At 46.1% G+C, this 52,199-nt stretch carries 61 protein-coding genes (1 of these 61 only partly in view); 9 read left to right on the top strand and 52 right to left on the bottom strand.

Annotated elements, in window-relative coordinates; translation table 11 throughout:
• The 37 genes from EZE20_RS21775 to EZE20_RS21605 form a co-directional block, all read right to left on the bottom strand.
• On the bottom strand, window positions 1-643 hold a 643-nt coding region (locus EZE20_RS21775; protein WP_132121731.1), incomplete at its 3' end, for a DUF6712 family protein.
• Window positions 630-1,952 carry a phage portal family protein gene (locus tag EZE20_RS21770; protein ID WP_132121729.1) on the bottom strand — a complete coding sequence of 441 codons (1,323 nt, stop codon included), beginning with the start codon at window positions 1,950-1,952 and terminating at the stop codon, window positions 630-632. The genes EZE20_RS21775 and EZE20_RS21770, both read right to left, overlap by 14 nt.
• The gene (locus EZE20_RS21765; RefSeq protein ID WP_132115830.1) at window positions 1,952-2,215 is read right to left on the bottom strand and encodes a hypothetical protein; all 264 of its coding nucleotides are present in this window, start codon (window positions 2,213-2,215) and stop codon (window positions 1,952-1,954) included. Before EZE20_RS21765 ends, EZE20_RS21770 begins: the two co-directional genes overlap by 1 nt.
• Before the next feature lie 238 nt (window positions 2,216-2,453).
• Complete coding sequence (locus EZE20_RS21760; RefSeq protein ID WP_132121727.1) at window positions 2,454-4,049, bottom strand: hypothetical protein; 1,596 nt, start codon at window positions 4,047-4,049, stop codon at window positions 2,454-2,456.
• Window positions 4,042-4,566 (bottom strand): hypothetical protein, encoded by a 525-nt coding sequence (locus EZE20_RS21755; RefSeq protein ID WP_132121725.1) that lies wholly within the window; start codon window positions 4,564-4,566, stop codon window positions 4,042-4,044. Before EZE20_RS21755 ends, EZE20_RS21760 begins: the two co-directional genes overlap by 8 nt.
• A 376-nt stretch (window positions 4,567-4,942) precedes the next feature.
• Complete coding sequence (locus EZE20_RS21750) at window positions 4,943-5,320, bottom strand: DoxX family protein (RefSeq protein WP_132121723.1); 378 nt, start codon at window positions 5,318-5,320, stop codon at window positions 4,943-4,945.
• Window positions 5,317-5,793 carry an SRPBCC family protein gene (locus tag EZE20_RS21745; RefSeq protein WP_132121721.1) on the bottom strand — a complete coding sequence of 159 codons (477 nt, stop codon included), beginning with the start codon at window positions 5,791-5,793 and terminating at the stop codon, window positions 5,317-5,319. The genes EZE20_RS21750 and EZE20_RS21745 overlap by 4 nt, the downstream gene beginning before the upstream one ends.
• Window positions 5,794-5,797: 4 nt before the next feature.
• Window positions 5,798-6,121, bottom strand: coding sequence for an ArsR/SmtB family transcription factor (locus EZE20_RS21740; RefSeq protein ID WP_132121719.1), 324 nt, complete (start codon window positions 6,119-6,121; stop codon window positions 5,798-5,800).
• A 431-nt stretch (window positions 6,122-6,552) separates the two neighbouring features.
• The gene (locus EZE20_RS21735; RefSeq protein WP_132121717.1) at window positions 6,553-7,122 is read right to left on the bottom strand and encodes an AAA family ATPase; all 570 of its coding nucleotides are present in this window, start codon (window positions 7,120-7,122) and stop codon (window positions 6,553-6,555) included.
• Window positions 7,123-7,262: 140 nt separating this feature from the next.
• A complete protein-coding gene (locus EZE20_RS24160) occupies window positions 7,263-7,427 on the bottom strand; it encodes a hypothetical protein (protein WP_165933542.1) in 165 nt (54 codons plus the stop codon).
• Window positions 7,424-7,600, bottom strand: coding sequence for a hypothetical protein (locus EZE20_RS24155; RefSeq protein WP_165933429.1), 177 nt, complete (start codon window positions 7,598-7,600; stop codon window positions 7,424-7,426). Before EZE20_RS24155 ends, EZE20_RS24160 begins: the two co-directional genes overlap by 4 nt.
• Window positions 7,600-7,791, bottom strand: a complete 192-nt coding sequence (locus tag EZE20_RS21730; RefSeq protein ID WP_132121715.1) for a hypothetical protein — start codon at window positions 7,789-7,791, stop codon at window positions 7,600-7,602. Before EZE20_RS21730 ends, EZE20_RS24155 begins: the two co-directional genes overlap by 1 nt.
• Window positions 7,792-8,062: 271 nt before the next feature.
• A complete protein-coding gene (locus EZE20_RS21725) occupies window positions 8,063-8,341 on the bottom strand; it encodes a hypothetical protein (RefSeq protein WP_132121713.1) in 279 nt (92 codons plus the stop codon).
• Window positions 8,338-8,556, bottom strand: coding sequence for a hypothetical protein (locus tag EZE20_RS21720; protein WP_132121711.1), 219 nt, complete (start codon window positions 8,554-8,556; stop codon window positions 8,338-8,340). Before EZE20_RS21720 ends, EZE20_RS21725 begins: the two co-directional genes overlap by 4 nt.
• A gap of 137 nt (window positions 8,557-8,693) precedes the next feature.
• A complete protein-coding gene (locus EZE20_RS21715; RefSeq protein WP_132121709.1) occupies window positions 8,694-9,506 on the bottom strand; it encodes an N-6 DNA methylase in 813 nt (270 codons plus the stop codon).
• A 235-nt stretch (window positions 9,507-9,741) separates the two neighbouring features.
• Window positions 9,742-10,101, bottom strand: a complete 360-nt coding sequence (locus tag EZE20_RS21710) for a DUF6876 family protein (RefSeq protein ID WP_132116440.1) — start codon at window positions 10,099-10,101, stop codon at window positions 9,742-9,744.
• Between the two features lie 76 nt (window positions 10,102-10,177).
• The gene (locus EZE20_RS21705; RefSeq protein WP_228713944.1) at window positions 10,178-11,026 is read right to left on the bottom strand and encodes a hypothetical protein; all 849 of its coding nucleotides are present in this window, start codon (window positions 11,024-11,026) and stop codon (window positions 10,178-10,180) included.
• A gap of 192 nt (window positions 11,027-11,218) precedes the next feature.
• Window positions 11,219-11,635: a hypothetical protein gene (locus tag EZE20_RS21700; RefSeq protein WP_132121707.1), complete on the bottom strand. Its 417-nt coding sequence runs from the start codon at window positions 11,633-11,635 to the stop codon at window positions 11,219-11,221.
• Between the two features lie 180 nt (window positions 11,636-11,815).
• Entirely contained in the window at window positions 11,816-12,250 is a 435-nt protein-coding gene (locus EZE20_RS21695; protein WP_132121705.1) for a JAB domain-containing protein, read from the bottom strand.
• 216 nt (window positions 12,251-12,466) lie between these two features.
• Complete coding sequence (locus EZE20_RS21690) at window positions 12,467-14,281, bottom strand: C25 family cysteine peptidase (RefSeq protein ID WP_132121703.1); 1,815 nt, start codon at window positions 14,279-14,281, stop codon at window positions 12,467-12,469.
• A 189-nt stretch (window positions 14,282-14,470) separates the two neighbouring features.
• Complete coding sequence (locus EZE20_RS21685) at window positions 14,471-15,211, bottom strand: GREB1-related protein (protein ID WP_132121701.1); 741 nt, start codon at window positions 15,209-15,211, stop codon at window positions 14,471-14,473.
• Window positions 15,208-15,822: a ParB/RepB/Spo0J family partition protein gene (locus EZE20_RS21680; protein ID WP_132121699.1), complete on the bottom strand. Its 615-nt coding sequence runs from the start codon at window positions 15,820-15,822 to the stop codon at window positions 15,208-15,210. The genes EZE20_RS21685 and EZE20_RS21680 overlap by 4 nt, the downstream gene beginning before the upstream one ends.
• Before the next feature lie 75 nt (window positions 15,823-15,897).
• Window positions 15,898-16,236, bottom strand: a complete 339-nt coding sequence (locus EZE20_RS21675) for a hypothetical protein (protein WP_132121697.1) — start codon at window positions 16,234-16,236, stop codon at window positions 15,898-15,900.
• Window positions 16,237-16,252: 16 nt separating this feature from the next.
• A complete protein-coding gene (locus EZE20_RS21670) occupies window positions 16,253-17,014 on the bottom strand; it encodes a hypothetical protein (RefSeq protein WP_132121695.1) in 762 nt (253 codons plus the stop codon).
• 22 nt (window positions 17,015-17,036) lie between these two features.
• Window positions 17,037-17,435, bottom strand: a complete 399-nt coding sequence (locus EZE20_RS21665; RefSeq protein WP_132121693.1) for a hypothetical protein — start codon at window positions 17,433-17,435, stop codon at window positions 17,037-17,039.
• Window positions 17,436-17,515: 80 nt separating this feature from the next.
• Window positions 17,516-17,983: a hypothetical protein gene (locus EZE20_RS21660; protein WP_132121691.1), complete on the bottom strand. Its 468-nt coding sequence runs from the start codon at window positions 17,981-17,983 to the stop codon at window positions 17,516-17,518.
• A gap of 37 nt (window positions 17,984-18,020) precedes the next feature.
• Complete coding sequence (locus tag EZE20_RS21655; RefSeq protein ID WP_132121689.1) at window positions 18,021-18,689, bottom strand: hypothetical protein; 669 nt, start codon at window positions 18,687-18,689, stop codon at window positions 18,021-18,023.
• A gap of 78 nt (window positions 18,690-18,767) precedes the next feature.
• Complete coding sequence (locus EZE20_RS21650; RefSeq protein WP_132115868.1) at window positions 18,768-19,781, bottom strand: hypothetical protein; 1,014 nt, start codon at window positions 19,779-19,781, stop codon at window positions 18,768-18,770.
• A gap of 53 nt (window positions 19,782-19,834) precedes the next feature.
• Window positions 19,835-20,368, bottom strand: a complete 534-nt coding sequence (locus EZE20_RS21645; RefSeq protein ID WP_132121688.1) for a hypothetical protein — start codon at window positions 20,366-20,368, stop codon at window positions 19,835-19,837.
• 45 nt (window positions 20,369-20,413) lie between these two features.
• Complete coding sequence (locus EZE20_RS21640) at window positions 20,414-21,280, bottom strand: S49 family peptidase (RefSeq protein WP_132121686.1); 867 nt, start codon at window positions 21,278-21,280, stop codon at window positions 20,414-20,416.
• Window positions 21,281-21,554: 274 nt separating this feature from the next.
• Window positions 21,555-21,929: a DUF1353 domain-containing protein gene (locus EZE20_RS21635; RefSeq protein ID WP_132121684.1), complete on the bottom strand. Its 375-nt coding sequence runs from the start codon at window positions 21,927-21,929 to the stop codon at window positions 21,555-21,557.
• On the bottom strand, window positions 21,926-22,342 hold the full coding sequence (locus EZE20_RS21630) for a hypothetical protein (protein ID WP_132121682.1): 417 nt from the start codon (window positions 22,340-22,342) through the stop codon (window positions 21,926-21,928). Before EZE20_RS21630 ends, EZE20_RS21635 begins: the two co-directional genes overlap by 4 nt.
• Entirely contained in the window at window positions 22,342-23,910 is a 1,569-nt protein-coding gene (locus EZE20_RS21625; protein WP_132121680.1) for a hypothetical protein, read from the bottom strand. Before EZE20_RS21625 ends, EZE20_RS21630 begins: the two co-directional genes overlap by 1 nt.
• A 12-nt stretch (window positions 23,911-23,922) precedes the next feature.
• Window positions 23,923-24,486 (bottom strand): hypothetical protein, encoded by a 564-nt coding sequence (locus tag EZE20_RS21620; RefSeq protein WP_132121678.1) that lies wholly within the window; start codon window positions 24,484-24,486, stop codon window positions 23,923-23,925.
• A gap of 162 nt (window positions 24,487-24,648) precedes the next feature.
• A complete protein-coding gene (locus tag EZE20_RS21615; RefSeq protein ID WP_132115880.1) occupies window positions 24,649-25,095 on the bottom strand; it encodes a hypothetical protein in 447 nt (148 codons plus the stop codon).
• Between the two features lie 231 nt (window positions 25,096-25,326).
• On the bottom strand, window positions 25,327-26,586 hold the full coding sequence (locus tag EZE20_RS21610; RefSeq protein WP_132121676.1) for a Y-family DNA polymerase: 1,260 nt from the start codon (window positions 26,584-26,586) through the stop codon (window positions 25,327-25,329).
• Between the two features lie 2 nt (window positions 26,587-26,588).
• On the bottom strand, window positions 26,589-26,990 hold the full coding sequence (locus EZE20_RS21605) for a LexA family protein (RefSeq protein WP_132121674.1): 402 nt from the start codon (window positions 26,988-26,990) through the stop codon (window positions 26,589-26,591).
• 325 nt (window positions 26,991-27,315) lie between these two features.
• Here EZE20_RS21605 and EZE20_RS21600 point away from each other — a divergent pair, with 325 nt between their 5' ends.
• On the top strand, window positions 27,316-27,756 hold the full coding sequence (locus tag EZE20_RS21600) for a hypothetical protein (RefSeq protein WP_132121672.1): 441 nt from the start codon (window positions 27,316-27,318) through the stop codon (window positions 27,754-27,756).
• A 311-nt stretch (window positions 27,757-28,067) separates the two neighbouring features.
• Here the strand turns inward: EZE20_RS21600 and EZE20_RS21595 are convergent, their stop codons facing one another.
• The 8 genes from EZE20_RS21595 to EZE20_RS21560 all read right to left on the bottom strand — a co-directional run bounded on the left by EZE20_RS21595 (window position 28,068) and on the right by EZE20_RS21560 (window position 32,112).
• A complete protein-coding gene (locus tag EZE20_RS21595; RefSeq protein ID WP_132121670.1) occupies window positions 28,068-28,412 on the bottom strand; it encodes a hypothetical protein in 345 nt (114 codons plus the stop codon).
• 3 nt (window positions 28,413-28,415) lie between these two features.
• On the bottom strand, window positions 28,416-28,757 hold the full coding sequence (locus tag EZE20_RS21590) for a hypothetical protein (RefSeq protein WP_132121668.1): 342 nt from the start codon (window positions 28,755-28,757) through the stop codon (window positions 28,416-28,418).
• Window positions 28,758-28,800: 43 nt separating this feature from the next.
• Window positions 28,801-30,264 (bottom strand): hypothetical protein, encoded by a 1,464-nt coding sequence (locus EZE20_RS21585; RefSeq protein ID WP_132121666.1) that lies wholly within the window; start codon window positions 30,262-30,264, stop codon window positions 28,801-28,803.
• A 277-nt stretch (window positions 30,265-30,541) separates the two neighbouring features.
• On the bottom strand, window positions 30,542-30,787 hold the full coding sequence (locus tag EZE20_RS21580) for a hypothetical protein (RefSeq protein ID WP_132121664.1): 246 nt from the start codon (window positions 30,785-30,787) through the stop codon (window positions 30,542-30,544).
• A gap of 8 nt (window positions 30,788-30,795) precedes the next feature.
• Window positions 30,796-31,080 (bottom strand): hypothetical protein, encoded by a 285-nt coding sequence (locus EZE20_RS21575; RefSeq protein ID WP_132121662.1) that lies wholly within the window; start codon window positions 31,078-31,080, stop codon window positions 30,796-30,798.
• The gene (locus tag EZE20_RS21570) at window positions 31,073-31,405 is read right to left on the bottom strand and encodes a hypothetical protein (protein WP_132121660.1); all 333 of its coding nucleotides are present in this window, start codon (window positions 31,403-31,405) and stop codon (window positions 31,073-31,075) included. Before EZE20_RS21570 ends, EZE20_RS21575 begins: the two co-directional genes overlap by 8 nt.
• A complete protein-coding gene (locus EZE20_RS21565; RefSeq protein ID WP_132115900.1) occupies window positions 31,396-31,602 on the bottom strand; it encodes a hypothetical protein in 207 nt (68 codons plus the stop codon). Before EZE20_RS21565 ends, EZE20_RS21570 begins: the two co-directional genes overlap by 10 nt.
• Window positions 31,603-31,860: 258 nt before the next feature.
• A complete protein-coding gene (locus EZE20_RS21560; RefSeq protein WP_132121658.1) occupies window positions 31,861-32,112 on the bottom strand; it encodes a hypothetical protein in 252 nt (83 codons plus the stop codon).
• 384 nt (window positions 32,113-32,496) lie between these two features.
• Between EZE20_RS21560 and EZE20_RS21555 the strand changes: the two genes are divergently transcribed.
• A complete protein-coding gene (locus EZE20_RS21555) occupies window positions 32,497-33,036 on the top strand; it encodes a helix-turn-helix domain-containing protein (RefSeq protein ID WP_132121656.1) in 540 nt (179 codons plus the stop codon).
• A gap of 281 nt (window positions 33,037-33,317) precedes the next feature.
• Here EZE20_RS21555 and EZE20_RS21550 read toward each other — a convergent pair whose 3' ends face one another.
• From EZE20_RS21550 to EZE20_RS21540, 3 genes are all read right to left on the bottom strand, one after another.
• Window positions 33,318-35,015: a hypothetical protein gene (locus tag EZE20_RS21550; RefSeq protein WP_132121654.1), complete on the bottom strand. Its 1,698-nt coding sequence runs from the start codon at window positions 35,013-35,015 to the stop codon at window positions 33,318-33,320.
• Between the two features lie 43 nt (window positions 35,016-35,058).
• Entirely contained in the window at window positions 35,059-37,173 is a 2,115-nt protein-coding gene (locus EZE20_RS21545) for an outer membrane protein assembly factor BamB family protein (protein WP_132121652.1), read from the bottom strand.
• 69 nt (window positions 37,174-37,242) lie between these two features.
• Window positions 37,243-37,662, bottom strand: coding sequence for a cytochrome B (locus EZE20_RS21540; RefSeq protein WP_132121650.1), 420 nt, complete (start codon window positions 37,660-37,662; stop codon window positions 37,243-37,245).
• 144 nt (window positions 37,663-37,806) lie between these two features.
• On the opposite strand from EZE20_RS21540, the gene EZE20_RS21535 reads away from it, so the two are divergent.
• The 5 genes from EZE20_RS21535 (at window position 37,807) to ahcY (ending at window position 44,718) form a co-directional block, all read left to right on the top strand.
• Entirely contained in the window at window positions 37,807-38,109 is a 303-nt protein-coding gene (locus EZE20_RS21535; protein WP_132121648.1) for a DUF4286 family protein, read from the top strand.
• Window positions 38,110-38,333: 224 nt separating this feature from the next.
• Window positions 38,334-38,702 (top strand): HPF/RaiA family ribosome-associated protein, encoded by a 369-nt coding sequence (locus EZE20_RS21530; protein WP_132121646.1) that lies wholly within the window; start codon window positions 38,334-38,336, stop codon window positions 38,700-38,702.
• A 292-nt stretch (window positions 38,703-38,994) separates the two neighbouring features.
• Window positions 38,995-40,071 carry an efflux RND transporter periplasmic adaptor subunit gene (locus tag EZE20_RS21525; protein ID WP_132121644.1) on the top strand — a complete coding sequence of 359 codons (1,077 nt, stop codon included), beginning with the start codon at window positions 38,995-38,997 and terminating at the stop codon, window positions 40,069-40,071.
• A 22-nt stretch (window positions 40,072-40,093) separates the two neighbouring features.
• Window positions 40,094-43,201 carry an efflux RND transporter permease subunit gene (locus EZE20_RS21520; protein WP_132121642.1) on the top strand — a complete coding sequence of 1,036 codons (3,108 nt, stop codon included), beginning with the start codon at window positions 40,094-40,096 and terminating at the stop codon, window positions 43,199-43,201.
• A 200-nt stretch (window positions 43,202-43,401) separates the two neighbouring features.
• Window positions 43,402-44,718, top strand: a complete 1,317-nt coding sequence (gene ahcY / locus EZE20_RS21515; RefSeq protein ID WP_132121640.1) for an adenosylhomocysteinase — start codon at window positions 43,402-43,404, stop codon at window positions 44,716-44,718.
• An 87-nt stretch (window positions 44,719-44,805) separates the two neighbouring features.
• Here ahcY and EZE20_RS21510 read toward each other — a convergent pair whose 3' ends face one another.
• Window positions 44,806-45,696, bottom strand: coding sequence for a mechanosensitive ion channel family protein (locus EZE20_RS21510; RefSeq protein ID WP_132121638.1), 891 nt, complete (start codon window positions 45,694-45,696; stop codon window positions 44,806-44,808).
• 168 nt (window positions 45,697-45,864) lie between these two features.
• Between EZE20_RS21510 and purQ the strand changes: the two genes are divergently transcribed.
• A complete protein-coding gene (purQ, locus tag EZE20_RS21505) occupies window positions 45,865-46,554 on the top strand; it encodes a phosphoribosylformylglycinamidine synthase subunit PurQ (RefSeq protein ID WP_132121636.1) in 690 nt (229 codons plus the stop codon).
• A 109-nt stretch (window positions 46,555-46,663) separates the two neighbouring features.
• Here purQ and EZE20_RS21500 read toward each other — a convergent pair whose 3' ends face one another.
• The 3 genes from EZE20_RS21500 to EZE20_RS21490 form a co-directional block, all read right to left on the bottom strand.
• Window positions 46,664-47,311: a LolA family protein gene (locus EZE20_RS21500; RefSeq protein WP_132121634.1), complete on the bottom strand. Its 648-nt coding sequence runs from the start codon at window positions 47,309-47,311 to the stop codon at window positions 46,664-46,666.
• A 124-nt stretch (window positions 47,312-47,435) separates the two neighbouring features.
• The gene (locus EZE20_RS21495; RefSeq protein ID WP_132121632.1) at window positions 47,436-49,928 is read right to left on the bottom strand and encodes an FtsK/SpoIIIE family DNA translocase; all 2,493 of its coding nucleotides are present in this window, start codon (window positions 49,926-49,928) and stop codon (window positions 47,436-47,438) included.
• A 140-nt stretch (window positions 49,929-50,068) separates the two neighbouring features.
• Window positions 50,069-51,097, bottom strand: coding sequence for a quinone-dependent dihydroorotate dehydrogenase (locus EZE20_RS21490; protein WP_132121630.1), 1,029 nt, complete (start codon window positions 51,095-51,097; stop codon window positions 50,069-50,071).
• Between the two features lie 240 nt (window positions 51,098-51,337).
• On the opposite strand from EZE20_RS21490, the gene EZE20_RS21485 reads away from it, so the two are divergent.
• Window positions 51,338-52,199 carry the 5' portion of a M43 family zinc metalloprotease gene (locus EZE20_RS21485; RefSeq protein WP_132121628.1) on the top strand. 377 nt of this gene lie beyond the right edge of the window, so the window shows 862 of its 1,239 coding nt (coding positions 1-862); the start codon lies at window positions 51,338-51,340; its stop codon lies off the right edge, out of view.

The raw sequence follows: 52,199 nt of genomic DNA, 5'->3' as shown, positions 1-52,199 counted from the left end.
CCGCAGATGTCCATCCGGGATTGTCGGCTACCAATCGGTTTTTCCAGGAGGTATACAGCGCATCGCCTAGGAGCGGTTTGATGTAAAACTTTTCGGCTTTTCGCAGGTAATCCCGCAGGGCCAGGTAAATCCGTCGAGAGTGGCGGGCTGCCGGAAAGTACGCGGTCATTTCGGTGGCCGAGCCAATGAAAAGTTCCTTGGAAAGCGTAAAGCTCAGCGAATTTTTCCACGTGGTAAAATTGGCTTTGTTGCTTTCCAGATACTGCAAAGCCTGTTCAAGGGCCATATCCGCCTTGTTGATGGCTTCCTTTCGGGCGGCCACAATCATCCATTTGCCGGGCGACTGCATGTTGGCACCAGAGGGAGCCTGTTTACCGGCGTCGGAGGTGTGCAGCACCAGCCGCATGCCGCCCAGAAGATCCGCATATTCGGCAATTGCCATTCGGAGCCAGTCCAACAGCGTCCTTTGTTTATCGCTCAGCGTCTGGGCTTCTGACAGCTCGTCGTAGAGCTCCTGGCCAATGGCAGGAAGGATGTAGAGCATTTCGGCCTGTTGCACAAAGGGCTTCCACGTCCGCCAGTTCATGGTTTGCTGAATCCCTCCGATGGATTCTTTCAGCTGCTCAATACTATTTATCAGCATCCTGTTCTTTGGTTTCGGGTTCGCTATTGGGATTGTCCGGGGAGGTCTTGGGCGTTACGTCCTGCGTGTAGGAAGTGATTCGGTACACGTAGGGAATCAGGCTTTCGGCCACGCCGTCAATTCGCATGGCGAACAGCACGGGTTTGCACAGCAGCTTCTTGTCAAAAATGGTCATATAGTCCTGCATGTAATTGGCAGAAGCCACAATCTCTTTTCCACTGGTACCCAGCTGATTGCCAATGGTGATGCCGGCCAAATCAGGCCGAACACCGTGGGCGCTGGCCTGCACCTGATTGGCCACTTCAAACATTTTGATGAACGCTTCGTCATTTATTGGATTCTGAATGGGCGTCACCTTCACTCCCTGAATCGTGCGGCCGTCGATGGTGATTTTGGAGAACGTAAACAGGATCTTGTTGGCCTTGTCGAGTCCAATGAGGGTATTGGATATTTCATCCAGAACCTTATTTCTCAGCTCGTCCTGTTCTTCCTGCGTGGAGCCGTCCTGATCAAAGTAGTCATCCGGAATGTCTACATGGTGCGTCAAGAACGCGCCATTCTCAAAGGTTGCGTCGTAGTAGTCCGTGACCCGGTTGGAAATGGAGGTCCATTTGGCCGAGCCCCACCACGGCTCAAATCCGTAGTATTTCTGACCCGGCAGAGGATGCTTCACATGGATCAGCGCCTGAGCAAATTTGGTAGGGGCCGATGGATCAAAGGCATTGACTTCCTTGTAATCGGCTTTGGGTACCTTTTTCTCGTAGCCAAATCGGGGGCTGATCAGATACTTTGTTACCTTGTTTGATTTGGCTTCGGGCCTTTTCGCCCGCACTTCCATGGCATCCACCACTTCCAGAGACTTCACTTTCTTGTCCGTGGTCAGTGTCAGCAGTACGTTAAGCTCGCCACAAAACGCAATCTGATAGGAGGCCGCCGCCAGGTACACTTCCAGATCCAGGCGCTCATGCCACTCATCGAAGGCAGGATCCAGTACCGGTACGTATTTAAATTCCCGGTTGACAATTTCCTTGCGGTGGGGCCCTATGCCGAGTCCACCAATAAAGTTGCGGCGGGTGGTGATGAACTGCCACTTGTTAGGGCTTTCGGTAGCAAGCCGGTGCATGACCAGCAGCTTGTCATCATGTTCGCCGCGCCTGATGTACTCATTTGCCGCTTGGGTGGTCGAGGGTTTTTCCCCATTGGCAAGATCCACCGCTTTGGAGGCATCTTTTCCAAAAGTTACCAGTACACCCGCCTGCGGAGCGTAGCTTGCCACGTACACATTTCTCGAAATTTTTTTAAAACTCATCAGTACAGGTGGTTAATGGCCTGGCCGTTGAAAGTCAACAGAAAGTCTATGTACACATCCAGCAGCTGGTTGTTGGATTGTTGAATCAGTTTGAGCGTACCCGACCGGTTCATCCGTTTACGTTCTCCGCCTGCCGAGTGGGTGGATGTCCGTAGCATGCAGGATTTTTTCTCTCCCCAGCTTCCATCGACCTTTCGGTAGGTAATGTTGAAAACACTTCCGGGCTTATTGACTTCGGACAGTACGGCGCTCAATTGGATCATCTTCGTACATTTTTGATACGGCAATGATACTTCCGGCCTTTATTTTAAGGTAGGACACAAGTTTTTGGGTACTTTTTGCAGTCCTTTTTTTTGTAGTGAGTTGATTTTTAAGGTCTTGCTTAAAAATCAACCGTTTTTTTAACCAGTGACGCAGAGTAAGCTGGCCCGCACTTTACCATAAATGGCAATTGCCAAAAACAAAAAAGGGAATATAGGTTTGGCGATCGGGCCAGCGGCCCTACCTCGAATGGATGAAATTGCGTTGCCTGCGCTGCATGTTCAGATACTTTTTACACTTGACCCACAGCCAATAGTCCAGCGCGTCGGTACCATCGGTCGCGTACTCTCGGTTGCGTGCCCTGGTCTCACTTGCCTTGTCTTTCTTTGCCGTGTTGCCTTTGCCTTTCTTAAAGGTCTTGTCGGTAGTGACTGGTGTCTGTTGAATGTTGATGACCAGTACTTTGTTGGTGTTCTGATTGAATCGCAGTTTGGGTGCACGTGGGTTGTTCTCTTCCAGTAGTAGATTGATCAGGGTATACTTTTCCTGATGGTTGGGATAATGGGTGAGCTCACGCCGAAATACACGCCACCCTCTTTTGTGCAGCACGTCACAAAGGATGTTGTAGAAGGGGCGGTTTTTGTAGGAGGTAGCGGCGCTGGTCGATCGCCCGCCCGGATCACCGTATACGTATACGTCCTTGACCTCATTGCTTTCGTAGGTATCGCAGAACCAGGCGCCCAGTTGTTCAATGATACTGGTGTCCTGATCCTCCTTGCTGCCGGTGGGCTTAACGTACTTGGAGTTGATGACCCGTAGTTCCTTACCTATTTCCTGACCGACGATGCCCCATACAATGTCTGAGTTGAAGTCGAGCGATAGATCAAGGGGCATATCGCTCAGGTAATCGTTGGAGCGAAACAGGACCAGACCGGTCTTATCATCATCCTGGTAAGTGTAGGATTTTGAGTAACAATGTTTGGCTGATGAAAAGCCGTGGTAAAATCCGTTGGGTAGTTTTCCCAAACGGAAGTTCAGTACTTCCACCTCAAATTCAAGCGGCTCCAATTCCTGGCTGAGCCGCTGTTCATAGTCATCCGGAAGAACCTCCTGATTGTCCTTGAAGGTACTTTCCAGAAAAAGATACTGCGGGGGCACTTCCTGCAATTGATCATGAGACAGGGTAGCCCGCTCTTCGAGCATTTGCATCCAGCGTTCTTCCACCTCATAAATCCACATTCCTTCCTGACTCCATGAAGCCGAAGAGAAATCAAAGAAGCCGTGGTGCCAGGGATGACTGGCAAACTTTGCGTACTTGTTGGCACGCACGGCTGGCTGAATGACTTTCTTGATAAAGTCCGGATTCATGGTAGCCGACTCGTCCACCAGAAAACCGTCCAGATTCAGCCCCCTGTGGGTTTCGGGCCGGTCCTGACTGATAAGCCGAAGCGTAAAGCCGTTAATGAAGGTGATGCAGTACTGATAACCCAGCCGCCCCACCTTTTTGTAGGGAGACACCCAGTGATCAGGCGGTTTGACGCCGATGACATAGGTGCCGGAAGGATTGATTTTGGCGTTGAACTCAGTAAGGCCCATCATGCCAAGCGCGTCGCGAATGGACGGAATCACAATCAGGTCGAGCTGGACGTAGGTCAGCCCGACCATTGCCCAGGTGGCTTTGGGGAAATGATTGAACAAAATCCCTACGGCCATGCCCATCACCGTTGATTTCCCGGATCCACGGCCGCCGATGAAGCTTTTGCGTTTGGCTCTGGACCTGAGAAACTTGATCTGCTTGTCGTTGGCGTGTACTTTCCGAACCAGTTCCTTACTCATCGAGATCGAGCTGTTTCTTGTACACGTTCACATTATTCACAAAAACGAATTTGGAGGCCTTCATGAAATCATTCGGGTCCAGGCCAATATCTTCGGGTTCATTGAGCCGGGCCAGATCGTCACCACGTTCCCGGGCTTTTACAGCCGCTTCCAGATTTTTCTCTTTCAGCGCCATATTGGCAATCAGGTCATAAAAGGCAATGGAGGCCGACCGGCGACCATCACGGTCTACCTGATCCAGTTTGCCGTGAATGAATTTTGCTTCCTCAAAAACATACCGGGCCTGCCGCTCCTCGATGTTGTAATCCTTCATCAGCATGGCCCGCACCATATCTTCGGTTCGGCCCATGCAGTACCAGCTCCATGCTTTGCGGTACTTTTCCAGCATATTCAGCTGAGTTCCATTCAGATCGGCCGTGTCTACCTCCTGATTGTAGTATCTCAGGTAGATGTCCAGCTTGCCTTCATCAATTTTCAGTATTCGTTTGAGCCTGCCAATGCTCTTTACATTTCCCATGCATCATTATTAAAAAACCACACTGCTAGATACAATGTGGTTTTTTGGAGTAATAGGACAAGAAAAGAAATCAACAATAGCAGTAGGTCTGATTATTTTGAGCCGTGCTTTCGTAATGCTAATTAAGATTGAAAATATAGGGTCTAAAATAGCTAGTTAAAAGATGATTTCTTCGTTTAACTGGTGGACGGTTCTGAATTTATTACTTCCTTCCTAGATCCTGATAATTTATTTCCAGCAGGTCAATAAGGAATCGCTTTCGGAATTCCCCAGTCGGCAAATTCTCGAAGGATTTGGTTATCATTTACAAATTTGCACGGGATACAGCCAACAATCAGATATTTGTAAACAAGTGAATTAAGTTCAATTTTTATAATTAACTATTTATTAATTTTCGGTCTTCTGGTCTGAAATACCAAGACACAATAGTTAATACTAGTAACAGTGCAGGACCAAAATATTCCACAGCTTTATCACCTACGGCAAGGTGTGTAAAAATCGCTCCTGACATAATAAAGAAAAAACCTGCATAAGCCCATTCTTTTGCTAATTGAAATTTTGGAACAAGAACTGCAATTACACCTAAGATTTTCCAAACGCCTATGATTGTTAGGAAATAGGACGGGTAGCCTAAGGTGTTCATTTTTTGAACTTCATCTTCCATTTGAAGTAGTTGAACTATTCCTGTGGAAACCATTCCTAAACTCAGCCATATGGTAGCCACCCAATAAATGATTTTACCCCTCTTTTTCATAGTTGTTTATAGAGTTTACTGATTACTTTTTCAAGTTTGTTGTGAGCCATATTTATGCCTTGTGCAAAAGGAAGTTTGAGCATATTGTCTCTATCTGCAACTGATTTAAAAATGATTTTCATAGTTAGTTTGCTTGTGTCTGATGTGATTGGTTCAAAATCTATAAATTCAAGCTGAACTGGAAATCCTGTATTTTCCATTTCAAAAGTCCTTGTTATATTTTCATTTTCAATCACTTTATGAATAGTGCCATTAGCCCGAAAAAGAACATTTCCATGGCCGTCCGTTGTCTCAAATTGATAGCTTCCGTGTGCTTGATTTTCCATCTTCATGACTTTGTTCCCCATCCATTGCTCAACCAATTCAGGTTCTGTGTAGGCCTTGAATAGTAAATTTACAGACAAGTCAAATGATCTGGTGATTAAAATTTCCTGTTTGCCTCCTTCGGCTAAAAGCTTTGTTTTCTGTTCCACGATATTATTTTTTTGATTGATAGTTTTTCATTACTTGTTCCAATTTGTTAAATCTGTCATCCCATAGTTTTCTAAATGGTTCTAAGAAGTCGGCTATCTCTTTCATCTTTTCAGCATTAAGGTGATAGTAGATTTCTCGTCCTTGCTGTTCTTGTCTTAGCAATTCACATTCTGTCAAAATTTGAAGGTGCTTTGAAACGGTCGGCCTTGCCGTTTCAAAATTGGAGGCAATAATCCCTGCGGTCATGGATTGAGTGGCGAGTAGAATTAGGATGTTCCTTCTCGTCGGGTCAGCAATGGCTTGAAATACGTCTCTTCTTAAATTCATTGTGAAGTTATTTGACTACAAATTTAAGTGTAGTTATTTAGCTACACAAATTTTTTTCCATTTTATTGTGTCAAAAATTTTAGAATCTAAAAATGTATACGGATTGAGCTGCAGTTTCGGATTTTGGCCTAGCCGAGAACTTGCTTTTATCTTGTTCTCATGTGCCCTCTGTATGGAGTATTATTTCACTAAAATTAGCAAAAGAGTTCTTATCAGGAAGGTCCTGAAAGCAACTTAGCTGCTATGCAAAGATGATTTTATTAATTCTACCATTGATTTGAAATTCTCTATTGATTGGTAAATCAACGTATCACCTGCAATAAATCTGGAATAAAGTGAGTTTCCGATTGAATCTAGTACGGTTACTTCTGTGGAAGAAAACTCTGATAAAGAGGCATATAGCCCCTTTATTTATTGGAATATTTAATCTATCAAAACAACCCCATCCCATCCGGGTCCTCAATGGCCTTCATCGCTCTTCGTTTGTACTCGTCTTCGAGATACACATCCGCAGGATTCTCTAATTTGGCGCCTTCCCGGAAGAAATGTCCCCATCCACGTTTTAGCATTCGGCCGCGCTCGTTGTGCTTGTCGTAGGCAAAGTCAGGAACGTCCAGCCTTCGGATTTTGTGGCTCATCCACGCCCAAATCAAAGCCCAGTCAATCAGCCGGCTCTTTCGGGATCTGCATAGGATAAATATCGCATGCGTCATAAACAGTCTTTGCGGCTCATTCTTGTCTTCTTTCTTCTTGGCCTGTTCTTTAAACATGGAGTACAGCGCCCAAATCTCCGAGGAAATGGATGAGTTGGCCAGGCCCACATCCTCCGAGCTCATGATCCGTAACCTTTTCCATACATATTCACTGTACCCCGAATTGTACAGCTCAACCGCCCAGTACAAAGCTTCTTCTTCCAGGCCCCGGCGAATGCATTTTTGCATGGCCGAACTGATTTCAAAGAAGTCATACCCGTTCGCAGTCGTAATATCATATTTGCCCATTTATTCAATTTTTTGGTATTGATTGATACTCTATTTTCTCTTTGGCATGCATCCGAATAATGCCTACATTTGTCCCGCTTAGATGTTTAATTGCAAAATTAGACTCACAGGAGGCCCGCCGTCAGGCGGGTTCTTTTGTTTTAGAACAGCTTGGTTTGATCGTCCCTGAAAAAGAGGGGAAGATCCGTATAACCCTTTTTCTGATCACGCCTGACTCCGCCCACTGAATTGGGTTGCTCGACCATCAGTTCCCGGAGCGCTGCCTGCTCCACTGGCGTTAACTTTTTGAAATCTTTCTTTTTCATCCTCTTTTACGTAGTTTGGATAGTAGGGTAGACTCGTTTACTTTACCTTTCTGAATTCCCCAGGAGAGCCTTAAACTCATGGAGAAACTGACTACTCCCCGGTGGAAAAGCCCCCAGGCTCGCTGCATAATCAGCCTTAGTTTGGCTCGTAGTTTTTCACTGATATTTCGCATCAGCTGAGCGTTTGCAGGTAGGATACTCCCAGTTGCCGGGCTTTACGGGTGGCCAAGCGTTTGGCTTTGCCATACACCGCAATGAAAGTGAAAACTTCGTCCTGGATCTGGAAGGCCCAGCACCCAAATCCGCGGGGCCCTTTGCCGTGTACTCGCTTGTACTTACTCGAATCGACGTTTACATGTGCCATTTGCTTTGATGTTTAATTGACTGATATTGAGATGTTTAACTGATATAAAGATCTCCCGACAGAACGGATTTAAAAAGCGTCAGTCCAATTATTTTTCCCTGAAAATCAAGTATTTAACAATTTTTTAGTGGGTTTTTTCGCCCATAAGAATTGCGCTGCGTGGGGGTTGGTAGGGCTCTATTTTTTGGGAAGAATGTAGACCTTCACAAAAAAGCTCTCCCGAAGAACCGGGAGAGCGTATGGCCAATTAAACAAGATTGAAATCTGACAATCAGGTCGGTAGCCCAAAATACCGTTTGATCATTTGGATGGCCATATCGTACAGCTCATTACCCAACAGATCCAGCGCCTGAGCATTAAGCCTGTTTCGTTCTGCTAACTCGCCCTGGCTGTACATGGGTTTTCCTGATCCATAGCGTTCGTAGTCCTCAAAATCATCGTCAGGGTGGTAATTTGCCTTTTCTATAATGATTATCTGCTGTAAAAAATTGATCACATCCTGCCGGGTTTCTATTGCATCCGGCAGGCCTTCATTGAAATCCTTTTTCATATGAAAAACACCTCCTTTTCAGTGAAGCAGATAAAATGTTTAGGTTTGCCGCGATAAAAGCAAATCCCGAATGCAAAGTCTTCCCTTTGGCTCATCACAATGATGTTACGGCATTTCTCTACCTGATTACATTTTACAGGCGGTTTATCAATAAAATTGTAGCCTGCTGATCTTAATTCATCAAGCGCAACTTTTGCATCTGTTATCGTTTTCATACTGATTAACTGATTAAAAATGAGTTACTTAACTGATATAAATATCTCCCGACAGAACGGATATAAAAAGCGACAATCCGTTTATTTTCAGCGTTTTATAGAATAAAATAGCCTTCCAGTCCGGAAGGCTATTTCGATCAAAACAGGGATAGCTGACCCGCCCGAACCTCGGTTTGTATGGGTTCAATTATTGATTTGGATACTGGCTCTTTGGGTTTTATTTCGGCTTTTACTTCCAGCTTTTGTCGCCTTCTTTCCCAGTGCTGCATAGTTTCGCTTTGCTCTTTGGTGATCGGTTGCAGGTGAGGAATGGGAGGTATCCCGAATTGGTGGAAATAGTTGATTTGGTAGCCGAACCACCACTTGTCCAGGGCGATGGAGTCCAGGCAGCACACTTGCCCCTGACAGCCGTGAATGGCCATGTTTAGTGCAGACATTTTGGCGCAAATCGCATCCAGATCTTCTGCAAACAAAAAATTGCCGGGATTAAAAGCATTGAAGGAAAGCAATAGCCGGCCACTGCCTGAGGCCGGATCGTTGACTCGTTTTCCGACCGGTCGCTCTTTGCTGTCACTTGTTAACTGAGTCATCAGATCGCACAAGTCCGGTGGCGTAAAGAACTGCCCCATCCAGCTGCGTTTGCTTTGGCTTGCCAGATATTCGTAGATGGTTCCCAGGGCATCAAACCAGCTCGTAGGACTATCAGTCACCCGCTGATCCATGACCTTAAACCAGGCGAGCAGCAGTTCCTGCATTTTGGGGTACGTCTTTTCGTACTTCTTTTCCAGGCGCTGAGCCAGCTCCTTATCCCCTTCAACTAAAAAGCAGGCAATAGCATAATCAATCCAGTCCCTGAATACCTCGGAGGGATCGTATCGGTATTTTCCCATCTCCCGCAGGACCCGGATCATTGGCTCAACGCTTCGGGGAGCATCCATTAAATAGCTCATAGTTGCTTGGTAAGTTGGAGGATTGAAAAAGCCTTGAAGCCGGAAATAGCATGCATTTTGCAGGTGCTTGCTCGTTTATGCCATTGCTGTGCTAGCAGAAAGCTATGGCTGTATATGGAGCTGGGTTCGGTTGCAATGCCGTGAAATAGCATTGCTTTATTTTTGGTAGGTAAATGCATTGTGTCTTTGGATTGAAATGAAACAAAAAAGGCCCCGATCGCTCGGGGCCCGTTACTCAGTATTCGGAGGGAACCATCATGATTCCATCCACGCACCAAAGCGTGAGCAGGTCATGATCAAAATGCGGGCTCCATACGCATTGGGAGACAAGCGTTTTCCCGTTGCCGTCATCGCACCTGACTTCAAATTCACCCTGCTTTTGCCGCAGGAGCTTCCATACCTGGAAATAGTTTCCCACCACTCCCTGTGTGAGTTGGTGGCTGGCAATGATATCCAGTAGCCAAAAACATTGCTGTTCTTCGGCCACGGCCTTTGCCCCATCGGTAAACCACATCCCGGGCAACCAATGCTGGTACAGATTCTCGGTACCGCAGTACTGCTGATACCTTTCGTTTAAATCAAATTGAACTTCCATTTGCTTAGATATTTACTTGTAAAAATGAAATTGGATTAGAAATGAAAGAGCCCCGATAATCGGGGCTCTCGGCGGATCAGAACGGCAGGTCAGCTAACTCCTCACTGGCCGGTACCAGATGGCACATTTTCATCAGGTGGCTTACGTAATAATCCTTGATTCGGAAGGTGGTCACTGCCTTGAACCGCTCCTCGATGCGCTTGATCAGCAGCTGGGCGGGATTGACGTAGGTGCCGGGTTTGTGGCTTTTGATAAAGTCAATGGCATCCTCAAAGGTCAGCGGTTGATTGAGGAGGCTCATGCTGTTGATTTCCTCCAATTTTACATCCAAAGCCGCTGCATCTTTATTCCACCACTTTTTGTTGATGTCTCCCAGATGATTTTTGTCTCCCCAGCGCTCGAAGTCTTCCTTGCTTATTCCGGTCAGCCATTCATTAAGGATTGTTTCCTTGCTTACCCAATTTTCTGCATTGGCCGTTACCCGTTGCCATAGACAGGCCAGTTCGTATGGATTTTCGCTGTTTGCAACCAGGTGCTCATCCATTTCGGTTTCGGGCATGCCTTCCGGAATTTCCGTGGGGCGGTTGGCCAGGTGAGCCACAGTGTAGAGTTCCAGTTTGGCGCAAACCAGGGCATCCAGTTTGTTAATGTGCATCCGGCGTCCTACCTCCGTTGCCCAGTCAAAGTAGTCTTTTTCAGTTTTGCCCGTGGCTTCCAGAAATCGGTCGATGTTTCGGCGGGTAGCCACTTTGGGCTGCTTTGGTTGAACAATTGGAGTCTGTGCAACTTTCTCTTTCACCACTTTTGCGGATACCTTTTTCTCCACTTTTTTCTTTGGCGTTTTGGCTTTAACCACCAGGGTGTTTTTTACTTTGCGAGCACTTGATTTGGCTGCTACCGGGGCATTCACTTGCATGTTTTCCATCTTGCTTAGTTGGTTTAATTGACTGAATATGTGATTGTTAGCTGATATAAAGATCTCCCGACAGAACGGAATAACAACACCACGGTCCATTTATTTTTCCAAAAAATTAAAGTTTTTTTTGCCGTTTTTTGACCATAAAAAAAGGCCCCGTTTCGCTTGAAACAGGGCCTTGATAGGATTGAAAACTGAAAATTATTTGGCAAGTATGGCCTTCAAAGAAATCTCTAACGTGAAATAGACGCACTCCCCATACTTTGTACGGAACCACGTGTAATCATGGTCATTTTTAGACATAAATTTGGCGGCAATTTCCTTACGAACTTCCTGTGGAATAGCCGGTGCTTCCTTCTCAAGTATCCTCAAAGCGGCTCGTTCGATTCCCTTCTGAACGTATACTTGCTGGAAAGGCTCCTGCCCAAATTCGCGAGACATTGAAAAGTCGGTCATATACATGGCAAGTACCTTGTATTTCCCCAGGTAAACCAGGCATCGACTGTCCGATTTGTCGTTGTTCTTAACCTTTGCATGCTGGCAAACTTCTGCTCTTATTTGCTTGATAAACTCAATGGCCCGGGGGCTGTCCCAACTTCCGAATGATAGCGTTTTCATAGTTTATTTGTCTGTATATGAGATATTTAACTGATATAAAGATCTCCCGACAGAACGGATTAACAACACCTCAGTCCATTTATTTTTCCAAAAAATTAAAGTTTTTTTAGTTGTTTTTAACCATAAAAAAGGCTCCGTTTCGCTTGAAACGGAGCCTTGATAGGCATAGTAAAACAGTCGTTAAATAAAGCCGCAATCTGACATTGAATTGAACCCACCTGAAGTAACAATGAGGTGATCCAACAGGTGTATGTCCATCATTTTTCCAACCTCCTTTACCTGTTTGGTCAGCCTGATATCCGCATCACTGGGTTGCAGGTTTCCTGATGGGTGATTGTGAGCCAGAATAATCCCGCAGGCGGCACATTTGAGCGCGATGCCAAAAAGAATTTTTAAATCCACGATGCATCCTGACATTCCCCCGCTGGATAGCTTTTTGTAGCCTACAATCTCGTTGGCCCGGTTGCAAATAACGAGGTACATTTCCTCCTGAAATTCGATTTGATCCGACCATACATTTCGAAGGAACCTTTCGGCATCCTTACTACACGTAACTTTGACCCGGTCTTGTTTGGCTGGTGGCTGATACGAAACTTTAATTTCTGCTAATTCCATCGTGCTTAGATAGTTAACTGGCTTTATATGAGTTATTTAACTGATATAAAGATCTCCCGACAGAACGGATTTACAACGCAAAAACCTCACTTTTTTACTAAAAAAATGAGGTTTTTTTACTTGATTTTTCAGGAAATGACACCCGTGAGAATTGCGCTACATGGGGAAGTATAGGGCTAAAAAAGTAACAGTAAATGTTAATATCCTGTCCTATTTTTAATAAGATAAAGTACCATTTTGAGATATGTTAAGTGTGCCCTCAATAGTGATTTTTCTACTTTCACCTTGATTTTCTAGATTTATAACATGCCCAGGTAAAATATGGACATTATCAACTATGGTTGGGATATGACCGCAGACCCAGGTTGTGCGATCATGCCAATTGCCAGAGGTCTGGCTATAAACAACAGGGCCGCAGAATTCTCGAAGCTTTAATAATGGATCACCTAATATGATTTCAGAGTCATTGTAGCCATTCCCATATCGAAAAGCATCACTTATTGAAGAACCATTCGCCATCCATCCAAATGGGCCATAGACCCTAAAATCCCTGGCAAGCGCACTTTCGTTACCTATTGTAGCTTGAAAAAATAATTGACTATACGCATGCACCGCCAATACATTCCCTCTTTCCAAATACTCATTGGCTAAATAATAGGATCTGTTGAATTTTCCTATCTCGCAGGAATGAAAATTCATTATCTGAATATTGAGAGTATCTAATCCGGAAACCTCTGAGTTGCCTACCCCAAAACTGTGGTAATTTGGGCTTCCATGACCATTAAAGTTAAAAATCTCGTATGAATTTCTTTGAATTTTCTTGAAATAGTCTTCTTTCCAGATGAAGTCATTTCCAGAATAATAAAGATCTTTTACTCTCCCGAATTGAACTGTATCCACTGCCGTCCAACGGCCATTGTGGATTTTCTGGACTGATTCTAAGTCACTTGCAAATCCATCGGAGGTCAAAACTTTTTTATCAAATTCAATTTCATAATTTTTATATCGGTGCAACTTATCAAAGTAAGCAATAATTTTATCGGCCATTTGATGCTGATCATGCGCTGGATTAGGTAATAGCATTCCAAAAGATATGGCTGATGAAGATTGTTGAAAGACTGGATTTCTAATTTCTTCAGGTGCCCGATAACAAGTATTTTGATATCTTGAAGAGATAAATTCATTACCAACAGGATCCAAAACGTAGGAGCTATACCATAAATTTGTATACCAAGTGAATGAAGATCCTGTATACTTAGCACCTATCTGATTCGCTTCATCGTACACAATTGTGGCAATTGGTACTGCTGCATTGCTGCCAATAAAAAAAAGATGGGTTAGGTTGTCATCAAAATACTTATTCTTCACATAGTCTAACAGTTCTACTTTTTCAGGAATGGAAGTACCTATATAATACTTCTCAATTTCCATATTCATAGTTCGTTTCAGGTCTTGGCTATATTGATCTATTGTTACATTGATCCCAGCATGGTTTTCCCATTCCTCATTTATTACTAATAACAGTTTTTTTTGAACTCCCTCGGATTCGGGGAGGGTGGTTATAAACCTATAATAAACATGTTCAGAGCTACACGGATCTCCGTCTAGACCCCAAATAATTGAGGTAATTCTAAAGCGCATGCCGGGCTTCAAACCCTCAACTGTACACTTAATGGAACGGCTATCATGGTCTATTAGGTTGGATGTAATAGATAGGTAAACTGAAAAAATTCCGCAGGATTGAATCGGATAGCAATCGTATTGGGCCGTAAAATAAAAGTTATCGATCAATGATAAATCTATTTGATCTGAAAAATGAAGCGTAATATCAACAGCTGTACTTGGTTTAAGTGGATTAAGTGTAACTTCCATATCAATACCATCATTTGCTATTCGAAGGTCCTGAGTATTTTCTACCGTAGTTATAACCTTGTACTGATTAGTAATACTATCAATCTCCAACCTACGCTGCTGCGCTGAAACTGAAAAAGAGATTATGATAAATAACCAGAGAAGTCGAAAGACTAGCATAATCGAAAATTAAAATAGTGGATATAGTTTACTGATTGACAGATAATTAAGGCCATTAGGATATAGATTAGATATCATTTTTGCCAGGTTTTTATTTTATGAAGATTAACTTCCTAATTGATTAAATGATAGTTCGATTTATATATAATTGACATGATGCACAGTGTAAAACTTTTCAGATGCAAATTTTCAAAATGGCAGTTTCAGACTTTTTTGAAACGGATGCCGTAAGTTACTTTTTCCAGTCGATTTCCGCAACTCCACTACGCTTCCAAACACCTTTTGTAGTAGTAAAAAGTCCTTTTCCTCGTTTTCCACGTTTCTAAACTCAGCCAGTCCTCCCCGGTTCACGAACGTATCCTTTTGGGCCCAATAGAACCTGGTGTCTTTCCAGATCAATCTATGGTGGTGCGCATTAAGAAGCGATATCCAATAGTCTTCGTTACAGATGATATCCGGACTATACCAAAGCTTTGATCCTTCCAGAACTCCGTGGGCACAGCCGGTGACGTAGCCGCTCAATTGGACAGGATTGAGGCTGTTGAATGAAATGGGCGTGGGAGAGGAGCTAAACCCAAATAGAAATGCCCCCGCCTTTCGGGCTGCATAGCCCGTCATTTGGATAATCTCGTAGGCCACTTCCGGATCCACCACAGATTCTTCCCCTTTCTCCGTGTAGATCCGTGACAAATGGTCAATGTCATCGTCTAACATGAAACAATCTCCCACGTGCTTAATAATCCAGTCGCGCTTGCGGCTGAGACCTTTTATAGAATCAGGATGCACAATGAGTTCAACCCCCGGATTGCATTTTTTATAAATCTCCGCCTGACTTTCTTCCACGCATAGGGTAGCGCCATATACCGCGCTGGTCGTCCTGATCCGGTTCCAGCGCTTGTGGCTCGGGATCACTATTTTGATGTCTTTCATTTGGTGAGAGCGGCAATTGCCTGTTTGGCGTGGATCACGTGGGTGGTCCCAATCTTGGAGCTTTTGTAGCATTTGGTCCGGTCGAGCCCGAGCTTTTCGGAGACGTGATTGAAGTCAATTTCATTCTGGCAAATGATCACGATCGAATCGTATTTTTCAGAAAACTTAGCCACAATGGGCATTTCAGGCTCTTCAAAGTGGGAGTCGGACAATTCTTCCAGTGCCGCATCCAGGCTGCCAAGGTCAATCCCGTAGGTAGCAAGATCCACTTCTTCCGAAAACTCAGCCTTCAATAGTTCCAAATCCCATTCTCCAAAGTGGCTGTTCTCAATGATCGACACTTCCTTGAATTCCTTTTCGGTCAGTTTCCGGCTGGCAATGTTTACGTTGATAGGTTCATTGCCCAGGCCCAGCTCCTGCAAGACGGTCAGGCGCTGATGGCCACTGATGATCGTTCCGTCCGAATCAATGACCGGTGGCGTGATCAACCCATAGGCTTTTAGCTTTTCTTCAAGTTCTCTTTTGCGGGTAGACTTTATTTTCCGCGGATTCCTGGCGTACGGCAAAAGCTCGTTTGGGCGCCGCTGCCCAATCTGAAAAAGATCATTCATTTTTAAGACTCAGTTAGTGTACTGCCTCAAAGGAAGCCTGCACCACTGAATTTCATAAGGACAAAAAATGGCCCTTCAATCCGTTGAAGAGCCATTGGTAATTTTTCCTTTGAAGGATTTTTTCAGGTTTGAGTTTCCGCCCTTTCCAGACAGTTCATCATCATCCGTCACCCACCACCACTCAAAAATGAAAAAATTATCCATTTCTTCCGGAATATCAAAGACAAAGAGCCAGGCCCGGCCGGGCTGAACCAGATCCGGCGTCACCCGGTGCGTGATAGTTTCCTGATTGAACCGTTTGAGCCGAACCACCACTTGTCCCCGACGAGGGAGTGGTGTGGCGTTGACAACTCTGAAAACGGCCTTAGGCAGCTTTTGGGTCTGTACCCGTACATTCATTAAATGATTTACCATTAGTGGGTTCTAAGATTTATAAGGTCACAAAAAACGCCTGCATTACTTCCAGTTTTGCCAGCCCCACCGCAATTTTCCGTTCATACTCCGCTTTTTTGGCTGAGGTCTTAGCGGCTGACACTTTGGCCGGCCACTTGTGCTGCACATTGATCGCCAAATTTTTGATCATCCGGTCGAGCTCGAATTTATCTCGGGGCAGCTCGGCAGTAAATTTGGTGGGGAACAAGGCCGTATCCTGGGGAGGTGCGTTTTCCGGCAATTGCCCGTTTCTCTTCACGTACCAAATCCGATCGCCCAGTTCTTCCCATTGCCGCCTTAAATTCATGATCCGTTCGGTAAGCTCGGGACAGGGCACCGAGGCCGGTACCTGTTGGAGTTTCATGGAAACATTCCGCTTTTCCACATCCAGGGTAGACCGCTGTGTTTCCAGCTCCTGAATGAGGCGGGTCATTTCCAGACTGAGGACCATTTCCGGTGCTGAATTTACCTGTTCCACCTTCGTAGCCCCAGGGACATAGGGTTTTTCGGTTGTTTCCCTTGCTTTACCTGTTGAGGAAGGAGTATGTTTTCCAAGCTTACAACTCACCTGCCAGGCAGCTTCTACTTCCTCAGACGAAGCCTTTCCTGCCCGATGACGTAATTTCAACAGTTCCCAGTTTGCCTTCGCCTTGATTCGTTCTTCCAGAAGCTTCTTTTCGTCCATGCTCCAAAAATCATCCGGAAAAATGGCAATTGCCAAGACAAAAAAATGCTCCCGATCCTGGAATGGAGGGAGCATATCACCTATAAAACAACACGAATTAAATCAATCCTAAAAAATCTTCAACCGTTTGCCGATACCCCACTGCTTCCAGCCAGCCCACAGGATCTTCATAGTGATCCTTTTCGGCGGTCATTTCGGCGCAGTAGTCATTGTATTCATGCAGGGCGTTTTTTAGCTCCTTTACATCAATACCCCTTGATCTGAGAAAGGGGCTAACCCCTTCAAAGGGAAGCTCTTGTGTAAGAATTAGCATAAGATACCGGTTGGTCACTGCAAAACTCCCTGGATAATACAGGAACGATGGGGAACTTTCATCCCCATGCCAACCGGCAAGATCTTGCCGATACGTTCCTGTAAGTATTACCCCTGAGTTTTGCGGTGGCAATATACGCAAAAATCCCGCCTGATTGGGCGAGATTCTGGTTCTAATCTGCATTTGAATTCAGGAAAATTCCTTACTCATTGTCTGTCAGGCGCATTCTTGGGTCACTGATGGCACTATCAACCGGGTCAGGATCAGACTCCTGCATCTGGTTTTTCAGCGCTTGCAGCTGCCTTTTTGCTTTTTGCTGAATTTGTTCTTCCCAGGTCTTTGCTTTTGGAAGCGTCTGTGGCTGGATCATCTTCGGCTCCTGTGGCTGATCCGGCAATGGAGACAGATTCTGGCTCTCGTCGGGTACTGCCGGATCTTGCGATAGTTCCGGCTCCGGAGTTAATTCCGCCACTTCCGTCTGTATTGGAGTCGCTGCTTGCTCTACCTCCTGAGTGGGTGGTATCGGCTGCGTCTTTGGTGCTTGCTGAGTTTTGCTCATCGCTTTTTGTAGGAGTATTAAGTTTGAAATAACGAGTAAAGCCCAAGGTCATCAGGGCATCAATCGTCTTGTCCTGCAATTGATCATGGATTTTCACAAAGCCGAAACCTGGCACACAATGCCCGATTCCTTCTTTGGGAACACCCATGATCACATATTTTCTTTGCTTCATTGCCTTTGCCTTAAATTTTGGAATAAGGGATTAAACTTTAAACGCCCTCCGTTGCAATTTCGAGTTCAGCTACCTGAGCAGTCGCCAAAGGCAGAACATCCCACACAAAACCGTCCTGCTCGCCTTTCATGGTGAAACCGCGCTTGTCATTCCCTTTCTTTCCACCCTTGAAGGCCTGCTTTACAAAAATCGCGTTGTCGCTCGATCCTACCACGGCATAGGTTCCGTCATTCATCTCGACAATGAATACCGCGCCGGCATTCATATATTTTTCAAGCTCAGCCTGAATCGCTTTGGAAAATCCGGAGAACATAAACTCAATCGCGTGCTTATAGCTCTGAAATCCGGGATCACCCTGTTTTTCTGAACTCACCTCGATGGTTCCATCCGGACATTCATACCTGGCCCACTTGGTTGCTTCCGGATCCAGCGTTGGAACTGAGGTGATTTCTCCGCCCGTAATATCCGATCGTTTGGGCCATACGCCGGTGATGGATTTTGCCAGAGCTACCAGCAGCTGACGCGTACCTCCAGGGTTTCCCGTTTGATGGGAGGTAGCATCCAGAGTCGCAAAATTCAAAACGGCGCCCAGCATCAGGCCACTCGCAGCGGGATCGCCTATTACGTGGGCCAATACCTCATTGGGCAGTACGATGGCCACCGCAAATACTGCCAGAGCCACTAAAACATTCAATACTTTTTTCATAAAATCACTTGTAAAAAATAGATGAAACAACTTGAAAACAAGCCCCAAAGCATAGCTGATGCTTTGGGGCGTAGAGTTTTATTCCTCCGGTTCAGCGACATCGCCCATCCAGAAAAGTTCACTGATGGCCCAGTCCATTCCTACCTGAAAATCGACCATGTAGGCCAGTGAGCGGGTACGCTTGTCGTAGTCGAACTCCAACCGGGTCTGATCGCCTTCGTCATCATAGAGCCAGGCAAGATTCTCACGGGTCGTGATCACCGGCGACTCAAACTTGGTGGCCCCGGTGATGGCCATGCCGGGTTCTACCACAAATTCAATCATGGTACCCTCAATCTGCATTTTATCAAAACCCGCATTGTAGGGGCTCGTGCCGTACTGTTCGCGGTAATGGCGCTCGTAAGCCTGCTTGTATTTGAGGGGCGTAATACAAACCAGATCCTCATAAAAATAATCGGAAGGCACCATGTCAATAATCTTCTCAATCTCGGTCACGCCGTTGGCGGCCGTGATGGCATTGATCGTGGCAATCTGCCCAGCTGTAATTCCACCCGATGCTTTTTCGGTCGCAAGCTTGAAGAACAAACCGTCCATGGTATCCACGGCAGCGGTACCAGCTTCATTCCGCACGCCGTTGATCAGCGCGATGTTCCGAAGGTCTGTCATCAGGCGGTCGAACACCTTTTTGATCACTTCCGCTTCAAACGGATAGGTAGTCCGGTCAATCTTTCCGCCGCGGATCTGACCAAAGTACGACTTGTACATGGCCATGATCGTGGTTTCCTTCATGAGCAAATCCACCTTACAGGGCTTCACCTTCGCTTTGCGGGGTTTGAGCTTCACGGCGTTGTTCTTGGGGTTGAAGCTGTCTTTGGCTCCGGGCTGAAGCACGCTGTCGATGTAGAGCTCCGTCAGGACCACTTCATCATTGCCCACTACGGGCATCATGTAATCCGTAATGGGTTTGATGGGCGTACCTGGCCGGCCAGCCAGACCGCCGCTGTAAATCTTTGAAAAAATGTGATCCTTATTGTCCCGGGCGTAGTCTGTCGCCGTAGTGGCCAAAAGTGATAAATCTACTGAATCTGCCATAGCTAATAGAAAAATTAATAATTGATAAAAACTCGTTAAATGACCGGCAATTCCTAGTTGTTCCAGGGCGCCTTTTGCCAGCTTTTGGTTTCGGCGGGACCAACATCTACTGCGTCTGCTGAACTACCGGCTCCTATTTCGGAGGTTGCGTGTTCGTACCAGCTTTTGAGTACGCCGTACTCGGCTTTGGTCTTGTTCCAGGCTCCTGCATCAGCACGCAGCTGAGCCAGTTCCTGGGAGGCAATGGATTCCATCTGTACACCCGCCAGGGCCGCTTCTTCCAGTGGCGTTTCTGGCTCGGGATCCTCCTGCGTTTCCTGGGATGCTTCCGGCTCAGGATCTGCAGCGGCGCTTTCTTCATTGGCAGGCGGCACTTCTTGTTTTTTGTCATCCACCTGTACATCACCGGCTTCCAAAGTAGTGGGCGAGGGTGGGGCAGTGGCTTCCGTATCCAGGCGCCCCTGAATGGCCTGGACATCCTCGGTAAGTTCGTTGAATTCCTCGGTGCTGAGTTTTTCACTCAAAGCCCGGTTGGATTTTGGGAACAGGCTGGCCAGCAGTCCTCCCAGAGTTATTGGTTTTGTCATGGCTAATTGAAAAAATTGATACTTAATTATCGCAGAAATTGAATACTACACAGCCTTTTTTCGGGCGAGCGTGATGGCATCTCCCAAGGTACCGAGCCGGTCCACAAGACCTTCTTTGAGTGCAGCTTTCTTTTTGAACATCCGGCCGGTCAGTACGTAATCACTTTTAAGTTTGCCGGCACGTCCACGCCGGACGTAGCCGTGAAAGGCTACCATGGCTTCATTCAGATCCGTTTGAATTTGTTTTTCCAGCTCGGCGGTCAAAGGCTCAATGCCATTGATCAACGCCTTTTCGTGGGATCCTTTGGCCCGAAAAATAGTCACTGCCAAGCCTTCTCTTTCAAGTGCGGCACTTTGATCGACGTAAACCATCAGGACTCCAATCGAGCCAACCTCACTGGAAATGGAGTTTTCCAGCATGATCTCATCGCACTGACTGGCCACAAAATATCCGGCACTGGCGCAGTAGTTGGTCCAGGCGATGATGGGTTTAGAGAAATTCCGGATACTATCCGCCAGCATGTCGGTACTATCGACCGTACCGCCCGGCGTGTCGAGCTTCAACACTACGGCTTTGACCTCCGGCTCTCGATCAGCTTCCTGCAAAACACTGGCAATGCGTTCATTGCCGTAGCCACAAAAGCCGTAGCGGCTCATGGTTCCTTCCACCGGTATGACGGCAACATCACCACCGCCCGTTCTCAGAAAATTCCGTAGATACCATCTGTCTTCATTCCATCCGCCTTTCTCATCGTAGGGAGAAATTTCGTAGCGAAGCCGGGTGGAAACTTGATTTAAATGCGCTGGAATGGGGTCTTTGCCTGCCACCAGGCGAGGGAGAATAATTCCCTGCATGCGTGAGGCAAATGGCTCATCAATAAACCACATGCCTGAAAAAGTTTCTGCCGTCACACTAGCGTACGTTTGATTTTACATAAATCGTCAGCTACGAAATAGCAGAATAAGAAGTCAATAGATCAGGACAAAAAAAAGTCAGCCCGGCTGCAAAGCAACCAGGCTGATTGGAATATCCCTCCTCTAAAATTAATGGTGCAATGTATGCAAAGAATTCATGTTTGCAATACTCTTTAATGGGTATGCAAAAAATACAGCCCGACCGCAAGAGCAGTCGGGCTGTATTGACATATATCCACACCATTAAAGTGCTAATTTAAAAAAATCCAAATCAATTGACCCACCATTTACGGCCAAAAAGACGTACAATACCGTAAAAAAGGTAGGCTTGCCACTTCGGTACACCCTCTCGGAGCATATCAAACAAAAAGTCATGATCGGCCCAGTACCTGGCTTCTTGCGGTCCTAGCTCATTTTCCATTACCTTTTGGTCATACCACCAATCATGCTTAATGGCGGCATTGGTCCACCGGCCATGTGGTGGGAACAGACTCCACAAAATCCGTGGTACTGACGCGAAGTCCGTTTTGTAGCCGGCAGAAATGATCATCTTTCCACAGTCACAATCTTCCACAATTTCAAACCAATCAATCTTTGCCTGGGGCTCTACGCATTTCCGGAGCCGGATGTCAGGATACTTCGTCATACCAGGCTTCTAAAATCGTCAAACACCCCACTTTCATCCATGCGTTGAATCAGAAATTCGTCCAGGATCTGATGGATCTGACCCAAGGCAAGGGCCAGGGCTTCACCCGTTTCAGGATTTCTGGGGACAAACGCAGCCAAAAATGAATATTCGCCAACGGCACCTTCGGGAATGGCTCCTTCGGAATCTGGATAAACGCGAGCACCTGTTAACGAATCGACCAACTTATCATCACTCGTTTCAACCGTGCGGTTTATGGCCGGCGACTCAATGCCGTACCAGGGTGCTCCATCTTTTACATGCGAGATGCGTAGGGTATAGGAGCCCCGGCGCTCATTGGGCATATCTACCCGCGCCAATATTTCTACAAAGCGCTCAACTGAGGGAGCGTCAGGATGATTTGAAATTTTCATTACGTCCAGGGAGTTATTTGGATGGTACAAAAGCCTGATCCGGTTAACGGCAGGCTGAAACTCGTATTTGCCGCATTAATCAGCGTGGTTGAAAGCGTAGTGCTTCCTACGGTACAAGCCGCATCTTTATGCAAAATTGAATAGAAAAAAGGCCACGGTCGATTGATCGTGTAGGTATCTCCCGCTTTTAGCATCAATGTTTGCGGGGTGCTATCCACATTCTCATACTGCGGAGAGGCGTCGTTTACCGGATCAATAATTTTGAGATAATTGATTATGTTCCGGACAATAGAGACAGCTGTACTAATGGAATTGCCAGTGAATTTTAGACTTACCCAAAAGTGATTAGTATAGGAATTAGCCGGTCGCTGAATCGGAATCTTTATATTCTCAACAGCCGATGCGGGTGAGGCTGCTCCAATAATAGCGGTATAACTACTTGCACCACCGGTGTTTCGATAGCCTACAACCTTGCTTTGCCTGATGCTTGAAGCACTTCCGACTGCTCCGGAATAAAAAGAAAAATGTTTCGTAACCATTTTCTGCATCACCCAGCCAACGGCAAAACCAGAACCCACACTCAGTTCCAGATCGCAATAAATGCCCATACCTGGTAGGAACTCTACGTAAGCTATTTTTGCGTTGGCACCATCTCCCTGAAATGTAATTGGAAATGTAAATTCAATGTCGTTCATGGACTGTTTACAAATTACAATTCGTCCATTGAGCGTAAAAATTACTTTGTCCAGAAAATTAACCTGTTCAAAAGCATTTTCCCCAAGTGTAACAGTACCACTGTTCCGGGTATAATTCGAGTCTCCGCCCAGCGGATTATAGATCACGCTTCCCGAATTTGTTCCTGAGAACATAACGGTATTATTCCCTATATTGAGATTTATACCTCGAATAGAAATATTTTGTTTGGTGTAACTCATCCAGGCCTGGGCACCACGTTGCACCAAATTGATTGTTCCCTGGGCCAACATATAGGAAGTGAGGTTGGCACCACCTACCGGATTACAGTTCTCAGTTTGAAGGGTCGGAACGCCGGAGTTTGGTGTAAACATAGCGTTCAAACTGAATAGACTTAGTTTGTAGGGCTGTTCATAAGCAGTCGGTCCAGATCCGAACGTTTTCTTCCGGAAATACAGACCCGTTCCGGCATTGAATGCAAAGGCAATGAACGGTACATTGATCATCACGTCCTGCGTTACTTCAACAACTCCGCCCTGGATCTGGACAATGACCAAATTGAATTTGTCCGAAACGATTGCAGCTAGTCTATGCAAAGAAGCAATGGGGGAGTTCACTGCGCCCGTATTTATATCCGAGCCCGACACTGGATTTATATAGATAGTAGTTTGCAGGCTACTAAACCGGGTAGGGTAGTCAGCCATTAAACCATTGGCCTGTACCCGAATATCATCTGCCCACTTGCCAGTATCAGAAAGTGCTTCAAGAACATCCAGGTTGCTTACACCTTCGGAGCCGCCAACTCCACGGATGGGCCTGATCAACCTGGCGGTTATGCTGTCAATGAATTGTTGGAGACTTGCGAAATAAGCCATTGTCGAGAGTTATTAAGTATTGAAATGTAGGCCAAAGTGGTAGGAGAACTGTCCCTGTGGAAAAAGCTCTTGAAGTTCGAAACTGGTAATCTTATAGGAGGGGAAAGAGAAACTACCCTGAATAGCTACCAGAAGAATGTTTTGGCCGCTTGCTGTCCGGCTCCTTTGCAGCCTAAGGCCAAACTCTTCATTACCACTGATCCAGGCTATATCATTATAGTCTTCCCATAGCACTACCCAATCTTGGTGCTGATGAGTGATCAGCCATTGAAGCAGGCTGGTGGATGGCTTTGGGATCTCAAATGAAAAAGAGGTGTCAAAGGCCAGGCCCTGTTCATTTTCAAAAGCACTTTCAGAAAAACGGATGGTTTTGGGAGGCAGCGAAAAAGTAAATCCCTGAGCTCCCTCTTTAACGATCAGACCCGAAAACGGAATTTCGTACAAGGGCCCGTACCCCGGGAACCGGACAGGATCCATTACGCTGAATACATCCTGTTTTCTCAATAGCCTGATCCGCCGCACAAAGCCAGCGTTTGTGTCCTGATCAAATCCACCAATTTCCTGAACTGTAATCATACATAGCAAGTTGGCAATAGCCCTAATCCCTTACAAGGACACCTTTTTTGAAGGGCATACAGCAAGGGACACAAAACCTATAAATCAGGACAGCTTTCTTTGAAAACAGGACATAAAAAAACCTCCTGTTTTCAGAAGGCTTTACAACTATTCAGAGACTTTCTACAAATGTGCTCTTGCCCGTTGGGCTACTTTGAAGGCTGCATCCAGATCGTAATCTTCACTCGAAATGCCATATTCCTCATAAAACTTTCGTACGGCACCCTGTTCGGATAGAAGCAGGGTCATCCGGCCCTGTACATAGAAGACCATTGCCATTTTGAACCATGCTTCCAGGCCCATACCGATTCTGGCCAAATGCCCATCGGTCACCAGCTGATAGTTTATCTTAAATGTTGGATTAATGACAATGGTTGAGTACTTGCTGACTTGCGCAGGCATGTAATCAACCCCGAGGTCATTACGATCGAGCGGGTGAAAGCTCAGGACCGCCAGTAGGATCTCGCCCAGCCAGTGATCCTTCCGGATGTCGGAAGGTCCCGGCCCCAGGTTGATCGGGTGCTCTAAAAAAGTTTTGACATGTGGTTTCACAGGAATTTCGAGTTGCATCGCTTCTAAGGAAAAAATAGTAAATTAGCCCCGGCCAAAGTACTAGTTACTTATTTTTACTGAGTGGAGCCAACCCTTAAATTTCTGTATTTGAATCATTGAGAAGGCCAGGCATCACTGATACCTGGCCTTCTCACAAGGCCCTATTCATTTTTGCTACCAATACTCTTCAATATATCATTTTATTTATATAAAGCCCTATTTGTATAAAAAATAATTATGCAATAGGTATTATACTTCGAGCAGTTCTTCCCAGCGTGTTGTGTACCGTCTCGACCTCCTTTCTTGCTTGAGATGCCAACTTCGATCATAACCCATTTTTGCAACTTTTATAGAATCACGACCCATGCGACGGTTTAACTTATCAAGCGCCATCATTGCTTTACGATCAATTGCACGTTTTTTTTCGTCGAATGCAAAAAGATCCGTTTGAATTTGCCCCTCTGGTACAATTCCGCTCACCATTACACCAGCCTTTTTATAATTATACTTTTCACGAAATATAATTTTCAATGCTTTCAAAGCATAGGCAATCATTTCAATAGAAGAATTTGACGCAACGGGAAACTGTATAACTCGGTTGCCATGGTATTGTGGCTGATCAGTGCGGAAGCGGTTTGTAAATACAAAAACGTGAATCAAATTTGCAGCTGAGTTTTGCCTTCGGAGTTTTTCTGCACATCTAGCTGCAAATGTCGCAACGGCTTCTTCCAAAACTTTAAATTCGGTAACTGGATGGCCAAAGGATCTTGAGGTACAAATGCCTTTTTTAGGCTGTGGCTGATCATCAAGTTGATAACATGACTGGCCGCACAATTCACGTACCATGCGCTCACCTACTATGCTCATGTGCTTTTTGATCCAATTTAAGTTAGCGTTAGCCAGTTCCAGTGCTGTATTGATGTTATACTCCCGGAGTAAATTGGCGTACTGTCTTCCAACTCCCCAAACATCATCTACCTGGGTCTGGGATAAAGTATACTCCCGAATGGTTTCATTCCCAATGATATACACTCCATTATCTGAACGCTTTTTTGCAAAGCGATTGGCAATTTTTGCAAGTGTTTTCGTAGGCGCAATGCCAATGCATACAGGAATACCAGTATACTGAAAAATAGTATTTTTTATGTTTAGGGCCAGTTCTGTGACATTTGTGTAAGGCATGTTTCCAAGTTCCACAAATGCTTCATCAATGGAATATATTTCCATAGCTGGGACCATAGAATATAATACTTGCATTACCCGAGCTGACATATCCCCGTACAACGCATAGTTTGAAGAATAGACATGAATATTGTTCTTTTGGAATAGCTCCTCATTCAGAAAGCCTGGCGTACCCATTTCTATTCCAAGTGCCTTTGCCTCATTTGAGCGGGCAATGACGCATCCATCGTTGTTGCTAAGTACAACAATGGGCTTTCCATTAATCTTAGGATTGAACACCCGTTCGCAACTGGCGTAGAAATTATTGCAATCTATTAATGCGTACATGCCTATTGCTTATGTATTGTATAGGTGACCACTCCCCAAATCTGAAATTCAGAATCCTCTGGAATATAAATTGGCTCGTAACCTGGATGTTCAGGTATGAGATAAGTGCCTTTCTCAGTCCATGCTAATCGTTTAACTGTAAATTCACCTTCCAGGACCGCTACAACCACACTTCCTGAAACAGCAGGCTTTGAACGATCGACAAGCAGGATATCGCCAGCTTTGATGTTGGCACCTTCCATACTATTACCTTTTACCCGTACGCAAAATGTGGCCGCAGGGTTCTGAATGAGGTATTCATTAAGGTTGAGTTCCAACTCAACATAATCGTCCGCAGGAGACGGGAAACCAGCCATAACTGGGCAGGTGTACAACGGCAGACTTATTTTGTAGGTATCAGTCATTCTAAAATATATTTTAATTATATTATAATTTCTGCAACTATAATAAAAATAAAACATATATCTGTAATTTTTTTGTCTAAAGACCAAAAAACCCTCCCGTTTTGGGAGGGCGCCTAAGTAGGGAGGTGGAGGGGTTACAAATGATTTTGGTCTTATGGAGATGAAAATAACTATTGAAGAATTGTATTTTATTGGAATCACTAAGTTAATATTTGATGCAATTAGAATCAAATGGCTAGTTAGCAATTTAATTATTTGATAATGAAGGTGTTCAGTCATATTTGATGGATTTTTTTTAAAATTGGGATGTTTTAACCCTTCCCAAATGGAATATAGAGCATCAGAGGCATTATGTGAAATCTTGTTAAAGAATGATTTTGTTGATACTACGCATATACCCTATCCTGGATATGCGAAGCAAATGAAGGATAGAGGTTTTGATCCAGGCTTCATGAGAAGAAAATTGTCATTTGGGGGCCCACGTGGAAGAAATCATATTTTATTTGTTGAAGGCTCATTTCTAATTTATGTAATGGGTAATTATATAAAACCTGGTTTATTTTTCTCTTTGAGGCCCGAAGAATTGAAATCGGTTATTGCATTCTTTAAATGTGATGCATTCTCTCGTAGGAAGCTTTTTTCTGATCACAATGGTAAGATTTATGAATTGTATCAGGTATTACGAGAAATGCAGGAAGAGCCTAATTTCTATACACAGAAGCGATATGAGCTATTTAGAGAGGAGTTTGAAAATGTAAAGTTGTAGAGGGCTTTGAAACTTTCTGAATCTAAAATGAAAGAGACTGTCTCAAAATTTGATTTGAAACAGTCTCTACCCCATCAGCAAGGTTTATACCTAAATAGTTGCCTGCCATTTTCCAAAACGTTTGACTGTTTAGCAATATGGAAAAGTTTACGTGTTAAAAATCGAAAACAAAAGATAATTTGGTGGGACAGCTGCTGCACTTGATGCTGCGGAGCATGATCTTGACCATTTCGACCAGGCTAAATGGCTACTTTCCAATGTTTCGCAGATACCAACCATAGAATATTTGGTTTTCATTAAATACCGAAGCTTTAAAATAGCTCTGGCTTTATGGGATTGGGCTTCAATCCACGTTTCGTTAATTCATAATCTATCCCGCATAACACCATTTGTAATTCCGGCGAAATATCTTCCTGTTGAAATCTTCGATGCAAAATCCTGGAAACCGAAACCGGTATTTGGTAATGGTAAGATTTTCCCTTGTCTGTTTTTCGGGAAGCTCGGATGTACATTACTTCCAGTTTTAAAGAAAATTCGGCCAATACAATCAGTTCTTCCCGCGCCTGAGGGTTTTGGGCTATTCGCTCAGCGACTTGCACATAATTTCTTAAATCTGTGAGCTCATGCAGGTTGAGCTTAATTCGTAATGGCTCCATTTTTTACCAGTTAAACTGTTTCTCCATTTTCCAGACCCCATTCTCGAACTGGTAGATTTTGTTATCAGCCCCGGTATCTTTATTAATTCTGGTGTCAAAGATTGCGGCAGAATGCACCTTCCCTCTGAAATAGGTCTCCATGATCCGGAACATTTCGTTTACAGCATCGCCAATATTCCTGATCCGGGGCTGAGCCCACTCATTGGACCACTTGGACCACTCATTGCCATCGTGGAATTTAACGACCATGTAGCAGCTGGCCATTTTTCGTTGCTTATCTTTCTGCTCCTGGGTCAGCGGTTTACGCTTGGAGGTCTGCTGTCCTAAAAATCGACGATCTTTCATTTGCTTAGATGTGTTTATAAATGGATAACTGCTTAAATTTTAATCAATCGGTATAATACCCCATACCGTCACCTTCCATGTAATTTTCAACATACACAATTACTTCCTTTGACACTTCTCCACCTGCCCGGCGGGTTCGTTGGGCGGCCTGAAAGCGTGGTGACTGAAAATTATGGGTTTGGCGATCAAGATATTGTTTGGCAAAACGTTCCCGGTATTTGGCGCCCAGGCCTGCGAATAAAGCATCATAGTATTGATACAATCCGAGTTCAGTTTTGCCGGCCACCTCTTTGCGGGGTGGTAGCCCCATTCGTAGTTTCAGGAAGTCACGACGGGCAGTAATGAGCAATCGATCACAGCGTTTTCGGTGAGCATACGCATCTCGTTGCCGTTTCTGCTCAATTTTATCCTTCTTCATCCAGGCTTCAATGCCAATGAATCCGAGATGGTTTTCTCTGTCAAAATAGCCTTTTCCGGCGATGACCACTGCGTATGGATCCGGTCGATAGGCATCCGGGTGTCGATCAAAGTAGCGTCCGGCTTTGTCAAGTTTGCTCAGCTGATAGACTTGTACGTTTAGCCATTCTGCATCCGAAAGTGGATCGGTAAAATTGTTGTAAACACCTGCCATTATGGCGTATAGGGCTGCTTCCTGCTCCTGATCATTGAAATCGCGTCCCGGATAAATCACTCGCCATGCATAAAGCCAGAACTCAACGAGCATTTTGAGATGCATTGGGGCGAGATCCTTAGGGTTACGACGAGGTGTTGTGGGTTTTGGTAGCCGTAGGGAGGTCATCGCCTGCCGGGGCCGCACGCCGCCGCCCCCAACTTGATCTTCTCTCCGTCCGGCAGTATTGAGGGGTTGCTGGCCGACAGCTGTGGTTTCTGCTCGACCCCTCTGTCCCTGAACGTTCTCTCCGTGTTCAACCAACATATCCACTTTCCTTGTTTCTTTTTTTTCTATTATCTCTATGTAGGTACTATTAAGCGGAAAATTTTTCGGGTTTTCCCCTTCAAATTGCGGTTTTGGAGCATTTTTAAACTCATTGACAGAGGCTTCTGATTCGGGCTCAAACAGGAATTTTGGGCTTATCCACACTTCAAAATCCTTCCTTGTCCCATGAAATTTTGTTTGGATATAGCCCAGCTCCCGGAGCCTGGAAAGATGGTTTCTGACGGTTCGATCGGTGCATCGACAAAAGGGGGCGAGACGTACGTTATTGGTACGTAGACCAGGCGGTGAATCTTTGGTATAGGCTCCATCAGCCATCATGGAAGCCGTGCGGTTATAGTTTCGTACATACTCGGTTACCAAAGCGTGGAAGGTGGTACTGATTGCTTCCGGAATCAAACCGACCCTGCGGTGTATGAGTTGAACATCTGGTTTGCCATCTGCTGTCATAATCCTTCGTTCAACAGCTTGCATTGGGCAGCTATTGTTATGCTCATCAATGGCCTTATAGGCCCGCCGTACTACATTTGATATCTCAATTCTGGGTAGCATACAGGCGTAGGAGTGGGGTTAGTGACTTCATTTTGTTCATACCAAATTGACAATTGCATAAAATTTTAAACAAACCTTCCCTTACCCACGCCAGGCGTTACCCCGGCGTGGTTTGGGCACTCATGTAGAATTCTGCTCTACCCTGTGAAAGCTCCGGGAATCGAACCCGGCCTCACCAATACCTACATTCAATTTCCACTCTGAGGGCTCCAGCGGCTTTCTTCATGCCTGAGTAAGCAGACAGCACCTTACATTAGTATCCCGTTCTCACGTTTACTCACTTTCCTGCTTTTCTCAAATACTCCTTCATCGCATCATCTCGTTTCCTGATGAGCCTTGACCGGCTGCATCCCCAGCGCATATACACCAGCCAGGGATATTTATTTTTTGATTCCCGGACCGCCCATTCCCAAAAAACGAAAAGCGCTGCTGATGCTTCTAATCCGGAGGAGTCCTCTAATTGCCCGCACAAGGCCGCTGCCCAGGTACGACTTTGGCCTATTGTTTTGCTTTCGTGCTTCATAATAATTGTCAGATTGAGCCATTCAATTTCTCTGAAATCTTCGTTATCGAAAGGCCAAGAAATGCTTCATGCAAGCCTTTCATTGTAAATGATTTTTCGACGCTCGTAATCATAAATTCAGCAGATCTGCCGGTGAATTCGCCCTTTATTGCGCACCGTTCTTTGATCATGAGTCTGTCACCAACGCAAACTTTTTCATCAAAAAAAACCTGTTCAATAATCAGGAACTTCAATCTACCCTGGATCAAATTTTCGTAGCGAATGGGCGTGGAAGTGATGGTGTATTCATTCATGACTACCTCCTTTCCCACAAAAGCGGACGTGAGCTCCACGAGCCTGTTTAGAGTTAAATCTTTTCCCACAATCGGGGCAGACAAATAGCCCAGCTATATCAGTGACTTTTCCTGGATCAACTTGTGAAGCTTTTATTGGTAGTTGATTTCCCCGGCGTTCTTCTGCCTTTTGAACTAGCCAGCTGTTGGGAGCCAACATAAGCTTCCGACATAGCCGTGCAATAGCCGTCAGATGATGGTATTCCTGAATCATATCTCCCTCACATTCAAGCATTCGCTCGTAGTGATTTTCCAGTTTTTCCTTGTAGTAGGATATTAAATGCATTGCATTAACTGTTTCAGAGTTTTTACCAACTTTGGTTTATAGCGCAACATGGGCGTTGCCGTATATACCTTTGCTTCTTTTCGGAAACCACCGGTTGCGCCAAGTGCAAGTAGGGCATCGTTCCATTTTGAGGTAGGGATATACCCCACCAGTCTACCGTCCACCCGGACGGTACATTGATTTTCAATCGTGATCATTTGCTTAGATGTATAGTTGAAAATTGGACTCTAAAATGCTTTCATTATGGATCTGAATTATTCAGTCCTTTGGCTATTTGCCTTCCCCAGGCAAGGATTGCCAGACATAGGAAGATGTATAGGAATATGTAAATCATTTTCTCGATGTAGTTGAATTCATTTTAAAATGGGCCTGTGCTGCGCTCCTCAATCCTCATGCATTCCATTGCAGCATCAGGCCCTTACTGTGTGTGTAGATGGCAAAGCCATGTGAATTACCTAATCAGAGAATAGTGCTGGTATTGCCGTGTTTTTGATTTTGAAGAGTTCTTCTGCTTTTGGGATATTCTTACATATAATGGTTTTCAAAATCGTTGGCATTTCAACCATCTTATGATCTGGCTTGACTGTCCAGTTATAGAACCTCTGATGACTAATTCCAGCGGCAGCTAGGTCTTCTAAAACCTTAGCTTTTACAGATCTTAGTTGGCGCTTATAAAGCAATCCGAGCTTGTTTTTTGGTTTTCCCATCGCCTTGTATTATTTACCATTTGCACATTTGCATTGATTTTCTATCAAATACTTTGTAGAATTGTGCAATTGTTGATGCAATAATATATCAAATGATTTATAAAATCAAGCATTTGATAGATTTAAATTGCTAATAATTCACAATTGGCTAATAATCAGACGATTATAAATTGATGATGTGATTAGGTTTTAATGGCGCAATTGATTGTGTTGCAGGCATTAGTCTACCAAATGACAGTTTTTTGATATTTCTAAATCGGAATATTTAGTTGCAAGAGGCGATTGGAAAACAAGAGAGGGCCAGACGAGGATTTATGCCATGTAGATTTTCAAGATTTTACCTGACTCGACAAATTATTATAGCTTATAAATCAAATAATTGGAATGGAAAAAACAGTGAATCACCGAATTAATGAGCTGATAAGTTCATTAAATAAAAATCATAAGACATTTGCCGAATCAATCGGTAAGTCTCCAACAGTAATTTATAATACTGTCAATGGACGAAATAAACCCAGTTTTGATGTACTTGAAGCCATTTGTGAGATTTATCCACAGGTGAACGCTGGGTGGCTCTTAAAAGGTGAAGGAGAAATGTTTGCATCTTCATCAAAATCGAATTTGATAGATCAGTCACCAGACAATTATTTGCAAGATCATATCAAACGTCTTGAGGACAACTTTTCTAAGCTAGCGAATCAATTGGAGAAAAAGGATGAGCAGCTCGAGAAAAAAGATGAGCAGATCGAGCACCTGCATGAAATGTTAAAAATTGCTCTGGGAAAGTCTGAGGGTGTATCCACAGAGCCGGTTTGTGATCCAAAATTCAGTTCAAAAAAGGGGGCAAAAACTCCTTTTTTTGGGACTCCAAGTCACAAATTCGGGTACACTCCTTGCACCTTAATGGTAGCGGGCTCATTTTGAGGTACTTGTGTGTTCAAAATAGCGATTCTCCGAATCCCTACGAGACCACAAAAGCGGCCAAATCATTTAGATTTGGCCGCTTTTTTTACAAAGTACCACCTCTTTTTACCTATTTGCCACCTTCTTCTTAATTCATGAAGGTGACACTTTCAATGCTATCGCAGATTCAAGAAAGCAAACTTTACCTCTTTAATTCCACCTTTTAATCTGGATTATAAAAAGCAGTTGGCCAGGCCATTTTTTCGGTAAAATTTACACAAGACAGCTCATTTTGTCAACCTCTAATCCTTCCGAATCTCTCCCCAAAAATCATCATTAATGGGTTTGAGGTAGTTATTGCCGGTCCAGGAGGGGGCAAAAATTTCTTCTCCCTGCCAGAACGCCGGTGTGATGGAAACGGGCGTAACGCGCCGTTGAGGTCGTAGGTAAGGTTTGTTAAAATAGCGTCGGTGCAGGTTTCGGAGGTGGGGCTCCATGCCTTTAATTTCGGCTGGACAAAAGGACATCGCCAGGTGAATAACCTGCACGCCGGCCGTGTAGCTTTTTTGAAATTCCCGGTTCATTTGAGTCAGGTCAATGCCTGAGCAGTAAGGGCCGTCGCTTCCAAGGTCAATCGGGTCGTACTCGTTCATGCTGATTTTTTCCATGCCCAAATTGACCGCATTGACCAGTAACTTCCGGTGGTTGTCGGTGCGGTCAATGCCATCGGTTCCAAACAGGGCGTCGGCCTCGGCGGCTTGTTGTCCCAGGTTGGCGTGCAGATACCAGGCATTTTGGGGCGAGCCTACGTCGGGATACATAAATACCGTCAGCAGTTTTCCCTGCGAACCTTCTTTGACCGCCTGGGCAAAGTTTTGAAAGTAACGGGTCAGGTTGAGCGAAATATACCGGGCAAAGTCTTTGCCTGCCTCATCACTCATGTCGAGTGCGGCACCGGCGTCCCATTCGCGAATAGTGGGCCTGACGTACGGCTGCCCGCGTTCCTGTCGAAACAGCCGGAAGCCTTCCTGAAAAACAGGTTCAAAACCGGTAATTTCTTTGGGCCCGCCGGATCCTTCGCCAATCACCGGGTTGGTAAATTCCTCGGCACTTGCTGTGCCAATGCTCATGTAATAGCCTCCTTCATAAGCACTTAGTTCCTGAGCGAGTGCGTGTACGGCCCGGTAAAGTTTGGCGTTTACAGGTTCAGACGCCAGCGAACCCATGCGTTTGGTTCCATCCAGTTCGTGCGGCCTGCCCCGGTGTCCGGTCACTTGGTGCCCTTCGGGAATGAAGCCGTCTCCCTGCATGCGCCATGGCCAGAAAAATACGCTTAGTTTCAACCCCCGGGTCCGGCAGTAGGCAATCACTTTTTGCAGGCCTTCCCTGGTAAACTGCCCCTCGGTCGGCTCCCAGTCGTTCCAGCGAACGCACAGCCGGATGCCCGTGATGCCGTAGCCCCAGGAAAACCGAAAGGCCTCGATGCGTTCGGGCCAGTCGGGATGAAGACCATTTTTGGCATCAGGCTCGTAGCCGTAACCGGTAGTGTTCAGAAATAATTCGTAGGAATCCCGGGAAGCCGCCCGCGCCTTGCTGCGTTTGGATACGTGCGTAAGGGCAGCATTAACAGCAGGAGGGGAAATCGTGAACGATTGCTGATCGGTGCCGGTACAGGTTGTTCCAGAAAGAACCAATTGATACGTTCCCGGCGATTGGTTTGGATAGTGAATGCGGATAACATTAGAAGCAGGCACTACCTGTCCGGAATGAATGGAGCGTCCTTCTTTTTGGATTTCGTAGCTGAGCCCAAAGATATTTTCTCCATGAAACTGCACCCGCGCGCCCGTTTCCGAAATTTCGCCAATGCCCATGATTTTTGGGCCTGCGGTACACGGAAGGGCAATCGGCAAAGCCTTCGGCTCGCTCGTGTGGTTGTTTTGTGCTGAACAAAAAGTAGCCAAACAACTCAGAAGAATACAGAACCAACCGTAGGTATTCATGGTAGATCTTGTTTTGGATACTTACCCTCTTTCCTAAACCCTTTCAGGGAAGTGCAAAAGCCACGTAGCTATCTCCTTTTTTGGTGCCAAGTTTGGTGCCGCCGCAGGCAATCACGACGTATTGTTTGCCGTTGGCTTCGTAGACTGACGGAGTGGCAAAACCACCTGCGGGCAGTTCTGTTTGGAAAAGCAGTTTACCAGTGCGCTTGTCAAACGCCCGAAACATGCCGTCTTTGGTGGCAGCAATAAATAGAACACCACCTGCTGTAACCACCGGTCCGCCGTAATTTTCGCAGCCCGTCGGCGGAATGCCCTTTGCGCTAAGTTCTTTAAACTCCCCCAACGGAATTTTCCAGGCATATTCTCCGGTGTTTAGGTTCAGGGCACTCAGCTGTCCCCAGGGCGGGTTGATGCCGGGGTAGCCGTTTTTGTCCAGGAACTTGTTATATCCATCCATTTTATAGGGCAGCGGAAACGTGGTCGCCTGTACGCTTTTCCCTACTTCTTTTTTTTCTTCATTAAATAAATAGGCCATCAGAGCCGCTCGTTCTTCTTCTTTGAGATAACCAAAGCCTGGCATCATGCCTTTCCCGTTTTTTACCAGCGTATGCACATAATCCCGGTCCCGGCGGGTACCAATGTCTACGAGTGAAGGATACCCACTTTGAGGATTTCCGGCACGTTCGACGCCGTGGCACGCGGCACAGTTGATGCGGTACACCCGCTGCCCCGGCGTCAGGTCGGCGAGTTCATTGGCTTGCAGAACGGGTTCCATTTTCATGACCCAGGCCATTTCGTTGGAATTGATATACAGCATTCCCGACTCGGCATCGTAGGCCGGGCCGCCCCATTCACCGCCGCCATCAAAGCCAGGAAAGATGAGCGTTCCTTCCTCGGACGGAAGTTCAAATTGGTTTTTATGTCGAATCGTCCGGAGCTTAGCCAGCAATTCTTCTTTGTCTTCTGCGTACGGGTTTACGTCAGTTGGGCCGATCGTTTGGCGGGAAAATGGCGCCGGACGGAGTGGTACGGGTTGGGTAGGCGAGGGGAACTCACCCGGAAGTCCGTTGGTCGGGACGGGTATTTCTTTGATAGGAAAAAGCGATTTGCCCGTCACCCGGTCAAACACAAACACAAAACCCGACTTAGTGATTTGTGCTACGGCATCAATGACTTTGCCTCCGCGCCGCACCTGCACCAGCGTAGGCGGCGAGGGCAGGTCACGGTCCCAGACGTCGTGATGGATAAACTGAAAATGCCATTTACGCTTTCCCGTAGCGGCATCCAGTGCCAGCAGGCAGTTGGCGTACAGGTTGTCGCCGGGACGGTTGCCGCCATAGAAATCATAACCCGCCGATCCCGTGGGTACATACAGAATACCCCGCTCGCGGTCTACGGCCATGCCCGCCCAATTGTTGGCAGCGCCTACGTCGGTATTTTTCCAGTTGTCTTTGCCCCAGGTTTCGTAGCCAGCCTCGCCCGGATGCGGAATCGTTCGAAATGTCCAGGCCAGAGCACCTGTGCGCACGTTGAACGCACGTATGTGGCCGGGGGCGGCATCGGGGCCTTCCGAAAGCCGAACGGGCATTACGATCAGATCGTTATAAATTGTGCCGGGTGTGTTGGAGCAAATGAACTTATCCTGCGCATTTTCGGGCAATCCGAGGCGGAGGCTCACCCGCCCACCGTCGCCGAACGACTCAATGATTTGCCCGGTTTGGGCATTGAGTGCATAGAGCCACGGCCCGGCGGTAAACAGAATTCGTTTGTCGGAGCCATCGGCCCAATAGGTCACGCCCCGGCTTGTGTTGTACCATTGCGGGTCGCGGGAGTCGGCAAAGCGCCACAGTTGTTTGCCCGTGGCGGCATCGAGCGCAAAGACCTGCACCGAAGGCGTAGTACCAAACAAAACGCCATCCACCACAATGGGATTGCACTGCATTTGTCCGCTGTCACCGGTTTGGTACTGCCAGGCCATCGTCAACTGACTGACGTTTTCGGGCGTAATTTGTTTGAGTGGAGAATAATGCGCCCGGTCCGGACCACCCAGATACTCGCGCCATTCGGAAGTACCGACGGAGGAAATTTGTGTAAAATTGACCAGCAGAGCAGCCGCAACAGCAGCCGTCAATAACAGGAGGTAGTATTTGATTTTCATAAAAAAACCGGGTAATTACTTTTTACATAAAAAGTAATTACCCGGCCTGTCTTACTAACTAAAACTTACTCAGAACCAGCCTGCTCCCAAATTGCGGAAAGGCCAGGGAATCGAAATCAAAATCAGGATGAGCGCCATGCCATAATAGAAAAGAATGGTGCGGTGCTTCAAACCGGCCACGGCCTTGCGCGAACGAACCCGTCCGACGGTGATCAGCACAAGCGCCACGATCATCATCAGGCTGTGCTCAACGGTATAAAAACGATACAGTTTGTCGGCCATCATGCTGAAATCAACTTTGGGGCTCATCACATACAGTATCAGACCGATCAGCAGTTGAATATGAGCGGAAATGAGCGCAAAGGAATAAAGCTTGTTGTCGTTGCCGTCGTTTTGCTGCCATTTGGAATAGGCCGAGCCGATAGCGGCAATCAGCAGGGCAAGCACGACATAGCGTAGGCCCGAATGCGCATGTACAAGAATGTTCATGTTGGTGAAAATTAAAAGGATGAATGATTCTGCCCGCAAAGGTAGTCCCGAAAAAGAGTCTGTACAAATACAGCGAAAGGGAGGAACGAAAGAAAGGAATTACCTTTGGGGCTGTAAAAAACGTTTTGCATCAAATTTACCCCTATGATTTTATACAACATCACCGTCAACATCAGCCGAATGGCCGAGCAGGAGTGGCTGCATTGGATGCGTACGGTACACATTCCCGATTACCTGGCCACGGGCCTGCCGGTTTCGCACAAGGTTTTGCGACTTTTAACCGAAATTGAAAACGAAGGAACGACTTATTCCATTCAGTTTGAATTTAATTCGCTGGAAGATTTTCAGCGCTATCAGGACGAGTATCAGGCTGATTTACAACAAAAACTCCACGAAAGATACAAAGAGCGCTACGTTTCGTTCCGCTCATTGCTGGAAGAAATTTGATCGATTCCTGGGGTCAATAGAATTTTATAAGGAAAAAAACATAGGCAGGCCACTTGACATTCTGACTAAAAATGATTTGATTTAGTCTACCGATTCGTCATCCGGCACTGACCGGGACGAGTAGCGATTCGGGATGAAATCACCGATCCCGAAGCGCTATTTTATCTCCGGTCTTCGGAATGAAGAACGGCAGAATGTATGTTTTACCTTAAACAATAGTGCTTATGAGACTGCAAATGCAAGCCATCCATTTCGACGCCGACGCAAGTTTGCTGGCGTTTATTCAACAGAAAATGGACAAACTCGATACGTTCTATGACCGGATCACGAGTGGAGAGGTTTTTCTTAAATTGGATGGAAGTGATACGAATAAGATTCATACCAAGCTTCTGGAAGTAAAACTGTATGTGCCCGGCGGAACAATGTTTGTGAAAGAGCAGGGAACTACCTTTGAGGAAGCCACCGATTTAGCAGTAGAATCGTTGAAAATGCAGGTTAAAAAATTTAAAGATAAACGAAAAGAAACGCGGGCGCCCCGGCTCCCCGAGGTGGCGGAATTGGTAGAAGCAGAAGAAAATGAGATAGAAGACTAACGGCTGCAAGCCTTTTTGTTTAGATAAAATACCCGCGAAGCGGATGATCCTCAGGGATTGTCCGCTTCGTTTTTTTTACTCGCACGGTTACAAATCAACTGGGTAAAAGAGTTTAACTAACCACAAATGATTGTTTGGTAGAGCTGCAAATGGTCAAAACAAATTGGAACCTGACCGGGTAGTAGAACAAAAGCTACTTCTGTTTTTTATAGATTTACAGGTAGTTGCAGGAACCTTCTTTTCCTTGTACTATATGAAGTTTTTTTGTTTTTTATTTCACAAATAACTACTCATGCGTCCCATTCTTATTTTGGTTGGAATCATTCTTTCGCTCGTGATTGGCAAGATTTATTTTTTTCCTTCTTCTTCCTCAAAAAAAAATAGTGAAAAATCAGCACCTGCTGCTGGCAAATCATCGGGCGGAGCGGTGCCGGTAGAAGTGTACGTGGCCAAGCCTGAAAAAATCGATAATATCTTGTATGCTTCCGGTACGGTAGTACCCAACGAAGAAGTAGAGTTGAAAGCCGAAATTGCGGGAAGGCTTGTCAAACTGAATATTAAGGAAGGAGCCGTGGTGGCCAAAGGGCAGCTTATTGCCAAGATCAACGACAAAGATTTGCAGGCGCAACTTGCCAAGCTCGAATACAATGCCGCACTTTCACGAAATATTGAACAACGCCAGAAAAAGCTGATGGAAATTGAGGCGATCAGTAAAGAGGAGTATGAAATTGCGATGAATAATGTCCGAACGCTGGGAGCCGATAAAGAGATTATTCTGGCAGAGTTAGAAAAAACCGAAATCCGGGCGCCCTTTACCGGAACGATCGGCCTGAAAAACGTGAGCGAAGGCGCGTACATGTCGCCCGGCACTTCGGTAGTGACGCTCGTACAGACCAATCCGGTAAAAGTAGATTTTACAATTCCTGAAAAATATTCCCGGGATATTCGCCTGGGAAGCACCGTGCAGCTGAGTCTCGACGGCGATGCGGCGCGCTACTCGGCCCGCGTCATTGCGCTTGACCCCAAAGTAGACGAAAGTCTGCGAACGCAACGCGTGCGGGCCATTACTCAAAATCCCGGTCGGTTGTTTGTGCCGGGAATGTTCGTAAAAGTATTGACCGATTTGAGCGGAAATGCCAATGCACTCATGATTCCAACGGCAGCTATCGTGCCGATTCTGAAAGGGAAAAAAGTATACGTAGTGAAAAACGGGAAAGCGCAGGAAGTACTCGTGACCACGGGCCTGCGCACCGACGACCGGATTCAGGTAACAGAAGGGATGATGCCCGGCGACTCGCTGATTGTGTCGGGAATTATGACCATTAAAGCAGATTCTCCGGTGAAGGTCACCAAAACCACCAACCGTTAAACCTTAGGTAATTCACGAAACTATGAGTATCTCAACTTTATCAATTAAGCGGCCGGTATTAGCCATCGTGATGAACCTGCTCATCATTTTGTTTGGCTTTCTGGGTTTTACCTACCTCGGTACGCGTGAGTTTCCGTCGATTGATCCGCCCGTGGTTTCGATCCGCACAAGCTATACGGGAGCCAATGCCGACATTATCGAATCGCAGATTACGGAGCCGCTCGAAAAACAACTCAATAGCATTGAAGGAATAAAATCCATTAATTCAACGAGTAGTCAGGGTGCCAGTCAGATTACGGTTGAATTTGATATTGGTGCCGACATGGAACGTGCCGCTAACGACGTCCGCGACAAAGTGGGCTCAGCCGTGCGGAGTTTGCCGCTTGATATTGACGGCCCGCCCATTGTGAGCAAGGCCGACGCAAACTCCGAACCGATTATTGTGCTGACGCTTCAAAGCTCTACACGCTCGCACCTCGAAGTGAGCGACTACGGCGAAAACGTGATTGCTCAGCGCCTGCAAACAATTGACGGTGTGAGTGATATACGGATTTTTGGCCAAAAGCGCTACGCCATGCGGATTTGGATGGATCCTGTAAAAATGGCAGCGCTCGGCATTACGACCCAGGATTTGAAACGTGCCCTGGACCGGGAAAATGTGGAATTACCCAGCGGAAAAATCGCCGGAAATAACACCGAACTGACCGTAAAAACCATCGGGCGATTTCGCTCGGAAGAGGATTTTAATAATTTGATTGTAGCCAATACCGCCACCCAAACCATTCATTTGCGGGATGTAGGGTACGCTACGTTGGGTCCCGAAAACGAAGAAACGGTTCTGAGGCTCAATAACGTACCCATGATCGGCCTTGCCATTACGCCCATGCCCGGCGCTAATTATATCGAAATTTCGGATGAAGTAAACCGTCGTTTGGCCGACATCAAGCGCGAGCTTCCCAAAGATTTTGAACTCGAAACGCTCATTGACAATACCATTTTTGTCCGTCGCTCCATTGAAGAAGTAGGCGAAACGTTGTTGATTGCGATTGGGCTCGTAATCATTATTATCTATCTCTTTTTCCGGGATTGGGTAGTAGCATTCCGGCCGCTGATCGATATTCCGGTCTCGCTGATCGGGACCTTCTTTGTGATGTATCTCATGGGTTTTTCTGTCAATGTACTTACGCTGCTCGCTATTGTACTTGCCACCGGTTTGGTGGTCGATGACGGAATTGTGGTCACCGAAAATATATTTAAGAAAATAGAAGAGGGCATGAGCCCCATTGAAGCCGCAATCAAAGGGTCCAACGAAATCCTTTTTGCCGTTTTGTCAACGTCCATAACGTTGGCGTCGGTGTTTTTGCCCGTTATTTTTATGGAGGGATTTGTGGGTAAACTGTTTCGGGAATTTGGGATTGTGATTTCGGCGGCCGTACTCATTTCAGCCTTTGTGTCGCTCACGCTCACGCCCATGCTGAATGCCTATCTTGCCAAAAAAGACCAGAAAAGAAGCTGGTTTTATACCAAAACCGAACCATTCTTTGAAGGTCTTACCAACGGCTACGGGCGGGCACTCAATAACTTCATGAACGTCCGTTGGGTAGCGTTTCCGCTGATCTTACTCACGTTGGGGATGATCTGGTTTTTTGGTAAAAATCTTCAATCCGAACTTGCGCCGCTCGACGACCGCAACTGGTTCAGGCTTTCAATGACGTCTCCCGAAGGCTCTTCATTTGAGTTTATGGACAATTACGTGCAGTCGGTGAGTCAGATGCTGATGGATTCGATGCCCGGAAAAAAAGGCATCATGCTCATTACGGCTCCGGGCAATTCGGGCCTGGGTGCGGTCAATAATGGCAACGGTCGGATTGCGCTCGTGGATAAAAAAGAGCGGGATATGAGTCAGCAGGAGATAGCCGACTGGATTACCAAACGACTCAAAAATCTACCGGATGCCAAGTCATTTGTGGTGCAGCAACAAACTATTTCTGTCGATTCACGGGGCGGGCTACCCGTGCAATACGTGATTCAGGCACCCGATTTTGAAAAACTGCGAGAGTACGTCCCTAGATTCATGGCAGAAATTGCTGATGATCCCACGTTTGCGGTGACGGACGTGAACCTGAAATTCAGTAAACCTGAGCTCGAAATCCGGATAGACCGTGAAAAAGCAAAGGCCGTAGGCGTGTCTGTGGCCGATGTGGCCCAAACCATGCAGCTGGCTTTTGCCGGACAGCGTTTTGGCTATTTTACCATGAATGGACGTCAGTATCAGGTGATTGGACAGTTTGACCGCACCAACCGCGACGAACCGCTCGATCTGAAAAGTATGTTTGTCAAAAATTCACAGGGAAATCTCGTGCAGCTCGACAACATCGTACAAGCCGAAGAAGAAAGTAGCCCTCCGCAACTTTTTCACTTCAACCGCTACATGAGCGCCACGGTGCAGGCGTCATTGGCTCCGGGCAAAACCATCGGCGACGGCATTGCCGTCATGGACGCTGCCCGCGACAAGCTCAACGACGAAAGTATTTATACACAGCTAAGCGGTGCTTCGCGCGATTTTGCCGAAAGCTCTTCCAACACACTTTTCTCGTTTTTTCTGGCGCTCATTCTGATTTATTTTATTCTGGCCGCGCAGTTTGAAAGTTTTGTTGATCCGTTTATCATCATGCTCACCGTGCCGCTGGCGATTGGTGGAGCGGTTTTTTCGCTGTGGTTTTTTGACCAAACGCTCAATATTTTCAGTCAGATCGGAATGATTATGTTGATTGGACTGGTTACGAAAAATGGGATTTTAATTGTCGAGTTTGCGAATCAATTGCGGGAAAAAGGCATGGGGATTCAGGAAGCCGCCCGGCAGGCGGCGGTGTTGCGGTTTAGGCCCATTTTGATGACGAGCCTCGCTACGGTGCTGGGTGCCATGCCCATAGCGCTGGCGTTGGGCTCGGCCGGACGCAGCCGCATGTCGATGGGAATTGTAATTATGGGCGGGCTACTGTTTTCACTCGTTCTGACGCTTTACGTAATTCCGGCGATGTACACGTTTTTATCTCGCCCCAAAAATTTTGAACGTATGAAAAACATTGAACGCATTGCGCACGAAACCGAAGAAGCAGAATGGGTATAGAAAAAATGAAAGACAAAATATCTTTAAGTGAAGGCTCTAAGAGGTTTAATTTCTTTCTTTTTGGAAAATACAGGAGATTTGTAGATAAAATATCTAATTTTTTTAAACAAAGTCCAATATTAATCTGCTTTTCTTCAAAAAAAGAGTTTAAAGCCGTAATTTTGCCTATCTGTTTTTGATTTTAAACAACAAACATACTTATGGCAACGTCAACACAAACGTACATTCCGTACAAAGTAAAAGACATTAATCTGGCCGAATGGGGCCGTAAAGAAATTGGCCTGGCCGAAGCAGAAATGCCCGGTCTGATGAAAATTCGGGAAGAATATGGCCCGGCACAGCCGCTGAAAGGCGCACGTATTGCCGGTTGCCTGCACATGACGATTCAAACTGCCGTGCTGATCGAAACCCTTGTAGCCCTTGGTGCTGAGGTGACCTGGTCATCATGTAATATTTTCTCTACGCAGGATCACGCCGCGGCTGCTATTGCTGCTGCCGGTATTCCGGTATATGCCTGGAAAGGTATGAATGAGGAAGAGTTTAACTGGTGTATTGAGCAAACATTGTTTTTTGGCGAGGAGCGTCAGCCTCTCAACATGATTCTGGACGACGGCGGCGACCTCACCAACATGGTGTTTGACGTATATCCTGAATTGATTTCAGAGATTAAAGGTCTTTCGGAAGAAACTACGACCGGCGTTCACCGCTTGTACGAGCGCTACAAAAAAGGAACGCTGCACCTGCCTGCAATCAATGTAAATGACTCGGTAACAAAGTCAAAATTTGACAATAAGTACGGGTGCCGTGAGTCGTTGGTAGATTCTATCCGCCGCGCCACTGACCTCATGCTTGCCGGAAAAGTAGCCGTTGTGGCTGGTTATGGTGATGTAGGAAAAGGCTCTGCCGAATCGCTTCGGGGGGCAGGTTGCCGGGTAATGGTAACCGAAATCGACCCGATTTGTGCGTTGCAGGCTGCGATGGACGGTTTTGAAGTAGTGACGATGGACGAGGCCGCCGAGCGCGCCAATATCTTCGTAACGGCTACCGGAAACCTGCGGATTATTTCGGAGCGTCATTTCAAGAAAATGCGCGACAAAGCAATCGTATGTAACATCGGCCACTTCGATAATGAAATCGATATGGCGTGGTTGAACTCTACCTACGGCAGCACCAAGTCGCAGATTAAGCCACAGGTTGACATGTACACAATCGACGGCAAAGATATTATCGTATTGGCCGAAGGTCGTTTGGTAAATCTTGGCTGTGCCATGGGACACCCTTCTTTCGTGATGTCCTGCTCGTTTTCTAACCAAACGCTTGCCCAAATCGAACTTTGGACAAACTCAGAAAACTACGAGAAGAAAGTATACGTACTTCCCAAAGTGCTTGACGAGAAAGTGGCGCGTTTGCACCTTGAGCACGTAGGTGCAAAGCTTGACACCCTCGATCCTGAGCAGGCGGAGTACATCGGCGTAACGTATGAAGGTCCATTTAAGCCTGAGTTTTACCGCTATTGATTCGGAAAGGTTTCAAAGTAATGTATATAGTAAAATACCCCGGCTGTTTGAGTCGGGGTATTTTTTATGGGCAAAATACAGGTTTCATTAATTCATTCCGTTGAGCATCGAAACTTCCACGCTGTTTGCGTTTGGGGTAAATTCCAGCGTCCGAATCGGGAATGGAATCGAAATATCGTGGGCGTCAAAAGCTACTTTAATGGCTTTGATCGCCTCACTTTTGGCCAAAGGAGGTCCGGCTATGTCCTGTTTAATCCAGAACCACATCAGGAAATTAATGCTGCTATCGCCAAATTCGGTAAAATGCAGCTCCACGGGCTTGTCGTCCCGCACAAAATTCAACGCTTCCACCGCCTGCACGGCCACGCGCTGCACGAGGGCAAGGTCGTCCGAGTACGAAACCCCGCAGTCGACCTGCATTCTGCGTTCGCCGGAAGTAGAAAAATTAGTGATTGGGTTTTGGAATATCTCTTTACTGGGAATCTCAATTTCCTGCCCGCCAAAATTATCAATAATAATAGATCGCAGATTGATTGATTTTACTTTGCCAAAATAGCCGTTGGTATCTACCACATCGCCAACTTTAATGGGGCGTTGCAGAGTAATGAATGTTCCGGAAATAAAATTGGCGGTCAGGTCCTGAAAGGCAAAACCAACCGCAAGTGCAATGACCCCGGCACCAGCCAAAAGTGAAGTAACGGTTTTGTCCAGCCCCAAAATACTCAGTGCGCTAAACAGCCCGACGGCTACAATCGCCAACCGTACAAGCGTAGAAACCATCGCCACAAGTGAAATATTATGGGAAAGCTTGCCCATGATGCGGGCAATGATTCGGGCAATGTATTTTGAAATAAAACTAAAAAAAATGATCACCACGAGGGCGAGCAAGAGATTGGGGATTGTGAGGATTGCTGCTTCGTACCAGCGGGAAAGCTTTTTGCCAATAAGGGTTACAAAATCGGTTATTTGGAGAATCATACGCTTTGGTTTAACTAATTTAAAATAGTTACAGCTACCTTTTTTAACGCTCCTCTGCACATATTGTTCCAGCCGAAGCGAATTGTTTGCCCGTTTGGGTGGCATTCGTTTAGCCAAAAGCCGTATCTTTGTGGTTCACATCGCTTCTATTTATCTAATACGTACGCTATGAAATTTGGTGTAGTTGTTTTTCCCGGTTCCAATTGTGACGATGATACGGTTTATACGCTTCAACACAATCTGGGACAGAATGTCGTCAAACTGTGGCATAAAGACCACGATCTGCAAGGCTGCGATTTTATCCTGCTGCCCGGTGGTTTTTCTTATGGAGATTATCTGCGCACCGGTGCGATTGCCCGTTTTTCTCCCATCATGAACGAGGTCATTGAGCATGCCAACCGCGGTGGTTACGTCATGGGAATTTGCAATGGATTTCAGATTTTGGTAGAAGCCGGGTTGCTGCCGGGTGTGCTGCTCAGAAATTTATCCCAAAAATACAGCTGCCGAAATGTGCATCTTTTGCCCCAAAGCAAAAAAGCACTTTTGACCGCTGAACTGCCGCAACGTGCCTACAAAATACCGATTGCACACGGCGACGGTCGTTACTTTATTGATGAAGATGGCCTCAAACGTTTGAATGATCAGGATCAGGTACTTTTCAGATATTGCGAAGCCGATGGGTCTTTTACGGACGAGGCCAATCCAAACGGAAGTATTGATCATATTGCAGGAGTAAGCAATGAAACTTTCAACGTGTTTGGCATGATGCCGCACCCCGAGCGGGCTTCGGATGAAGCCCTGGGCAATATCGATGGACGCTATATTCTCGAACAATTGGTAAGTACAGTTCTGATTTAAGCACCGTTGGTTAAAGCTGAAATCGGTTATAAGTACATAAAAATAGCGGGCGTGTTCACAATGAACACGCCCATTTTTTGTGCAGTATGTATGAAATCTGTCAAATTTCTTACCGCAAATCTACTACTTCAACACCGGGATATTGCTTGGAATTAAAGGCAAAAAAACTGTCGGCCACCTGAACATTCGGTTGAAACTGATCGACGCGGTAGGTTACGCGTTGTCCGTTTTTCTGGGTTATCTTCCAGCTTTTAATCGACTTGTCTTTTTTGTGTACCTTAATTTCTACCTTCGAAACCTGACTTGACGCACTCGTTGGCGAAAGCTCCACTACCTCATACACCTGTCCACCCTCGGTATTTTCTTTAATAAATGCATACTTATACCCTTTCTTGTAAGCCGTATAAATACGCGTAGGGTTCAAATCGCCTACTTCATTTGGATCAAAATCCTGCAAATTAACCTCGTTGGTTTCTTTGATGTACGTAGCCATGGTTTTGCCATCGTTGAAAATTTCCTGTCCGGCCATTTTCAGGCGAAACTTCGTACCCTTTACTGTAGCGTCGCCTTTCATGTCCCGGCCACCTTCCGGCGAGTACGTAAAAACCGCTTTGAACGAGGTCATACTTTTATATTTATTGCTCATTGCGTCCAGAATGCTGGCAGCTCGCTTGTCGTTTTGGGCGGCGGCAGGTGTATAAACACTCAGGCTAAGACCGGCTAACAGGGTCAAAAAAATTCTGAATTTATTTTTCATATTTTTTATGTGTTGGGTTAAAGTTTTTTTAGCAAAAAGGCTGATATAAAAAACAGCTGTTGGGATAAGACAATTTCAGGTATAAAAGGTTTAACATTTCCTGCAAAAGAGGCGTTCCCCGGAATTAGCCAAGACCCATGCTTCTCAGGTGTTGTTCCAGGCTTTCCAGGTCATGGAAAAGCACATCTCTGGCTTTACTTCCCGTAAACGGCCCCACTACGCCGATTTGTTCGAGCTGATCCATGATCCGCCCTGCGCGGTTATAGCCTAATTTCATCTTGCGCTGAATCAGCGATGTACTTCCCTGTTGATGCGTAATTATCAGTCGGGCTGCGTCGGGAAGCAGTGCGTCAAAATCGTCGGTGTCAATTTCTCCGCGACCATCGGCTGCATCGTCGCCTTCATATTCGGGCAGCGGGTAGGGGCCGTCGTACCCGCGCTGACTCCCGATAAAGTCGCAGACATCTTCGATTTCGCGCGTATCAATGAATGGGCATTGCAGGCGCACGATTTCCGAATTTATGGCCAACAGCATATCGCCTTGTCCCACCAATTGTTCGGCGCCGCCCGTGTCCAGAATGGTACGGGAGTCGATGCTGGAAGTAACTCGAAAGGAAAGGCGAGCGGGGAAGTTTGCCTTTATCAGGCCCGTGATAACTTTTACAGAAGGTCGCTGCGTAGCTACCACGAGGTGAATTCCAACGGCCCGGGCGAGCTGCGCCAACCGGGCAATGGGCGTTTCGACTTCTTTTCCGGCGGTCATCATCAGATCGGCCAACTCGTCAATAACTAATACGATATAAGGAAGAAAGCGGTGACCTTTTTCGGGATTTAATTTACGTTGGACAAACTTGGCGTTGTATTCTTTCAGGTTTCGCGCCGTTGCTTCTTTCAGCAAATCATAGCGGCTATCCATTTCAATACATAGCGAATTGAGCGTATGAATTACTTTTTTGGTATCCGTAATAATCGCTTCTTCGCTGTTGGGTAGCTGCGCGAGGTAATGCCTTTCGAGTTTATTAAAAAGCGTAAGTTCCACTTTCTTGGGATCTACGAGCACAAATTTGAGTTGGGCAGGATGTTTTTTATAGATCAGTGAAGCCAGAATCACGTTTAGTCCTACTGATTTTCCCTGACCGGTAGCCCCCGCCATCAGCAAGTGGGGCATTTTGGCAAGGTCGGCAATGTAAATTTCGTTGGAAACCGTTTTTCCCAAAACTACGGGTAAATCGTACGTCGATTTCTGAAACCGCTCACTACCCAATACAGACCGGATAAAAACTGTTTCGCGGTTTTTATTGGGCACCTCAATCCCAATCGTACCCCGACCCGGCATGGGCGCGATAATCCGAATACCCAATGCGGCAAGGCTCAGCGCAATATCTTTTTCAAGATTCTGAATTTTTGAAATCCTGACTCCCGCTTCCGGAATAATCTCATAAAGCGTGACGGTAGGGCCGATCGTTGCCTTAATTTTTGAAATGTTGATTCCATAGCTTCCCAGGGTTTCTACAATGCGCTCTTTGTTGCTTTCCAATTCGTCATGAGAGACTTTTTCCAGGGCATTTTCATTGAATTCGTTCAGGAGTTCGAGCGGAGGAAACTGATAAGAGGGAAGGTCGAGCGTGGGGTCATACTGACCAAAATTGCGTAAAATTTCTTCACTTACAGAATCTACATCAGGCTCATCAACCAGCAGTGGAATAGGCGCAATGTCGGCCATTTCTAACTCCAATTCGAGCGGAACCTCTGGTTCTGAGGCAGCAATTGGCTCAGGAACTGGAAGAATAACGGGCTCAGATTCAGGAACAGGCTTTTCGTCGATTACTTCATCTTCATACGTTTCATCAAGTACAGAATGCGTCTTTTTGGGAGAATCGGGTTCCGCTTCAATTGGTGCTTCTTCCGGTTCGGCGATTGCTGCATCGGTCAGTGTTTCGTTGGCAGGCGCGGGAGCGGCTTTCCAGCGTTCTACGGGATCAACATTATAGAAATACACCACGAAAATAAAAAGCACAATGGCGATAAAGATAATGTTACCGTAGCCGAGCAGATCCCGCAGGAGATCATTGATGTAGTAGCCAAATCCTCCCGGCAAAAAACTCAGGCTTGTGGCGCTATTGCTTACCATTACGACATAGCCCATGAGCATGCTCACCCAAATGGTATAAAAAATAACTTCCTTGGTAGTTCGATTGAGGTTCAGTAATTCGCTTTTAAACACAAGCTTCCAACCTACCAAAAAAGGAATAAGAGGGATGATCAGGGAGGCAATGCCAAACCAGCGGTACACAAAAACCTGCGAAACAAAAGCACCGAAAAGTCCGAGAACATTGCGCGTGTTGGCGCCAACCTGCCGGGCGGGCTCGTAGCCCAGAGCCGCCACCTCGCTTTGGTCGGTGGTTCCTGTGAAGATATAGGATAGAAAAGCTACTTCCAGCAGTGCGCTTACCACCATCAGAATGACTCCGGAAATAAGAATATTTTTTGGGCTTGATGCCACCGCCCCCCAGTCCAGCGCGGGCCAGTCAAAGGCAGGTTGAGAGGCAGTTGAAGCAGAAGTTTCTGGCTTATTTTTGGTACGATAGGTATTTCCCCGAAGCGGTTTTTCGGCCATGATTGCAGCAATAAGTAGACTAAAATTCCAATGTGTGTACAGCAGTAAAAGACAAACGTATTCAGTTATCTTACGTTGAGCAAGTGAAAATCTTTTGTGAATTTGCTAATCTTTTTAAAAAAAGAAACCAGCTGAAATCATCATTTAACCAGCGATTGGCAGATTTGACGGACCAGTCCCGGACCTTCGTAGATAAAGCCCGTATAAATCTGTAAGAGAGCGGCACCGGCTTCCAGTTTTTCGCGGGCGTCCTGTGCCGAAGCAATTCCTCCCACGCCAATGACCGGAAAAGCATTCCCTGATTTTTCACAAAGATACCGAATCACTTCCGTTGAACGATAGCGGAGCGGTTGCCCACTGAGGCCTCCGGCACCGATTTTTTCTACTTCCGTTTCCGTAGTTTTCAGCCCTTTCCGGCTGATCGTTGTGTTTGTGGCAATCACTCCGGCGATTTTTGTTTCCCGAATAATGTCGATAATATCATCGAGCTGACTATTATTCAGGTCGGGAGCAATTTTCAGGAAAATTGGCTTGGGCGCTTTTTTAGAAGTATTCAGTTTCTGCAATTCACGCAGCAGATGCGTCAAGGGCTCTTTTTCCTGCAAATCGCGCAGGCCGGGCGTGTTGGGCGAGCTGACATTTACAACAAAATAATCGACAGCTTCGAACAAATCTTCAAAACAGCTTAGATAATCGTCCAGGGCTTTTTCGTTGGATGTGGTTTTATTTTTACCAATATTTCCCCCCACCAGAATATCCGACTGCCGGGCACGCAACTTGGCAGCCGCAACAGCGGCCCCTTTGTTGTTGAAACCCATCCGGTTAATTAATCCTTTGTCTTCCTTTACCCGAAACAAACGCGGTTTATCGTTGCCGGGCTGAGGACGGGGAGTTACTGTGCCGATCTCGACAAAGCCGAAACCGAGGGCCGCAAGCTCGTCCACCATTTCGGCATTTTTATCAAAGCCTGCCGCCAGTCCAATTGGATTTTTGAAACGCAAACCAGCCACTTCCCGCACGAGTGAGGGGTGCTCATACACATAAAGCTTTTTTAAAATACCAGGAACAAGAGGAAGTTTATAGAAAAAGCGGAGCATATCGCACACCCAATGATGTACCTGTTCGGCATCGAAAAAAAACAGAAGTGGTAAAAGAAGTCGTTTGTACATTCCGCAAAAATAGGAGGTTCCCGGCAAGCAGCGGCAGAAGAGCCGGATTTTTATTTTTGATTGACATCCTTCCCCAGGCCTCAGAAAGGGTGTCATCCCCACATGATGGGTTTAGACCTACCGAAAATCATACACTAAAACCACCGAAAACAACGTTGTAAGCATTCACAATACCTGCAATCAGACAAACCTGCACAAGCAATTTGATAGAACTTCTGCCCGTACCCTATCTTGCTGATCATGAGAAACACACCTATCCTTAGTACCCTTGGCGCACTGCTGCTCACGGCTTGTCAGCCTATGGATCTTTCTCCCGAAGAAGTATACCAAAATTCAATTGTAGCGCTTGAACTGACAAGCTCTACGGACATAGAACTGCCTCTGGGGTCTACGCTGGATCTTACGGATTTACTGACAATTACGTACAAAGAAAATCAAACGCCGGCTTCGCTACCCACTCGGGCTATTCGGGTAGTGGCCAATCAGAATGCCCTGGCCTCTTCCGTTTTCTCTGCCACCACCGCCGGAACTTATACGCTACAGGTAAAAGTCGGCGATAAAGTCAGCAATACTATTTCGGTGAATGTTTTGCCCTACGCACTTGTACGAATTCCCGTGGTATTTCATACGGTTAATTCTACCTTGTCGGCTGCGCAAATAAATCGGCTGGTCAATAACCTGACGGATGCTTTCCGAAATCGATGGAATCCATACAGGGGCGCAAAAGATGCCCATGCGGTTGATAATTTCGTAGAGTTCTACGCCGCCCCCACCGACCCTTCCCAGCGCACGCTAGCAGTTGCTGGTTTGGACGCAATCAAAGCAACCCGGCAGACTTTTACGACGGAACAGGCCGTAGAGGAAGCATGGAATGCGTACTGGAATCCTAAGAACTTTCTGAATATATGGGTTTTCAACATTGCCCGGGCCGAGAGTGTCAGTGGCTTTGCCTATATCACCCCTGTGACACGTTCCCTGCCGGGCTCGCGGCTGGTATCTGCCGCACGCACATCGCCGGATCTTCCCTACGGAATTTTCTTTAATCAAAGCGAGGTTAACAGCACTGTATCAAGTACCCTGGCTCATGAAGCCGGTCACGTGC

Source organism: Arundinibacter roseus (genome assembly GCF_004348825.1).
In the GTDB taxonomy this organism is placed as follows: domain Bacteria; phylum Bacteroidota; class Bacteroidia; order Cytophagales; family Spirosomataceae; genus Arundinibacter; species Arundinibacter roseus.
This window is presented reverse-complemented; position numbering and strand designations above follow the sequence as displayed.

Excerpts from the sequence above, each read along its gene's own strand:
- EZE20_RS21765 (WP_132115830.1), bottom strand. The coding sequence starts at position 2,215 with ATGATCCAATTGAGCGCCGTACTGTCCGAAGTCAATAAGCCCGGAAGT.
- EZE20_RS21565 (WP_132115900.1), bottom strand. The coding sequence starts at position 31,602 with ATGATCACGATTGAAAATCAATGTACCGTCCGGGTGGACGGTAGACTG.
- EZE20_RS21615 (WP_132115880.1), bottom strand. The coding sequence starts at position 25,095 with ATGCAACTCGAAATTCCTGTGAAACCACATGTCAAAACTTTTTTAGAG.
- EZE20_RS21625 (WP_132121680.1), bottom strand. The coding sequence starts at position 23,910 with ATGGCTTATTTCGCAAGTCTCCAACAATTCATTGACAGCATAACCGCC.
- EZE20_RS21500 (WP_132121634.1), bottom strand. The coding sequence starts at position 47,311 with ATGAAAAATAAATTCAGAATTTTTTTGACCCTGTTAGCCGGTCTTAGC.
- EZE20_RS24155 (WP_165933429.1), bottom strand. The coding sequence starts at position 7,600 with ATGCGAAATATCAGTGAAAAACTACGAGCCAAACTAAGGCTGATTATG.
- EZE20_RS21725 (WP_132121713.1), bottom strand. The coding sequence starts at position 8,341 with ATGAAAAAGGATTTCAATGAAGGCCTGCCGGATGCAATAGAAACCCGG.
- EZE20_RS21690 (WP_132121703.1), bottom strand. The coding sequence starts at position 14,281 with ATGCTAGTCTTTCGACTTCTCTGGTTATTTATCATAATCTCTTTTTCA.
- EZE20_RS21685 (WP_132121701.1), bottom strand. The coding sequence starts at position 15,211 with ATGAAAGACATCAAAATAGTGATCCCGAGCCACAAGCGCTGGAACCGG.
- EZE20_RS21750 (WP_132121723.1), bottom strand. The coding sequence starts at position 5,320 with ATGAAAAAGAGGGGTAAAATCATTTATTGGGTGGCTACCATATGGCTG.
- EZE20_RS21555 (WP_132121656.1), top strand. The coding sequence starts at position 32,497 with ATGGAAAAAACAGTGAATCACCGAATTAATGAGCTGATAAGTTCATTA.
- EZE20_RS21670 (WP_132121695.1), bottom strand. The coding sequence starts at position 17,014 with ATGCTCCCTCCATTCCAGGATCGGGAGCATTTTTTTGTCTTGGCAATT.
- EZE20_RS21530 (WP_132121646.1), top strand. The coding sequence starts at position 38,334 with ATGAGACTGCAAATGCAAGCCATCCATTTCGACGCCGACGCAAGTTTG.
- EZE20_RS21540 (WP_132121650.1), bottom strand. The coding sequence starts at position 37,662 with ATGAACATTCTTGTACATGCGCATTCGGGCCTACGCTATGTCGTGCTT.
- EZE20_RS21495 (WP_132121632.1), bottom strand. The coding sequence starts at position 49,928 with ATGGCCGAAAAACCGCTTCGGGGAAATACCTATCGTACCAAAAATAAG.
- EZE20_RS21525 (WP_132121644.1), top strand. The coding sequence starts at position 38,995 with ATGCGTCCCATTCTTATTTTGGTTGGAATCATTCTTTCGCTCGTGATT.
- EZE20_RS21605 (WP_132121674.1), bottom strand. The coding sequence starts at position 26,990 with ATGACTGATACCTACAAAATAAGTCTGCCGTTGTACACCTGCCCAGTT.
- ahcY (WP_132121640.1), top strand. The coding sequence starts at position 43,402 with ATGGCAACGTCAACACAAACGTACATTCCGTACAAAGTAAAAGACATT.
- EZE20_RS21600 (WP_132121672.1), top strand. The coding sequence starts at position 27,316 with ATGGAATATAGAGCATCAGAGGCATTATGTGAAATCTTGTTAAAGAAT.
- EZE20_RS21585 (WP_132121666.1), bottom strand. The coding sequence starts at position 30,264 with ATGCTACCCAGAATTGAGATATCAAATGTAGTACGGCGGGCCTATAAG.
- EZE20_RS21650 (WP_132115868.1), bottom strand. The coding sequence starts at position 19,781 with ATGGCAGATTCAGTAGATTTATCACTTTTGGCCACTACGGCGACAGAC.
- EZE20_RS21655 (WP_132121689.1), bottom strand. The coding sequence starts at position 18,689 with ATGAAAAAAGTATTGAATGTTTTAGTGGCTCTGGCAGTATTTGCGGTG.
- EZE20_RS21520 (WP_132121642.1), top strand. The coding sequence starts at position 40,094 with ATGAGTATCTCAACTTTATCAATTAAGCGGCCGGTATTAGCCATCGTG.
- EZE20_RS21770 (WP_132121729.1), bottom strand. The coding sequence starts at position 1,952 with ATGAGTTTTAAAAAAATTTCGAGAAATGTGTACGTGGCAAGCTACGCT.
- EZE20_RS21680 (WP_132121699.1), bottom strand. The coding sequence starts at position 15,822 with ATGAATGATCTTTTTCAGATTGGGCAGCGGCGCCCAAACGAGCTTTTG.
- EZE20_RS21545 (WP_132121652.1), bottom strand. The coding sequence starts at position 37,173 with ATGAAAATCAAATACTACCTCCTGTTATTGACGGCTGCTGTTGCGGCT.
- EZE20_RS21595 (WP_132121670.1), bottom strand. The coding sequence starts at position 28,412 with ATGGAGCCATTACGAATTAAGCTCAACCTGCATGAGCTCACAGATTTA.
- EZE20_RS21720 (WP_132121711.1), bottom strand. The coding sequence starts at position 8,556 with ATGAAAACGATAACAGATGCAAAAGTTGCGCTTGATGAATTAAGATCA.
- EZE20_RS21760 (WP_132121727.1), bottom strand. The coding sequence starts at position 4,049 with ATGAGTAAGGAACTGGTTCGGAAAGTACACGCCAACGACAAGCAGATC.
- EZE20_RS21490 (WP_132121630.1), bottom strand. The coding sequence starts at position 51,097 with ATGTACAAACGACTTCTTTTACCACTTCTGTTTTTTTTCGATGCCGAA.
- EZE20_RS21735 (WP_132121717.1), bottom strand. The coding sequence starts at position 7,122 with ATGGGCAAATATGATATTACGACTGCGAACGGGTATGACTTCTTTGAA.
- purQ (WP_132121636.1), top strand. The coding sequence starts at position 45,865 with ATGAAATTTGGTGTAGTTGTTTTTCCCGGTTCCAATTGTGACGATGAT.
- EZE20_RS21755 (WP_132121725.1), bottom strand. The coding sequence starts at position 4,566 with ATGGGAAATGTAAAGAGCATTGGCAGGCTCAAACGAATACTGAAAATT.
- EZE20_RS21630 (WP_132121682.1), bottom strand. The coding sequence starts at position 22,342 with ATGAAAATTTCAAATCATCCTGACGCTCCCTCAGTTGAGCGCTTTGTA.
- EZE20_RS21665 (WP_132121693.1), bottom strand. The coding sequence starts at position 17,435 with ATGCAGATTAGAACCAGAATCTCGCCCAATCAGGCGGGATTTTTGCGT.
- EZE20_RS21710 (WP_132116440.1), bottom strand. The coding sequence starts at position 10,101 with ATGGAAGTTCAATTTGATTTAAACGAAAGGTATCAGCAGTACTGCGGT.
- EZE20_RS21730 (WP_132121715.1), bottom strand. The coding sequence starts at position 7,791 with ATGGCACATGTAAACGTCGATTCGAGTAAGTACAAGCGAGTACACGGC.
- EZE20_RS21675 (WP_132121697.1), bottom strand. The coding sequence starts at position 16,236 with ATGGTAAATCATTTAATGAATGTACGGGTACAGACCCAAAAGCTGCCT.
- EZE20_RS21645 (WP_132121688.1), bottom strand. The coding sequence starts at position 20,368 with ATGACAAAACCAATAACTCTGGGAGGACTGCTGGCCAGCCTGTTCCCA.
- EZE20_RS21660 (WP_132121691.1), bottom strand. The coding sequence starts at position 17,983 with ATGAAGCAAAGAAAATATGTGATCATGGGTGTTCCCAAAGAAGGAATC.
- EZE20_RS21610 (WP_132121676.1), bottom strand. The coding sequence starts at position 26,586 with ATGTACGCATTAATAGATTGCAATAATTTCTACGCCAGTTGCGAACGG.
- EZE20_RS21560 (WP_132121658.1), bottom strand. The coding sequence starts at position 32,112 with ATGGGAAAACCAAAAAACAAGCTCGGATTGCTTTATAAGCGCCAACTA.
- EZE20_RS21635 (WP_132121684.1), bottom strand. The coding sequence starts at position 21,929 with ATGACGAAGTATCCTGACATCCGGCTCCGGAAATGCGTAGAGCCCCAG.
- EZE20_RS24160 (WP_165933542.1), bottom strand. The coding sequence starts at position 7,427 with ATGAAAAAGAAAGATTTCAAAAAGTTAACGCCAGTGGAGCAGGCAGCG.
- EZE20_RS21715 (WP_132121709.1), bottom strand. The coding sequence starts at position 9,506 with ATGAGCTATTTAATGGATGCTCCCCGAAGCGTTGAGCCAATGATCCGG.
- EZE20_RS21570 (WP_132121660.1), bottom strand. The coding sequence starts at position 31,405 with ATGCATTTAATATCCTACTACAAGGAAAAACTGGAAAATCACTACGAG.
- EZE20_RS21740 (WP_132121719.1), bottom strand. The coding sequence starts at position 6,121 with ATGAATTTAAGAAGAGACGTATTTCAAGCCATTGCTGACCCGACGAGA.
- EZE20_RS21580 (WP_132121664.1), bottom strand. The coding sequence starts at position 30,787 with ATGAAGCACGAAAGCAAAACAATAGGCCAAAGTCGTACCTGGGCAGCG.
- EZE20_RS21575 (WP_132121662.1), bottom strand. The coding sequence starts at position 31,080 with ATGAATGAATACACCATCACTTCCACGCCCATTCGCTACGAAAATTTG.
- EZE20_RS21590 (WP_132121668.1), bottom strand. The coding sequence starts at position 28,757 with ATGAAAGATCGTCGATTTTTAGGACAGCAGACCTCCAAGCGTAAACCG.
- EZE20_RS21695 (WP_132121705.1), bottom strand. The coding sequence starts at position 12,250 with ATGGAATTAGCAGAAATTAAAGTTTCGTATCAGCCACCAGCCAAACAA.
- EZE20_RS21700 (WP_132121707.1), bottom strand. The coding sequence starts at position 11,635 with ATGAAAACGCTATCATTCGGAAGTTGGGACAGCCCCCGGGCCATTGAG.
- EZE20_RS21510 (WP_132121638.1), bottom strand. The coding sequence starts at position 45,696 with ATGATTCTCCAAATAACCGATTTTGTAACCCTTATTGGCAAAAAGCTT.
- EZE20_RS21620 (WP_132121678.1), bottom strand. The coding sequence starts at position 24,486 with ATGATTACAGTTCAGGAAATTGGTGGATTTGATCAGGACACAAACGCT.
- EZE20_RS21705 (WP_228713944.1), bottom strand. The coding sequence starts at position 11,026 with ATGGAAAACATGCAAGTGAATGCCCCGGTAGCAGCCAAATCAAGTGCT.
- EZE20_RS21550 (WP_132121654.1), bottom strand. The coding sequence starts at position 35,015 with ATGAATACCTACGGTTGGTTCTGTATTCTTCTGAGTTGTTTGGCTACT.
- EZE20_RS21535 (WP_132121648.1), top strand. The coding sequence starts at position 37,807 with ATGATTTTATACAACATCACCGTCAACATCAGCCGAATGGCCGAGCAG.